Genomic DNA, 57,671 nt, shown 5'->3' on the forward strand with positions numbered 1-57,671 from the left:
TTAAATCCTCCAGAAGAATCAAAAACTACACCTAATTTATGTAGGTTATTCCATAACCATAATTGGGCAGTGATTCCAGCGTTAGAATTGCTGGTTTCTCCTCCAGTCGGTGGCATAATAATTAAATCTCCTTTTGGGTTGCGTTCCAAGCGTAAATCTCGGTTATCCTGACAAAGTTGAAAGAACTGTTCATCGCTGAGTTGAAACGAGTTAAATTTAACTTCTACTGTCATTATTATCCCCAACCTACTCTCGTCTAAAATTTATGGTAACGCCCTAGGGCAAGAGATGTTCCTGGATGAAATTAGTATAAACATCTCCGGCTAAAAAGGCGGGAGTTTCCAATATTTTACGATGGAAATCAATAGTTGTCGGTACTCCCGTGATCGCACATTCCCGCAGAGCGCGTTTCATGCGTTTAATCGCAGTTTCGCGATTTTCTCCCCAGACAATTAATTTCCCAATTAGGGAATCGTAATAGGGGGGGATTTCGTAATCGGTGTAAACGTGGGAATCCATGCGGACACCCGGACCACCGGGGGGCAGATAACCGCTAATTTTGCCGGGGTGAGGGCGAAAATTGTGATCGGGATCCTCGGCATTAATGCGACACTCGATCGAATGCCCTCTAAATATCACCTGATCTTGCTTAATTTGCAGTTTTTCGCCCTGTGCCACCAGAATTTGTTCTCGGATCAGGTCCATCCCCGTGATCATCTCCGTGACGGGGTGTTCCACCTGAATACGGGTGTTCATTTCCATGAAGTAAAAATTGCCCTGTTTATCGACTAAAAATTCCACAGTTCCCACCCCGACGTAATTAATCGATTTAGCGGCTTTAACAGCGGCATTACCCATTTTTGAGCGTAAATGGGGCGTTAAGAAGGTGCTGGGTGCCTCTTCTAGCAGTTTTTGGTGTCGTCGCTGAATCGAACAGTCTCTTTCTCCTAAATGGATCACGTTACCGTGACTATCGGCCAAAATCTGAAACTCGATATGTCGGGGACATTCGATAAATTTTTCTAGATATACTCCTGAATTGCCAAAAGCCGCTTCTGCTTCCCCTTGGGCGGCTTTTAACATATTACCTAGTTCATCTGCACTCTTGACAAGACGCATCCCACGCCCTCCACCGCCGGCGGTGGCTTTAATCAGGACAGGATAACCGATGTCATCAGCGATACGTTTTGCTTCCGCTTCTGAGGTAATTAAACCACCACTGCCGGGGATAGTGGGAACTCCCGCTTTTTGCATGGTTTTTTTAGCGGTAGATTTATCCCCCATAGCCAGAATAGCACTGGGAGACGGACCGATAAAAGTTAACTGATGATCGGCACAAATTTCGGCAAAGCGGGCGTTTTCTGCCAAAAAACCGTAACCGGGATGGATGGCCGTGGCGTTGCGTGTTAGGGCAGCCGAGATGATATTAGGGATATTTAGGTAACTTTTGCTGCTCGGAGGCGGACCAATACAAACACTCTCATCGGCCAATTGAACATGAAGGGCATGGCGATCGATGGTAGAGTGGACGGCAACGGTTCTAATGCCCAATTCTTCGCAACTATGAAGGATTCTTAAGGCGATTTCCCCGCGATTGGCGATTAATATCTTGGCAAACTGCATTGGACGACCACGAGATCAGGCTGGTGTGATAGGCGACTATTTAGTAGAATATCTGGTTTTGTTACCTTGGGGAAATCGGGCTGGCTGTTGGGAAGTGGGGAAGTGGGGTGTGGGGTGTGGGGTGTGGGGTGTGGGGTGTGGGGAGAAAAAATAAAAATAATCTCCTGACTCCTGACGGCTAAATTAACCGACTTCGTCTCCCTCCCCGGTCAAGATTGAAAGCGATAAGCTAGAGTGTGAGAAGTGAAAACCTTTTAATCTCGTTTCGCCCCTAGAGGATAATAGCTCGATGTTGCGAATTATCACAGAGCCATGGTCAGCCAGAACGGAACTGAGACGAATTCGGGAACGATTCGACGATCCGGAAATTCGGGAAAAAGAATCGCTTGTCCGAGAGATTATCGATCAGGTGCGACTTACTGGCGATCGCTCGTTGGTGGATTACACGGAAAAATTCTACCAACAGTCCCTTAATCTACAACAACTTAAGGTGAGTGGCTCGGAACTCGATGCTGCTTATCAACAGGTGTCCCAGGATTTATTAAATGCGATCGCTATTGCCTGTGCAAAAATGGAGGCTTTTCACCGTCAGCGTCTTCCCAAAGCTTGGGTGCAGTTTCCTGAGGATGGTACGGTTCGAGGGAAACGTTATCAACCGATTAACAGTGTGGGAATTGTCGTTCCCGATGGTAAACGAGCCTATCTCAGTTTATTGCTCCAACAGGCGATTCCTGCCAAAATAGCGGGGGTTAAACGGATTGTCATGGTGTCCCCCGCCGATGAGGATTTACGCATCCATCCGGCGATTTTAGTGGCAGCCCAATCGGTGGGTATTAGTGAGATTTATCGGGTGGCTGGACCACAGGCGATCGCCGCTTTAGCCTACGGGACAAAAACGATCGCTCCTGTGGAGATGATTGCCGGAATAGGTGATTTTTACACTAATTTGGCTAAAAAACTGGTTTCTGATCATGTAAAAATCGATTACCTCTCTATTACTTCTGATTTAGTTATTATTGCTGATAATCAAGCTAATCCTAGACAGTTGGCCCTAGATCTATTAGCGCAAGCGGAACAGTATTCCCTAGCGGCTGCGATTTTATTGACGACGGATAAGGCTTTGGCTTTAATAGTACAGGAAGAAGTACAAAAACAGTTACAGGTACATCCCCAGAGATTGTTAACGGAAAAAGCGATCGCTCATTATGGTTTAATCGTGGTGGTGGAATCATTGGAGAAAGCGATCGAATTATCGAATCTTTTTGCTCCCACCCATTTATCCTTAATGATCGATGAACCCTGGGAAAAGCTATCTTCTGTGAGACAATCGGGAACTATTCTCCTTGGTTCTACTACTCCAAAAGCGGTGGCTGATTATTTAGGTTGTCCCGTGGGAGTGGAAACTTTTCTCGATTCCGCCACTTTGATCGAATATCCCGCCGATTCCTTCGCCTCCATAGCCCACAATCTACAAATATTAGCGCAAGCAGAGGGCTTTACGGCAACGGATGAGGGCATAGAGTACCGAGGACAGGACAAAACCTAGAAAAAGTATGGTCTTGTGACATATTTTTTGATTCCCATATCCTTAATTTTTTTACCTTGCTGTTCTTCGAGATTACCACTTCCTTTTTTATCTAATATCTCCCCATAGATTGGGATGACTCTCTTGTCATAAATTAGACTCACCATTAAGATATTTATTGCTCCCCAACTCATCCGGTCTATGGCAATATCTACCAGGGTAAGCGCATCTTAACAATCCTTGACAAAATCAACTTTATATGGGTTGCTTACCCAGCAAAGCAAAGGATTAAGTCTCCATCACTACCACCGAATCACCACCTCTTAGTGAATAGTAAATACCAACGAGTGGAAACTTTTCGACGGAGTGAAAAGGGTTTATGGATTCTGCAAACCTATCAGCAAGAAAGTTTTAGTTTGCAGAGTATTAATCTGACGGCATCTTTTCGGGATTTATACGAGGATGTCACCCTAGAAACGGTTAATTATTCCGTGGAAGAAATAGAATAAATTATTGTTTTTTACCGGGGGGAATAAAACGGATTTCAATTCTGCGTCTGCTTGCATCTGCGTCACGATTAACTGCGGCTAATTTACCCGATGGGAGGTATAACTGTCCTGCGGAAAAAGCTCGAAATTTGACGTTTTTGAGTTTACCTGTGCTTTCGATTTCTTGCACTACTGCTAAAGCTCGCATTAATCCTAAATCAGTGTTAGAACCGGGTACGAGCATTTTAACAGATTGTTTTCTGCTGGCAACCGATTCGATATTTTTATCGAGATTACTTGTCTTTTGTATTCCCTGTCCGTCCGTGTGTCCAATTACTTGAATAAAGTCGATTTCTCTGTCTTTGGTAATGGTTTCGATAGCGGGAATAATGCGCTGACGAATATAGGTTTTTAAAGCGGGGTTTAATTCAGCACTTCCCGACTGAAATTTGAATTTTCCTGATTTTTCATCGATAACTATCGGGGTTGCTGTTTGCAGTTTTCGGTTAGCTTCCTCCAGTTTGCTGATGAGATTATAGGACTGAAAAAGTGCCAAGAGGAGAAATAAACTCAGAATCATGAAAGCATTGGACATTAAATCGGTAAATGCGGGATAAACATCCACCGATTTATCTTCATCCCGGTAGTAGGTACGTCTAGACATAATTGCTTAGAATTTGTTAGTGAAGTTATCAAATATAGTCTTAATCCCCTTCTCAACATCTTTTTGAGGAGGATTAGGGATTGTCTTAAAAAGTTCTTCCATCTCATCCTTAAGTTTTTCTATCTTATCCTTTAAGTTAGAAAATTCAGAAAGTTCTTCCATCTTATTATTTAAGTTAGAAAAGTCAGAACGCATATCGTTAATTTTCTCCAGTTCTGCTAAACATTTGTGAATTTCTCCATAAATATGTTCAATCATTTTCTGATTCGATTTATTTTCCTTAGCGATAACTTTCTCTAACTTATCTCGCAAAGATTCTAAGTTAGCAGTTAATTGACTGGTGTTGGTGTTCACCGCGTTAATTACTTGAGAAAAATCTGATTTAAGGCTGCCAAATTGATTGGCTGTTTTCTCAATAGATTGGGAAACTGCTTTTAATTGTTCTGAGTTCTTAGTTAATTTATCATCAACTACCATCCCTAAGTTATTGCTTAAAAGGTTTAACTCAGACTGTAAGCTTTCCTTGACTTGAGTAAGTTGCTCTGTCACTGTATCAATTAACTGAGACAGGTTAGCATTAGTCACATCGAGATTATTACTAGAGCGCTCAATCCCATGGGAAGCTGTGAGGATTTTATCGGAGGTTTGGGAGAGTCTTTCATCGAGACTATTGATAAGTTGGTTTCCTAATTGTTTCGACCCGGAGTTAAAGCTGTCTTGATAGGTTTTCACGGTTTCGATTAATTTTACTAATTCTCCCTGAATGTTAGATAACTTTTCTTGTTCGGTGACTAAGCGTTGCTGATTTTGTTCTAGGATTGTCTCAGATTTTTGATTCAAGTCAGTAATTTTTATTCCTAACTCAACCATAGTTGTCATGGAACGCTGGAAGTCTTGAGTTAAAGAAGCTAGAGATTGAGTTGATTGGTTTAAATCTGTAGTAGAATCGGCAAACTGTTGATGAGCAGTCATTAAATCTGCGGTTGCTTGCACTAACTTATCAGCAAATTGACTACTTTCGATTTTTTCGGAAGCTTCCAGAAAACCTAGCGCACTATTTTGTAATTTTTGAGAAGATTCTTGGATATTTAAATACACTTGTTCTGCTAAATCGTTAGCTCTTTTATTACTGCTGATAATCTCCCCGATATTCTGCTCTAGTATTGCAGTGGATTGAGAAAATCTCCCTTGGGTTTCTGCTAAACTAGCGGTAAACCTTTCGATATTACCAGAGAAGTTACTTTTTTCAATTAACTCTGATGCTTGTTTAAAAAGCAGTACACTATTTTTTAGTTCCTGAGAGGATTGTGTAAACTCTCGGTTTGCTTGCGTGATAATTGGTACTTGCTCGTTAAGTTCAAAAGCTGAACGCTGAAAAGTCGTCGCACCAGTAGATAAAGTTCCCGCAGTTTCAGTTAATCTTTCACAAACCTGGGTGACTAACTTAGCGGTTTCCTGATTACCATCAGCAATTTCTTTAGCAACTTCTCTTAAAGAAGATTCTAATACTCTCGTCACCTCAGTATGAAAGTTATTTAGAAATGTTTCCTGTTTCTCCACCATGCTATCAACCGCTTTATTCAAGCGACTATTCCCTTCTACAGTCGGCTGCAAGATATTATCTAAATAGTCTTCTAGGGAACTAATTAGATTTACTTTAGCAAGGTTGGTGTTAAAGATTAAGTTAATCACAGTCAGTAAAGAACTACAAGCTAAACCAATTAAGCTAGTGATAAAAGCAATCCCCATACTTTCTAGGGGAGTTTTGAGCTTTTCTCCTAAACTTTGCACATCGACATTATTAATATCGATAAGTGTGCTGATTCCCGTCAGATTGAGAGTAATTCCGAAGAAAGTTCCCAACAAACCAAAAGCGAGGAGGAGATTGGGTAACACTCTCACAAAATAATCCCATTTCTCGCAACTAAGAGATTTAGACATGAAAGTAAATTTTTCTTCATGGTATAAACTATCCACCAAAGCTGCGGTATTAACATCATCTAGTTGACGACTGGCTTTCTCAAATTTAATCTCTAGATTAGAGATAATTTTAGGTGAACCCTTGGGACTGTTTCGCGGAATTAAACCCTTGACTTTTTCGGTTGAATCTTGGAGATATTTATAGAGAGTCATCCGGATTCTCACAGCTAAGACGGTGGGAAAAATAACCAAGACTAGAGTTAAAACAATCAGATAGGGGGGAAAAAGGTTAAGTAATGCCATGATAGTTATTGGATACCTCGAATTGTGGTTGATAGAGAGAGTTGGGGGGTGAATGTTTCCTCAGATAGCTGGGGAAACATCATTAAGATTGCTCAATTTTATCATTCATCAGTAGTGCTAACCTCTGGGGGTAAACTGGGTTGACTAATGTTATTGTTTGTTCCCAGTAAAGTTTGTTGCTTTTGCTGTTGTCTTTCGAGTTTTTTCTGTTCAGCAGCACGTTTTTCTAGTTCCATTTTCAGTTGATTAACAAAACGGGTGATAATTCCTTCTTTTGCCTCCTGTTGAGCATTTCCATCTTGTCCAGCTACCTTATCTTTGTAGCGATAATTGGGGTGATAGGAGGGTAAATTTTTGACATTGTTGACAAAATCAATACAGTTCTGGCAATAATCACCCTCGTTAGTAGATAATCGAGAAGGATTAGCCAAAATCTCATTTTTTGCCTGATTAAGCAGTACCTGCAAAGCATTAATCATGTCCTTACGAGAAGCAAATTGTTCTAAAGCAAGTCGCCAATTACCGCTAATGTCAATGATGGACTTATTGTTAAATAAATCGCCTTCGATGACTAATTGATAAGTATCATCTTCCTCATCGTATTCTAGTAAACCGAGAGCAATTGCGGGATAGAAAATAAACTCTAATTCCTCAATTAATTTGGCAGGTGGTGGGATAATATCAGCAAAATCTATCCTGTAATCATTGTGTAAAATGCTTATTCTCTTTTGGTCTTGATAGATTTTTTGTAACCCAGATAAATCAGTAATGATTCTTAGGGGAAACCCACCAAACTCGTAGGTAATTAGGATTTCTTCGTCGGTTTGAATTGATTCAAAAGAAGTCCCCAGATTAATATTTAAATCAGATTCGAGAGTCTTCATGAATCTTTGCATGGTGGGTGAATTATCATCCTTAGTCCCAATTAGTAATGCTTTATCTGTATGCAAACGATAGTAAGCATCATTAACATTTATGGGTAACATTAAATCAGCTTCTCGCAGAATTTGCGCCAAGCGTTCAGGAAAATCATGGGGTTTATATTGACCCATAAATCGCTTAATTACTGCATCAATTTTATTAGTGCTTACTGATTGAAACTGTTTCTCTATTGTTGCTGTTAGAGTCTCTTTGAGAGTTTCATTGTCAATAACAAAAGATTGGCTAAATAAACTGAATAGTGAAGCATTATAGCCTAAATTATTGGTGACTTTTTGGCTAACGGAAATGTATTGAGTTCGGGAGTTACTGTCAGGGATACAGTTATCAATATTCTCCTCTGGGAAAATACCTTCCCCAGTCATCTCGTCGAGATTTAACTGCATTAACTCCTGTTCGTATTTATCGTATTCTGTGATTAGCTGATATAGGGATTCTTTCAGTTGTTGTATCTGCAGCATTCGACTAGAAATATGCTTGAGAATCGCTTCAACAATCTTTCTGGATTCCCCATTGATGCTGAAATTAAAGTTATGCTGAATTAATTTTTGTCCGCTTTGAACGTAGTCTCTTAACTCGGACTTGATTCTCTCACTATTGGCATTTTTATTGAACATCTTGAAGACAGACTTTTTCCCGTTTATATCTTCGAGAGTTTGTTTAACATTTCGCCAAATGTTATCAATTTTTTCCGAGGAATGAAACCCTTTATTATCCTGAGATAATTCCTCTAGATTCCCCTTGTAGGTATTAATCTGTACTTGTAAAGCGACCAAAAAAGATAGGCTATTTTCCAAAGAAAATTCTAAGCTATCAGGATTAAGAAGAATCTCCAAAAATTGGTCAATATCTGACTTAAATTTTTCGATTAATTTAGGTTGAGTTTGTTGGGTCAGAGTTAACCAGATTCCGCGACTGCTATCTGTTTCTCCCCCTTGTACTTTGCGAAACTCTTTTTCTAGGGATTGCTTGACGGTTTGGGGTAAATTCTCCAAATCTTGACTATTGGATATTTCTTCCTCTAGGGAATTTTTCCAAGAGGTTAAAGTCTTAGAAAAAGTTTTATTATTCTCTAGGGTTGCTTCTTCCAATCTGGCAGTAAAATAATCCTTATTACTTTGGGTACTCCAATTAGCTAGGAACTTACTTAATAACTCTTGTCCACTGGGACTTTGACCGTATCCCTCTAACCAAAATTTAATTAATTTGAGACTAAAACGATTGAGACCAATCTGCACAATTCGGTCGCGAGTAAAATAAATCCTCGCTAGTCCAAAGGAGATATAACCTTGACACATCTGAAAAGGATGATTATCTTTACGAATCATCGGGTCTTTATAGTTATCCCGATTTCTTTTGATGGGGAGAGATAACTCATCGGCAAAATCCAAGAAAATCTTGTAAGCAATGACATTACATAATTTAGCTTTGTTATTAATCTGGTAATCTCCCGAAGTGCGATTAGAAACTAAGTAGGCAAAATCAAAAGGAGAACGTTTTTCATCAATGTTGACGAAATTTTGTTTATCATAACAGGCTTGAAAGGAATTACTTTCATTGGTATAATGGTCTAACTCTTTCAAAGCTGCATAGGTATTAGCTCTCATAATTGCCCCATCACCATAAAGTTTAGGACTAATTACCAAATAACCAAAGGATGTATATTCGGTGGTTTGTTGTAAAATATGACGCAAAGTGTAGGCCACATCGAGGAAAATACCGCTACCAGTTCCCCCACACAAAGAACCGACAACAAAGACATTTAAACCCTCTTGGACATTAAAACTTTGACCGTTAACTTTACCGCTAAACATAAAGGATTCATGACCAGAAGTTCGTCTTTCCGCTGCTTCAATTGCCTCTTGAATTTTTTGATAGTTATGGAAGAAAGCTAAACGACCGACGGGACGAATACCTCCCGCACCATTTTCAATGGCAGTTATTTGTTTTTTTAGTCTTGGGTCTAACCAGCTTGCAATATGGGAAAAGGGACTTTCAAAAAGAGTTTTGTGTTCAAGTTCATAGGTGAGATTGTTAACATCCTGAGCATTCATATTAATGAATACTCTTTCAGCAGCTGATAAAAGAATTTCTTCTCCGTGATAGCTATTTCCTGTGGGTAAACCCGAACCATTGAAAGCGTTTTTGTCTGTGTCAATATGAACAAAACTGACAACGGGTAGGTTAGATAACTTCCCATACTTATCAATAATAAAGCGACGAATTCTCATTAACACATCTCGACCAGTACCACCTAATCCGATGATAACTGTCCGTTTGATAGCGCGGGTTTGACTGGTGTTAGCCATAGTTTAAATCTCCTGAGTTATTTTTTACTAATCTGAATTTGTAGGTCGAAATCTTGATGGTTATGGTGATAGGTTAAAGTCAGGTAATTTTTATCTATCTTCACCTCCTGAGTTAGTTGATTACCTCGATAAAAAATCTCTGCTTGTTTACTGGGTTTCAGATATAACTGATTGCCGCGTCTTTCTAAATAGCAGCGAATTTCTTCCCCTGCATGAGAAAAGGTATTCTTCTTATGTTCTTCACCACCGATGTTAATTCTTTCGGATGTTTTTAAAATATATTTTTGGGTTTCATCTTCATCATCATTAGAGGAGACTTCAATAGTCCAAGCAGTATTTAACAGCAACCAATGACGAATTCCCAAAATACTCGCTACTATTCCCCCAATTCCCATTAATGTAATTACCAATGCTGACAACCATAACTGACTCAAGAGATAAGGATTAATCAAACAGGTTTCTTGTCCTCCCGGTGCGGGAGTGCAAAACTCTTGTGCTGTGGGAGCAATATCGACAACTGATAGTTTATATTTATTGCCGTTAGTGGCGGTAATTTCTTGGGTTCTTAGATTAATTGGTAGGGAATTAAGCCAGTTTTGTCTCTCCAAACTTTCGGGAGCATCAGCAAGACGAAAAGGGCTATTTTTTGGGGTTTCTATCCACTGTTGGGAAGTAATTCCCGCAGCGGTAGAAAGGGGTGCATCGGTAATCCAAACTACCGACTGGGGTTTGATAGCTTGATTGGCAGTTAAACGACACTGATTTAAGCGTGCCAGTCGAGTATAAACGTGCCATTCTGCTCGCTGAATATCGGTATTTTTAGCACTTTGGCTAGATTGCCAGGGAATCGCTTTTAAAACCGCGTCTATATCTTCCTGACTCCGAATTAAAATCGGTTCTGCAATCGGTTGAACATTATCAGCAAAGGGGACTAAATAAACGGAATCGTTATTTTTTAAACTATCGCGAATAATTTGACCGAGGCGCGTGCGTCCTTCATCATTAAAGTTAACACTACCGGTAAGATCGATCGCTAGGATAACATCTCGTCCCTGCCAACGAGCCACCAAATCTAATCCCAGTTTTTGCCAATCGGTAAGCGGTTCCCCGGGGGATACCGTTAAACAGTCAGCACTTTTCATTTAGCCTCGTTCGAGAGTGAAAAATTGAGCTTATCCCTATCCTTGCCCCATTGTACTAAAAAATTAATACTTCTTAAAAGTTTTTTTCGCTTTTATTCTCGACTTGCCCTAGGTTATTGTCAATAGTAACCATAGAGTAAAATAAATTTTAAAGTTAAGCTGCCCGCGCATTTAAATTGCTTGTTGAGATAAGGCACTCTTGCAAGAGGCAACAGTAAAGGGATTGGGGGAGATTCAGAGGTTAAAATGGTTCCTAGTTTATCATCTAACCACCTAATCCTAATTCTCGTCTGAGCAATTGAATTGATTTATCCCCAATATAATTATCACTACAGATAATTTCTGGCAGACGAATTAAATCCGATCGCACTTCATTAATTAGATTTTTAATTAAAGTATAACTCGCTTGATCACTGATAATTGTCTGGGAAGTTCTGGCTAAAACTCTTAACTCATCCGTTTCATGAATTTGAGCGGACATAACTAATACATCACCCCGTAAACTATGAATTAAAATTTCGGCCACCTTAATAATACCGGTGCTAATACTGACAATCCCTAAACGGCTATCGGTGGGTAATTTTTTGATTAATGCCAATTCTTTGCTGTAATCGTAGATATCGATGGGAATAACTCGCAGGTGAAAAGGAGCGGCAATTTCCTCCGCTACACTGATAAAATAGCGACTGGTGACAACAGTGGCAGATTTAGTATTGGCTAAAACTTGGGCTAAATCCTCCATTGCCACTAATTGGACGGGAATTTTGAGGGATTGCTCTAATTCTCTCAACATTAGTTCTCCTGCACCCAAATCGTGACGGGGAATGGTGACAAGAACTTGAGAACGACACTGCGATCGCCAATCGATTTCCGCCAGTAATAACTCGCGAATTTGCTCTAGAGTTAAACCTTGAGCGAGAAAACTAGCCAAACTCTGGCTAATTAGTCGGCCTATTTCTGGATTTTGTTCCAATAGGGGCGAACCCAATAAATTATCGTTTTCATGTCCGCGAGCCTTGACATAAATCCCCGAACCTGCTATGGATTCCACTAACCCATCGTTTTCCAGTTGTTGATAAATTTTACTTATCGTATTACGGTGTAATCCCGTGATCATAGCTAGTTGACGGGTACTAGGTAAACGATGGCCCGGTGGATACTGACGAGAGGCGATAGCGAAGCGAATTTGGTCAAATAATTGCTTAGAGGCGGGGATTTCACTGTCTGGCTGGATTTGGAACTGCATCGGATCACTTCACTCACAAACTACTTTCGCTGATACCCATTCTATCATTAGACCCCCTGCAACAATCGGACATCTTCACCGATCTGAGGGGTTTCCGAGGCAGTATTCAGGAGCTAGAAGCAGAAAAAAACAAGATATTATTTATTTAAACTATAAAAGCTACTTTTTTGCTTAAAAATAGTTAAAACAATCATTTTAATCCGTCCCTGAAACCCCACTCATGGGGTAGATAGTCAACAGCTGATTAAGGTGATTGATCCTCGTGGAGAAGTTTTAAGCGATCGCTCAAGGTTTTGGTTAAGCGGACAGTTTCCCGTTTTAGCGAATTTTGTTGATAATCAAGCACATTAATCCCTTGACCGATGTTTACTGTCGCTTCGCTTCCCCATCCGGGGTAAGGCTGATTATAACTAATGCTTACAGGCAAAATCTTGATATCTGCATCGGGTTTGATGGTCTTAACTTCCAACGCGATCCGCGCTACCCCCGGTTTAAGAGGATGAACCACTCGATCGCGACAGATACCCCCTTCCGGAAAAATCGCCACCATTTCCCCTGCGGCCAAAAGTTCGACACTGTGGATCAGACTACCCATACCGGGGTGATCAGTGTTGACGGGAAAACCCCCCAAACGTTGGATAAACCAACCTTGTACCCCTTTCATCTCGTTAGCGGAAACCATAAAGCGCAAATCCCGTCCACTAACTAAACGTCCCACCGCGTAGGGTAAAATCAGTGCATCCCAACGGGACCGATGGGTAGGTGCCAAGATGACACCCCCCGTTAGGGGGATATTTTCCTGGCCCGTAACCGTTATTTTGCTGAAAAAAGCTGGTAAAACTAGATAATTTCCCAGAAAATAACAAAAGCGAATTAAACAGGGATTAATTCGGGAATTGACAGCAGGACTTTTTCTAATGGTGAGGGACTCGTCAACGATAGTGCTTTGAGACATCCGAAGTGTTAGGGAAGATCGAGACTTTCTGACCACTTCTACTTTAGTCTAGTTGTCTGGGGGGTCGCTATCTTGTCCTGACCAGTTCGGCAATTGTCTTGGGGGATTAATGGTTAGGATTGCGGTTCTACTCCCGATCCTACCGGTGCGATCGAGTTTAATTGCAAAGAGGGATGATCTTCTTTAACTTGCTGTAAATTCCACTCATTTTTGAATAATAAGACGGGACGACCCCAATAATCTTTGACAGTTAAAGTATTAAAGAGTTTACCTGCTTTTTCTAAAGCGGCCCAACCCCCGGCTACCCAACGGGCTAAACTATAGGCTAGGGGTTCGAGGGTAGTTTCGACTCCGTACTCGCTTAAAAGACGGAATTGCACCACTTCAAACTGTAATTGACCGACGGCGGCTAAAATCGGGTCGCGTTTAAATTCATCGATCGAGGATAATATCTGTACGGCCCCTTCTTCCTGTAATTCCGAGACTCCTTTTTGAAACTGTTTGAACTTGGAAGGGTTAGGATTTCTGAGATAGGCGAATAATTCCGGAGAAAAACAGGGAATACCTTCGTATTCGAGCTTTTTACCCATATAAATCGTATCACCGATCGCAAAGACCCCGGGGTTATTCAATCCGATCACATCTCCGGGATAAGCTTCTTCAATAACTGCGCGATCTTGGGCAAAAAGTTTCTGAGGACGGGATAAACGGATAGTTTTACCGGTTCTAGCGTGGTTTACTACCATATCCTTCTCGAATTTCCCCGTACATACCCGCACAAAGGCCACCCGGTCGCGATGTTTGGGATCCATGTTTGCTTGCAGTTTAAAGACAAAACCGGTGAAATCGGGATAGGTGGGATCAAGGACACCGAGGGAGGAATTGCGTCCTCTGGGTGGTAATCCATAGTCGAGGAAGGATTCTAGGAATAATTTCACCCCAAAATTGGTCATGGCGCTACCAAAAAAGATCGGGGTCATTTCTCCTGCGTGGACTGCTGGCAAATCCAATTCTGCACCCAATTCCGAGAGTAGTTCTATATCCTCTTTTAACTGGTAATACAGGTCTTTTTCGAGATAATCCTCAATTTTGGGGTCGCCAAGCTCGATCACGGTTTCCTGCGCCTCCTGAGAGCCGTGGGAGCGACGTTCAAACAGGTGTATGGTCTGGGTGGCTCGATCAAAAACTCCCCGAAAGCGATCGCCAATCCCGATCGGCCAATTGACGGGATAGGTCTGTAATCCTAATTCTCGCTCGATTTCGTCCAATAAATCCAGAGGTTCGCGGCCGGGGCGATCCATTTTGTTAACAAAGGTAAAGATGGGTAACTGCCGCAGTTTGCACACTTCAAAGAGTTTTCTCGTTTGGGGTTCCAAACCTTTGGCCGCGTCGATTAACATCACTGCATTATCGGCAGCGGCTAGGGTACGATAGGTATCTTCGCTAAAATCTTGGTGGCCGGGAGTATCGAGGAGATTAATCTGAAAATCACGATAATCGAACTGTAAAACCGTGGAAGTAATCGAAATTCCCCTTTGTTTTTCCATTTCCATCCAGTCGGAGGTGGCCTTGCGTTGGTCGCGTCTTGCTTTGACTGCACCCGCTTGATGGATTGCACCCCCGTATAGTAACAGTTTTTCGGTCAGGGTGGTCTTTCCCGCGTCAGGGTGGGAGATAATGGCAAAATTTCGCCGTTTTTCCAAGACAGCTTCGCTGGTTTCTAGTTCTTTTTCAATTTCGGTCGTCATTCTAATTTCGATCGCTTTCCTATCTTTCTATTCTAGTTTAGCTGGGGAGTTAGATATCTTTATGGCTCTGATTCTAGGTTAAACTCAATCCGGCTCTGTAAAACCATTTCTGCAATTACCGCTCCTCCTTTACCTTGAGCTAAAACCCGCTCAAAACGGTTGATTAATTCGGGAATATTGATCACTTCCTCTACAGATTCTAGATATCTTTCGACAATTGCCCTGATCTTGTATCTTATCTTAGCTTGCTCCGCAACTTTTTCTAAAATTTCCTCGCAAGTCTGCTCGGTTTTAACCACAAAAGTAATGGGATATTTTTGCACTTTATCAATATCTAAAAAATATTTATCAGCAGCTATCGTTTCCGTAACTTGAAAAAATCGACCTAGGGGTTTCATGACAAAATCTATCCCCCCGTCATTGGCATTTGTTCGACCAGTTTTATATAAAAGTAAGTATTCAGAGTTTAAGCGATCAGGCGACCACCTCCAATATATTTTCTGTTCCCCATAATACTCTTTAAGAATTGCATAACTGACAATCTCAAAAACTCTAGCATCAATGTTTGGTCTGAGTAAACTCCGAATAAATTCAATGGCTTTCTGGGGATCTTGCTGTTGAATATCAATCATCTGTTGACAATAGCTGATAAATTGATTAAATGCTTTTTGTCTTGTTTGCACATAGGCATCAATTATATCTATAATCACTGGCGCAATATTAACTTGATTACCCTCTAGATAAAACTTAATTAGATTCTCATTAATCCAGTATCTATTGGTTTTAACATCTCTAATTATAGGCAGATAAGATAAAGTGGGAAAATACTTTTTAAATTCCTGATTTAATCGATGATTGAGAGCATGATTTTGTAATTTATCGCCAAAAGGAAGCTCCCTTTGCCTGCGAAAAAGTGTCATATACTGAGCGCCTTGATACTCGTCGTATCCATCCTTAAGATGAAACTCATTATTAATATAGTCTTCCACTAAAACATAAATGGCATAATGATTAGCCAATCCTGCTCGGGATTTAGAACCTCGATTAGCGGCTCTAGTTTTAATGTTCAAATATTGCAATAACTCACTAGCATTTAAAATGCTATTTCCCTGATTGGGAAAGTAATTATCGATAATTTTAATAATTATCTTGGTGAATTCATGCTTTACTATCGACATCGAAAAGACTCTCCTGTACAAAGTTAGATTCTTGTTTATTTTCGCTTTTTCTACTATAGCTTTTTTGAGGAGGGAGTAACTTTTCTCCCTTGTATTCTTGCCATCCGAGAATCCGTCGAAGACCAATTTTTAAATACTCCTCTTGTAATTCTATACTAATAGAAATTCTTCCCAAACGTTTAGCTACAGCTGCAGCTGTAAAAGTTCCTGCAAATGGATCAAGCACAATTCCACTCTTGTCAGTGCTGGCCAAAATAATTCTTTCTAGCAATGATTCAGGTTTTTGTGAGGGATGATTTTCGTATTCATCCATGCGATATCTTACCCTAGGGAAATACCAGACATTGCCCGGTACTTTCTCTGTATTGTATTGACTCGGAATCGCTTTTCTATAATCAATTAGTTTTCGTTTTGCTCCGGTTTTTGCTTCTATCTTAATATCCTTTGAATTAAAAGTGTAATTATTTTTATCTTTCACACAGTGAAGTATTGGTTCATACATCGAACCAAAGTATTTTGTTGCTTGTACTCCTGAACTATCATAATGCCAGATAATGCGACTAAGAATCGTCATTTTTTGTCTTAAGTAAAGATCAAAGTAAGGCATTGCTTGAGTGCTGGCCATAACATATAATGTTCCCTGGGGTTTCAAGATACGAAGACACTGATCAAGAATTTGATTTGCCCAATTTATATAATCATTTTCCGATTCCCATTTGTCGTAAAAATCGGCGAAATGCTTACCTATATTATAGGGAGGATCGAGAAAAATTAGATCTACAGAATTAGAGGCAATCTCACTGGATAAAATCGGCAAAGAATCACCATGAAATATAACTTGCTCATCAGCTTCGTATCGTTTAAACATGATCATTTTTTCAATTTAAAGTAGTTGGATTTTTACTAGCTATTAGCGTTCAGCACCTAGAGAATTTTTCAGATATCAGAACATCCACTTTTAGTTCTTTATTTTTCAATTAAGCTGAGGGCTTCAAGATCAATCCTATAAGATTTGTTGGGAAAATTTATATTTGTCAACAAAATTACAAAGTATTGTAAATATTGTTAAACAATGTATCGAATGTCAACTATTGGTCAAATAATTTTGACATAATTGGGGTGGAGGGGTTGACAGGTAAAATTTTTGTGTTTTATCCAGCATTTCTTAAGTGTAACTAGGATAGTTTAAAATCCACAACTGATAGTGTTATGAGTGATAATACCAAACAAATTTATAACTACACCGTTATTCTAGAAAAAGAGTCAGACGGTGGTTATCACGCTTTTTGTCCTGCGCTTAAAGGTTGTCATTCTCAAGGAGACACTTTTGAAGAAACGATTGTCAATATTACAGAAGCTATGGAATTGTACCTCGAAAGTTTGATAGCTGATCATCAACCCATTCCCAAAGAAGATTTGATTTTTAAGCCTTTAAATATTTTAATATGAGTCAGTATCCCGCAGTTAAAGTCAAGGAGTTTATTAAAGTTATTGAAAAATTGGGCTTTTATTTGGATCGTCAAAAAGGTAGCCATGCTATTTACAAAAATAGTGGTGGATGTAGGGTTGTGATCCCTATTCATTCAGGAAAAGATATTAAGCAAGGTACTCTCATGGGTATGATTCAAGATATTGGTCTTGATAAAGAAACATTTTTCGAGTTGTTACGAAAATAAGAGTTAAAAGATAGTCGAAGCGATAGCAGCAATTGTACTTTAAGAGGAACGAAGCAATGTTTTAGACAAAATGTAAATTATAATCTGCAAAATGTGAATTATAATCTGTAGAAATGTCTCATACACTTTCTTGATAATTGATCTGTGGCACAAAAAGAATCCTTAGATATCAAACATCGTTTTGGTAAAGCTATCAGAAGACGCAGAAGGGAACTTGACTTATCTCAAGAAATCTTAGCTGAAAAAGCGGAACTGCACCGAACTTATATTTCCAGTATCGAACTTGGTAAGTGTAATGTATCTTTAGAAAATATCGAAAAGTTAGCCAAAGCACTTGATATATCTATTGCTGCTCTTTTTGCTGATCTATAAATTTGATTAATTGCAATTCAGTATGGATAATAACCAGTTAGTGATAGAAATTCAAAAGCTAATTAAAAACTCAATAGAAAACTATTTTAAAAAACCCAAACCTAGGAATCATCATATTTTAGATTATTTATTTCCAGAAGAGAGACAGATTAGTTCTGTGATGACTGGACTAACGACAAGCATGGGAACTACTTTCTGGGAAAAATTAGCAACCTTTTTAGCCAAAGATAATGGATTTCGTATTTTATATAAGCAGGATAAAAAACTTTTACAACCTAGTCCATTTCCTCAAGACTTAAGAAGTGAACTCGATAATTTAAAAAGTCTCAGAAAATCGAAAGAACAAAAAATATCCATGACAGAGTGCATTGAAAGACTTAGAGTAGTAGCTAAGAAAATAAATAGGAATAACCTCAATTATATCGATCCTCCTTCTGGTCATGGAGTAGATATTTATTTAATCAAAGACAATATTGAGTATGTGTTTGATTTAAAAGCTACACATCTTAATAGGGGAGATGGTTCTAGATTTAGCGACCAGTTGTTAGATTGGTATTGTTATCGGCTGTCCCGTGAACCTTTAGCAAGTATTCACACAAGAATTGTTATTCCTTTTAATCCTTTCTTACCTCAAACATGGTGGCAATCACAGGGAAATAAAATGTATCCTCTAGAGGAACATCATGATATATGGGTTGAAAATGAATTTTGGGATTTTTGTTCTGGTAAAATCAATACTTGGTCATTAATTAAAGAAGCTTTTATCGATCTTCAAAAAGATCAAGCATTTATCAACAAGTATAGACAAAAGTTTCGTAATTATCTAGATAATTAATTTGGTAAAATTATTTCCAGTAAATTTCTTGCTACTGCCTCCACCACTGGTACAGGAACAGCGTTTCCGAATTGTTTTTTAGCGATAGCTGACTGTGGATGATAGATAAAATTATCGGGGAATCCTTGTAATTTACGCGCATCTTGGGGAGTAATTTCTCGAAACTTTTTGGGTTTATAGATTTTCTTTAAAAACAATTGTTTGTATTCTTGGGGATGAGTAGCGGTAATTGAAATAGTAGCAATATAATCTTTAGCACCCGTAGCGGTTAGGGTAGGAATAATATCGGCCGTCGGTAAAATAATCCGATAAATGCCGTTAATTCCCGTCATATTTTTCGAGTTAATAAATTCATACTTACCTGCGGTCGTTTGCCAACAAATACCGAGAGAAACTAACTGATTTAGTTCCTCGATTTTTAGGTCGGGTATAATTTCCAAAAAAGTAGAAAAAGCCACGGGATGACCATCTTTTTCGCCATACTTTTTACTGCGTCTTAATTTCAGCAAAGCTAAACAGATACTTTTTTGTCGTTCCGTAGTTTTGATAATATCCCAAGAATGAATAGTTGTGTGACCATTTCTTAAATCAGAAAAAATAAAGAAGTCATTTAATTCATCTTCTTTTTGAAAACGAGTTCTCGATGGAGGAACAAAACCATTAAATAAAGTATCCGCAGATAACTTAACTTTCTCGACGGGTTGAATATTCTTGATGTCTTCTAAAATATCCAAAACCTTCGGATGGATACCCAAAGGTAAAGGAAATTTAAACCGCTCATAGTTATCTATATTTTTTCTAATTCCTACGATAAAAACTCTCTCGCGATTCTGGGGTAAACCAAAATCGTAGGCATTTAATAACTGCCAGTAAACTTGATAACCACAGCTAGTTAATTCATCGATAATTAACTCTAAATTCTCCCGATTGCGAGGACTAGCTAAACCACTGACATTCTCGAAAATAAAGCTTTTCGGTTGACTTTTCTGGACTAATTTAATCACATCAAACCAGAGTTTTCCCCGGGGATCTTCAAATCCCCGTAAACATCCCGCCACCGACCAAGGTTGACAGGGAACGCCGCCGACAATAAGATCAAGATTATCGGGTAAATTGCTGATTTTACTCACATCTCCGAAAGCAATTTCATCGCTGTTGAGATAGCTAATAAAATTTTGTTGATAAACTTGGATGGCCTGTTTATCGATTTCTGAATAGCCTAAACAACGTCCTCCCAATTTCTCCAAAGCGATTCTAAACCCACCGATTCCCGCGAATAAATCGACAAAACGATACTGGGGATGGGTAATAACTAGATGTAGGGGTAATTGGGTTTGTCTGCTGACTTTAACTGTGGTTTTCAAGGGTCAATAATTCCTTTTCACCGTCTGGGAAGATGCCTATCTGTACTAATTATTTTAGTATAACTTAAGTTTTTTTTCTAGAGACCTCCTGCAAATTTCCTGTCTCCTGACTTGAAAGAGGGTGTAGGGTGTGGGGTGTAGGGTGTGGGGAAGTGGGGAAATTGAACTAAAACCCCAAAACCCCAAAACCCCAACCCCCAAAACCTGTCTCCTGTCTCCTGTCTCCTGTCTCCTGTCTCCTGACTCCTCACCTAACGGAAGATTTTTGATTTTTGCAGGAGATCTATCGAGTCGAGGAATACTCGTAGTCTTCGATAATGCGGAGAAGTCGCATAGCTGAACTACAGGATTCTTCTAAAATTTCCTGTTTCTCCTGAGAATCATCGATTAAATCTTCAGATACCAGACGCAAAGAACCTAAAAGACTATTAAGACTGCTTCTCGCTTCGTAGGATAAATAAGCTTTTCTTTTTTGCTCATCTTCCCTATTCTTAGAGTCAGCCTCTTTGCTATCACTAAATTGCAGAGCGTGTAAACGGGCATAATGACCACCTTGAGCTAATAATTCCTCATGATTGCCGATTTCTGCCACTTTTCCCTTGTCCAGCACCACAATTTGATAGGCTTTTTGAACAGTGGAAAGACGGTGAGCGATCACAAGAGTAGTCCGCTCGCGACAGAGTTCATCGATCGCTTCCTGTACTAAACGCTCAGAAATTGTATCCAAAGCACTGGTGGCTTCATCGAGAATGAGAATATCTGGCTCTCGCAGTAAGGCACGAGCGATCGCTAATCTTTGTTTTTGTCCTCCCGAAAGTCTCACTCCCCGATCGCCAATTTCCGTATCCAGTCCTTCCGGCAGTTTGGAGATAAACTCGTAGGCATTCGCCCTTTTTGCCACTTCTAAAATTTCTGTATCACTAACATCGCTTAATCCGTAGGCAATATTAAAACGGAGAGAATGATTAAAGAGAAAAGTGTCTTGACTGACTATTCCCATCGCTTTTCTCAAGGATTTGAGATCATAATGGCGTAAATCGTGACCGTCAAAAAGAATTCTCCCGGCTGTAGGATCATAAAAGCGTGGTAATAAATCAGCAATTGTCGATTTTCCCGCCCCCGAAGCACCAACAAGAGCGATCATTTTTCCTTTTGGAATCCACAGATCGATGCCCTTGAGAACTAATTCTTGATGACTGGGATAGGAAAATTGGACGTTATCAAAATGAATACCTGTCTCTAATCTTTGATAGGGAATAGAGCCATTAGTCATAAATGGTTTATTCTCTCGAATGAGAAAATCCGCTACCACCTCCACTGCGGAAACATCAACCAATAGACTACTCCTAACACCGTTAATTTGACTAACCATCGGCAAGGCCCGGAAAAGCACATAGAGATAGGTCAATAAAATTGTCGCTAAAGCTTGCAGTTGTTCATTAAAAAGATAACGACCAGCAATGATAATTAAAGCAATAATAATTACCCCACCGATCTCATTGAGCGGTCCGATTACAGCATTATTAGTCTGGGCATCTAAACCCGCTTTCTCCCTAGCTTCGATATCTTCCACAATAGATTTTAATTCGTATCTTTCATTTCCTACTGCTTTAATTAGGCGAATTCCCGTTAACAGTTCCAACAGTTTATTACTTTGCTGTTTAGCCGTTACGGTGATAATCTCTCCAAACTTTTTTGATCTCTTGACAAAGTATTGATTAAGCAGAGCTAAAAAGCCACCCAAAACACTAGAAATAATAGTTAATTGCCAAGAAATTGATAATAAAATAGCCAAGTACATGAAAGCTGTGGCGACAATCTTAACCAAGCCAATGTAATTTCTAATTGATCCCACGGCTCGATTAATCTCCGACATGAAACGATTAAAAATATCTCCTATTTTACTTTTTACATAATAATCTATATCCACTTCTAGCAGCAGAATAACTGAATCAATTCGCATATCTCTTGCCATAATCAAAGACAAGTAAGTACCTAGCAAATTACTGACAAAATTGGTAATGTGCTTGAGAATTAAAATCAATAATATCGACGCAAACATCCAGAAAAAACGAGTATCGACCGAGAAAACCTCGAAAACGGAGAGCAGCTTTTTGATAATGTGGGGGGCATTTTTTAAGATATCATTTTCGGGATTAATAAAATAAATTAGTAAGGGGATAACTAAAATAGCTCCTACCCCATTAAATATGGTACTGACAAACCCGATAATAATGCTGGAAACCACTAATATCCAGTGTTTCAGCGTATATTTAAGCAGAATTTGATTAGGATTCATCGCAAGTAATAAAGTAAACAGTGAACGGTCAATTATCCTACTCGCTAGACTCTAATATTTTGCTTCCAGAGAAGTAATTAGGCGAGAGAGAGTTGTCGCCATGGCGGTGGTACTATAGGAGGCGATACAGCGCTCTCTCGCTTTTATTCCTCGTGCATTAGCCGAGTCGAGATGATTAAAAACTTCGCTAATCATAGCAGCTAGTTGTTCTGGCGATCGAGGTTCGACTAAATAGCCAATATCAGCTAAAATTTCGGGAATATCTGCCACTTTAGTGGAAATAATCTGTTTAGCCATCGCCATACCATCGGTGAGTTTAATCGGAAATTGGGCGTTAGCCGTAGCTTCATCCCTCTGGGGAACGATAATAGCATGGGCAGCGGCAATAACTTCCGGCATTTGATCGATCGGTTGAGCAGGTAAATGAATTAACCAAGGTTGACCTTTTTCTAGCAAACTATCCAGATAACCATCCCCGATTTGGCGACCTCCCACCACCACCAATTTAAAATCAGGATCACCAATTTGATCTAAAGCGATTAAGACATCTTCTAAACCTTTGTGGGGTCTAGCTGTACCCTGGAACATTAAGACTTTATAGGCAGATAAACCGTATTTTTGACGACAAGCGACGGGATCGTAAAGATTGGGATCGAAAAGTTACGTATCCTTGCCATTCGGTAAATAAATCCCCCCATAACGCTTTTGCAAAAATTGATTATTAACCGTCACCGCATCGGCACGGTTAATTAAATTTTCCAGCCAGCACAGATAAAGAGGGTGATTCGGAATTCCCTAAGCGCAGCATTTTTTTGAGTATATCCCTAGCTAATTGTCGGGGATAAGGACGATAGGACCATCGATCACCACCAAACCAACTCATTTCCCAATCGTCAATATCGAGAATTAGGGGACGTGGGAAAAAAAACGTTTCAGTAAACCGATGCCGAAACTGGTGGGACGGGGTTTAACCGCGTAGATAATCTCTCTGGAGAGGCGATCAAGTAAAGTTTTGATCTGGCCAAAAAACTGGGGATAATTATTGCCTTTGACCGATACCACCGCTATATTCCCCGGTGGGGTTGGATAGATTTCCCAGCCAAAAATCGGACCATAAACCGTCACCTGACAGTTTAGCTGTTGCAAGACTTGAGCAATCAAATAGACTCTTGTGCCACCACCACCGGATAAATCTGGTGCTAAAACAGAGATTTTTTTGTTCATGATCGCCGCTCAATCCAGATTATCTAGCACGATAGAAGAATGTTAATCAATGTTAACGATTTTGTCAATCTTAAACGGACTTAACATTAATATCCCCAGAGATAGACTAGACAAAGAAAACTAACATATACATAGCCGAGACGACTAACTGAGTAAACATCACCGGTAAACCGTAGCGCAGGAAGGTATGAAAAGTAATTTTGCCCCCGTGTTGTTCGGCGATGCCGGCGGCGACAATATTAGAAGAAGCTCCCACTAAAGTACCATTACCCCCTAGGGTGGCTCCATACATCATCGCATAGAAAAGCGGTAAAACTTCTGGGGGAAAAGAACCGGCATAATCGGGGGAAAGAACCTCCGCTCCGACTAAATTAACATTAACAAGGTACTGTTTCAGTAGTGGAACCATGGCCACCACTAGGGGAATATTCGGAACGACACTGGAAACAAGTCCGACAAAAAACAGCAAGACTAGAGAACCTAAAAAGATATTTTTGCCTAAAATTATCGCCAGAAGTCCCGATACACTATTAACTACGCCAGTTTTTTCTAAACCGCCAATTAGCACAAAAATCGACATAAAAAATAATAGGGTACTCCAGTCCACATCCCGGAGAATATTATGCACCGTATCTATCTTCGATTGCTGGGCTAAAAGTAGGGCTAAAGCTGCCCCCATCAGAGCAACGGCAGCAGGAGCAAGGGGTACAGGAAAAGATTCGCCGACGACGAATAAAAATAAGACCAAAAAGACGATAATTCCCCCCAAAGCTAAGACGCGAGGATGATTAATTTTCGGATGGGGTAAGTCTTCTAAATGCTCGAATTTTGTCCGCCAGATCGTGGGGAATAACCAAGGTAACATAACCAGAATGGTAATCACTGCCAAGGCACCACCTAAACTTAAACGCTGTAGGTATTCCATGAAGGTGATATTAATAGAATCACCAACAATATAAGTAGCGGGATCACCAACAATAGTTAATAATCCAGAACTGTTGGCTACGAAAACCATCAGGATTAAGAGAGGCACAAAATCTACCCCTATATCTTGAGCTAAGGGCGGAATTAAAGGTGCTAATAACATCACCGTGGTGGCGTTGGGTAATACCGCACAGATCGGGGTAGTAATGGCAACAATTCCTATTAATAATAATTTGCCCTGTCCCTTGGCTAAAAGCACCATTTGTGCTGCTAAATAATCAAAAATTTTCGTTGGTTCAAAGGCTCTTACTAACACCATCACCCCAAAAAATAGGGTAAGAGTGGCATAACTACGACTGATATAACCCACCGCTTCCTGGAGAGTCATGATATGGGTAAAAACTAAAATTAAAGCTCCCAGTAAAGCCGCTACGGTAATATGAAGCCACTCGAACATAATAACCACAATGACTGCAATAAAAGTCATCGCAGCAATCCACATTGGTAAAGATTCCAGCATTTTTGATCCTGTTTTTACTCTTGGTTTCTCGATACAACTAAAAGTTTGCTCGAAAAATGTACAGCAAACTCATAGAAAATATGGTTATCTACGGAAAATCTTAAAATTGTTGTGATCGGTAAGCTGACATGAGAATCCCCATAAACAATGTCTCCTTTGAGTTATGACTATCAAGTAGTACCAGCGACATAACTGAACCGATCAAGACATTACTAGGAATGTAGTGATGCTTCAGTCTTCCCCCCCACGCCGACGAAGTTAGCTGACGGGCTAGGATAGAGAGATATCCTTTTCTAGGCTAAAAAATCTAGAAATACGCCCCCAAATGTGGTTCCTCCGCTCCGAATTTGTCTAGCTAATATCTAGCATAGAAACTTGGATTAGGCTGACTTACTCTGTTTAGTGATCCACCATAGCATACTAACCCAAAAAAAACGATATAGCCCTATACCAGACCTATCCTGTCGGTTATCCCCCGGGTTGCTAGGATAGAACAATGATAAGCTAATAGCTAACGACTGACCGCCATAGCAGCCACATCAGAAATTTCTATGAATAGAAGACCTCGTTATACTCCTCCTCGATCGCGTGATCGTGATTATGACCGCTCCTATGGCGATGACTCCCGCGCTTCGTCCCCCGGAGGCCTATTGGCAAAATTGAACTATGCCATGATCGCCCTGATTGGTGGTATTTTTGTACTAGGAGTGGGTCTCGGTCTGGTATTCAGTTCTACCGCTAATTTTAGCCCCGAAAACGTCGCTTCCCGAGAAGTAATCGATCGCAGCGCCCCCAATGCGGAATTATGCGTGCAATTTGGGGCCAGCGCCATTGTCACCGATTTGCGGGTTTATGTCACCCTTAACCCCTTTAATGTTTTTGTTACCCAACCAGTCATGCAACCCGGTTGCGTTTTGCGACGCAATAACTGGTCAATTTTAGAACAACAAAAATTAGTCGATGGACAGCAGGTACAAAGTTGTAAAAACCGGATGAATACCTTTGGTTATACCGGTCCCTTGGAAGGCAAACCGAAAATCGATTGTATCTTCCAAAATGAAGCCGGTGGGAATCTTTTTGTTAATCCTGCTGGCGCTGTTGGTCCCAGACCAGATACAGATAAATTCTAAACTGGAAAAGATCGTTCTCCTGACTGATGACTTGAAAGAGGGTGTGGGGTGTGGGGTGTAGGGAAGGAAACCTCTTTCATCTGTGGGGGTGAAAATTTTTTCATCGGGACTGACTCCTAATTAACTAAGACAATTTTTGATTTTTACAAGAGGTCTAATGAGTTAGCCATTGGGCCGTAGTCACTACAAAAATTCCGCCAGCTTTTTTTAAAAAAGGCTGAATTTTATCGATCAGACGATTAAGTTGTTCGTCACTATTACAAACCGTCATAATGTAGTTACCACTGTAATCACAATCCAAGTCATCACGGGATAAACCTCGATCGCCTTTTCCCGAAGCATTGCCAAGGACGGTATAACCGGAAACTCCGACAAGATCAAGAATGCTTAAGGTTTCTTCCAGAAGAGCATGACTAACAATTATGTCCACTTTTTTGACAGTTTGTAGGGAAGGATGAGGGGATTCAAGCATGGTAGTTAAGTAAAAAAGGTATAAGTGCAAGAGAAAAATTTTGACAGGAATTATTTAAAAACCGCCTGGCTTTTTAGACTCCACGGCCAATGATTTTGATCATCTCTAGGTACAGAGGAATACCGATGACGATATTGAAGGGAAAAGTTAAAGCCAAGGCCATAGAAACGTATAAACTAGGATTAGCTTCAGGAACAGTCATTCTCATGGCCGCAGGAACAGCAATATAAGAGGCACTGGCACACAAAACAGCGAATAATAAAGCATTGCCCTGTTCAAATCCGAGAACCTTAGCGATGAGAATCCCCACCATAGCATTGATGACGGGAATGAATACCGCAAAACCGATGAGAAAAGAACCAGTTTTGCCTAATTCCCGGATTCTTTTCGCCGCCACTAATCCCATATCAAGGAGAAAGAAAGTTAACGCACCATAAAAAATCCCTTGAGTGAAAGGTTGTAGTTTTTCCCAGCCTTTTTCCCCCGTCAGCATACCAACCACAACACTACCGACTAAGAGAAATACCGAACCATTTAAAAAGGCTTCATGTAGAACCTTTGACCAAGAAAACGCTTCTTCTTCGCCATTTTTCTCTTTAAAGACTCGCACCAGGATTAAACCCACTACAATCGCCGGCGATTCCATTAAAGCTAAGGCCGCTACCATGTGACCGCCATAGGAAATATGAAGTTTTTCTAAAAAAGAACTGGCAGTGATGAAAGTAACGGCACTAATGGAACCATAGGCTGCTGCGATCGCTGCTGCATTGGCACTATCGAGTTTAATTTTCAGGATAAAGAAAGTGTAAATGGGAACGATACAAGCCATAACCACGGAGGCAATCAAGGTTAAAGCGATTTGGTTATTGATGCCACTTTTCGCTAGTTCATAACCTCCCTTGAAACCAATCGCCATCAACAGATAGAGAGAAAAGAGTTTAGGCAGTGGTTGGGGAATCTCTAGGTCGGATTTAAAAAATACTGCCAGCATTCCTAAGAAAAAGAACAAAACCGGCGGATTGAGAATATTGAACAGGATTAAGCTGCCATCCATAGGTTTGCGTACATTGAGTTATTTCAATCTATACTATTCGATTTTGAGAATACTGGGACAATGATAATTACTCGCAGCCAGAAATACGTTAGTCTCTATCATACTTTGTGCTTTTTGTCAAAAAAACTTTTTTTTTGCAATAAAACTACACAAAAAAAAGATCATCGTTGTGGGTGAAATTGACTGATTTACCCGTCTTAATTAGGATCACCTTCTAGGTGTGGCAAGGGTTTCAGCCATTGCTGCCCAAAAAAGCACAAAATAACCCATTATGAAATTCAGTAAAATCGCTGTAACCATGATAACATCGTTGTTAAATAAAAATCTTTCTCAATTAATTCTTAAGAATTTATAAATATTGCGAAATGTTAATTTAAATATTATCAAGTTTTTGCAGTCAATAAATAACTTTTGCTTATATTTGTCAGAAAATAGAACTCCTGCAAAAATCCCACATCTACTATTGGGTTAGGAGTCAGTATTTAGGAGACTCCGAGACTATTTTTATTTATTCTCCCTTCTCCCCACACCCCACCACCCCACACCCCACTCCCCACTCCCCACTCCCCCACACCCCACACTCTACACCCCACACCCCACACTCTACACCCCACTCCCGTTCCCCGATCAATGCCAAAAATCCAGCTTAAAACCCCAAAATCAGAGCATCTTGCCGCCATGGTAGCACTTGATCGCAGCAGTCTCGGCGGTATTTGGACCCTATCTGGTTATGAACGGGAATTAAACAGCCCCAACAGTGAATTATTAATTCTTACCCTAGACGGGGAGGACGAAACCCTAATCGGATTGGCTTGTTCTTGGGCAATTCTCGAAGAAGCGCATATTACCCTCCTGGCAATTTATCCCGACTATCAAAGACAAGGATTAGGAAAACTGCTTCTCTACAAACTGCTTGAAAAGGCTGTACAAAGACAACTGGAAAGGGCTACGCTAGAGGTGAGGGTATCGAACCAGTCAGCGATCGCACTCTACGAGCATTTTGGCTTCCGCGTCGCTGGAGAGCGGAAAAATTATTATTCGCAAACTGGCGAATCGGCCCTAATTTTCTGGCGCAACGATCTACAAACGGCCGCTTTTCAGGAACAATTAAACAAGTGGCGACAAGAAATCCTCTCCAGACTGGGGCAGGGAGAGTGGCAATTAGAGGAAGAAACCAGAGCCAAAATAGATACCATGGGGATGCAATGATTACCTACAAGCTTAAATCAGGTCGAGGTTAGGGAAAAATGAGGATTTTAGTCTTGGCGTGGGAATTTCCACCGCGATTAGTGGGCGGTATCGCCCGTCATGTTGCCGAACTCTATCCCGAAATCGTCAAACTCGGTCATGAAGTCCATTTAATCACGATCGAATTCGGTCAGGCCCCCAGTTATGAACTGGTGGAAGGTATTCACATCCACCGCGTCCCCGTACCCCCCGGCAATGACTTTTTCCATTGGGTGGTCAACATGAATAACAGCATGGGGCAACAAGGCGGCAAACTAATCGCCGAATACGGAAAATTTGACCTTGTTCATGCCCACGATTGGTTAGTAGGGGATGCAGCCATCGCCTTGAAACATCTCTTTAAAATACCCCTGATTGCCACGATTCACGCCACGGAATACGGACGTTATAACGGACTGCACACCGACACCCAACGCTATATCGCCGGCAAAGAGGGAACCCTCGTCTATAATGCTTGGCGCGTCATCGTCTGTACCGGCTATATGCGTCATGAAGTCCATCGGGCCTTGGGCGCACCCTGGGATAAAATCGATGTGGTTTATAACGGTATTCGGGCCGAGAAAAAGCAAAGAGACCCTAACTTTGATTACCGAGCTTTTCGTCATCAATATGCCGAAGATTACGAAAAAATCGTCTATTACGTCGGGCGCATGACCTTTGAAAAGGGGGTTTCGGTGTTACTCAACGCTGCCCCAAAAGTCCTCGCTCAGACTGGGGCTAAAACTAAATTTGTTATTATCGGTGGCGGCAATACCGACAAACTTAAACAACAGGCCTGGCATCTCGGTATCTGGCATCATTGTTATTTTACGGGCTTTATGTCCGATGAAAACCTCGATCGCTTCCAAACCGTGGCCGATTGTGCCGTTTTTCCCAGTCTTTACGAACCTTTTGGCATTGTCGCCCTGGAAAGTTTCGCCGCTAGGGTTCCCGTGGTAGTTTCCGATACCTGCGGTTTTCCCGAAGTTGTCCGTCATGGTCAAACGGGAATTGTCACCCGGGTCAATAATCCCGATTCCCTCGCTTGGGGCATTTTGGAGGTTTTAAATCATCCTGAATACGCCCACGAATTAGCTAATAACGCCTACGAAGACCTAGAAAAACGCTTTCATTGGGCGAATTTAGCCCGTCAAACCGAGACAGTATATGGTTTGGTTGTCCAAGAACGACAACTGGTGGAATGGCGTTAATCAGGGAGCGGTTTTTTAGCCGTCAGCCGTCAGTATTAGGGGTCAGTTTATGTCTTAAAATAACAAAGGCACAACTTAACTTCTCCAAATATGACTATGAAAGCAGCTGAAATTATGACCACGGAGGTGGCCAAGATTAAAGGTTCTGAAACCGTTGCCAAAGCGGTGCAATTGATGAGAGAAAAGAACATTAGAACTCTCATTGTTGATCGCCGTCACGATGAAGATGCTTACGGAATTATCACCGAAACCGATATTGTCTATAAAGTCGTCGCTTTCGGTCAAGATCCGCAAAAAGTGCGCGTCTATGAAGTGATGAGCAAACCCTGCATCGTGATTAATCCCGACCTCGGGGTTGAATATGTGGCCCGCTTATTTGCTAATACCGGTATTCGTTTCGCACCGGTAATTAAAGGCGGTTTGCTCGGTGTTATATCCGTTAGCGACATTCTCCATAAAGGTAACGCCGTCGAAAAGCCCCGCAGTCTTGATTTAGAAGCGGAGATTATCAAAGCGAGAGATATTGCCCGGGCAGTCTGTGCTGAAAAAGGGGCAAATTCTCCCGATTGTGCCGCAGCTTGGGATATTGTTGAGGAATTACAGGCAGAATTGGCACACCAACGCGCTAAAAAACCGGAAAAAACCTATTTTGAGGAATACTGTCAAGAAAATCCCGATGCTTTTGAAGCTCGTATTTATGACACCTAATCTCCATGGGTTTGAGGTATCGGAGAATACCTCAAACTTTTTAATCCGGCAAAAGTAGTGTATAAAAGTTTTATTTGCTAACATATCGAGGAAAAACTATGGCTGATCTATTTGTCATCGCCTATGAGGACGAATTTAAAGCAGAAGAAGTTCGTTTAACTTTGGCTAAACTGCAACAGGAACATCTGATCGAGTTAGAAGATGCTGCCGTAGTGGTTAAAAACAAAGATGGCCAGATTAAACTCAAGCAAGCGGTCAATTTAACGGCAGCAGGAGCCGCTAGTGGCAGTTTCTGGGGGTTATTAATCGGAATGCTCTTTTTATCCCCCTTATTAGGGGCCGTCCTCGGTGCTGCCGGTGGTGCTTTGGGAGGTGCTTTAAGTGATATCGGTGTGGATGACAATTTTATGCGCGAATTGGGAGAAACCCTGCAGCCCAGTACCTCTGCTCTCTTTGTTCTCGTCCAAAAAGTTACCCCCGATAAAGTCCTCGATGAAGTGGCCCCCTACGGAGGTAAAGTGTTACGCACTTCTTTGACCAAAACCGACGAAGCGGAATTACAGAAAGTTCTCGACCAAAGAGGTGTTAAACCCGAAACCGTTTAGGATATGGGTCCATAAAAGCTAGAAAAAGGGAATATATTTCCCTTTTTGCTTTTTGAACAAGAATGGGTTTAGCATGACAACCACAGCAGCTATAAAATAAGAAACAATCAATAATTATTAATGAACTTTAAGCTTCGATCGAGAATAAAAGTGCTTCAGTGTCGTAGTATTTATTCGTTAATCCCATTGATTGCATTCCTAATCTTTCCGTGACACGAATTGAGCGATAATTATCGGGATTAACCACTGCGTAGATAATCGGCAATTGTAAGGTGATTAAGCCGTATTCTAGAATAACTTTAGCCGCTTCGGTTATATATCCTTGTCCCCAATAATCGCGCCGTAAATGCCAACCAATTTCGCTATCTGGGGTAGGATAACCGTAGTTATCGGGTAAATTCTGTAAAATTATCGAACCGATAATCTGATTATTTTTTTGATCGATCATTGCCCACTAATCGCTGCCATTACCCTGATTACGAATAGTTGCTAATCTTTCGGAAAAATGGGCATTTAAACTCTCAATATCCGTGGCTAACTGACGAATTCTCGGTAAAAAATCAGTGACTTCGGAATTTTGATAGATTCTGAAAAAAAGACTCTTTGTCTGCGGGTAGTTGCCAAGGACGGAGAATTAGGCGATCGCTTTTCATTGTTTTAGTGAGCAAATTATAGCAATTCTCTTGCTGAGATTAGGGATTATTGTTGATAAAAAAACTTCTAAATCCCACGGCTAGTAGGGAACCACTTAAGACAGTTATCAATGTCCAAATTTGATTCTTTTGGGTTCCTTCGACTTTCTCTAAGCGTTTATTCATGTCATCAAATTTACTATCAAGAGTTTTAATATCACCTTTAACTTCCGTCAGTTCAATCTTTAAATCAGTAGTATCTTTTTGAAGATTTTTGACATCAGCTTTTATTTCCGCTTGTCCATTCTCGATCACCTTCAATCGATTGTCCACCTCAATCAGTCGAGTTTCCGTGGTAGTGAGTCGAGTTTCCACGGTAGTGAGTCGATTGTCCACGGTAGTGAGTCGATTGTCCACCTCAATGAGTCGAGTTTCTATGGTAGTGAGTCGAGTTTCCATGGTAGTGAGTCGATTGTCCACGGTAGTGAGTCGATTGTCCACGGTAGTGAGTCGATTGTCCACGGTAGTGAGTCGATTGTCCATGGTAGTGAGTCGATTATCGATTTCGTTGAATCGATGTTCGATTATCTTCTGTCCATTGAGGATTAAATCTTCTAGTCTTTTTAAATCATTATCGGTAGTAGTGGTGGTGGTCATTGATTAAACTCCTATAATTTCAATTTGCTCTTATCTTTATCATTATACCAAATCCGTTTTTAATCCTGTGATTAACTCCCAAGTTATGGATTGTTTCTCCCCACTTCCCCACTTCCCCTATACCTTTTAAACAGGATTTAGTATTATTTATAGCTTTGGTGCTTGAGCAAATATGTTCAGCGAGGATCACTCCCGTTAGAGTGAGATAAGATTAACTCTTATTCCTCACCCTAACTACTAGGAAAAACCGGCAATTAAATTACGCACCTTGCCGTAATTTATCCAAAACCGATCGATCTTCTAGAGTAGAAGTATCACCAGAAATCTCTTGACCTGATGCTAAAGTTCGCAAGAGACGACGCATAATTTTACCCGATCGCGTTTTTGGCAGTACATCGGTAAAACGGATTTCTCCCGGTCGGGCAATAATGCCAATTTCCTTGACAACGTGATCCTTTAATGCTTGCGCTAACTCCGGACTCGCTTCATAATGCCCCTCCAGAGTGACAAAAGCATAGACTTCTTCCCCTTTAATTTCATCCGGTCGTCCCACCACAGCCGCCTCTGCTACTGCGGGATGAGATACTAAAGCTGATTCGATCTCCATTGTCCCTAAACGGTGGCCAGAAACGCTCATCACGTCATCAACGCGCCCCATTACCCAGAAATAACCGTCCTCGTCCTGACGACTACCATCTCCAGCAAAATAGAGATATTGGCCATCTTTGGGGGCGATCTGTTCCCAGTAGGTATTGCGGAAGCGATCGGGATTTTTATAGACTGTTCGTAGCATACCGGGCCAGGGATATTTGACCACCAGATAACCCCCCTCATTCGCGTGGGTGGGATTGCCCTCTAAGTCCACCACTGCGGCGATAATACCGGGAAAAGGTAGGGTTGCTGACCCCGGTTTGGTGGCAATTGCCCCGGGTAAGGGAGTAATCATAATCCCCCCGGTTTCCGTTTGCCACCAAGTATCGACAATCGGACATTTTTCTTTACCGATAACCCGGTGATACCACATCCACGCTTCTGGGTTAATCGGTTCTCCCACAGTTCCCAGTAAGCGCAAAGAGGATAAATCCCGGCTATTGGGGATATCTTCACCCATTTTGATAAAAGCGCGGATAGCAGTGGGGGCAGTATAAAAGATATTAACGCGATATTTCTCGATTACATCCCAAAAACAGCCTAAATTAGAGGGACGGGGAACCCCTTCATACATTACCGTGGTGGCACCATTGGAAAGCGGTCCGTAAACGATATAACTATGGCCGGTAATCCAACCCACATCGGCAGTACACCAGTAAACATCGGTGTCTTTCAGGTCAAAAATCCATTTGCTGGTGACATGGGTGTAGAGATTATAACCGCCGGTGGTGTGGACGACTCCTTTCGGTTTGCCGGTGGAACCACTGGTGTAGAGGATAAATAACATATCTTCGCTATCCATCGGTTCGGCCGGACAATTAGCAGATACCTGTTTTTGTAGATCATGCCACCAGTAATCGCGATCGGCAACCATATTGATGGGTTCCTTGCTGCGCTGGACAACGAGAACTTTTTCCACACTGGGGGCGCTATTATCGGCTAGGGCCAGATCCACCTGTTCCTTGAGAGCAACGACTTTATCCTTGCGGAAACCACCATCGGCAGTGATTACCACCTTAGCGGCCGCATCATTAAGACGATCGCGCAAAGCATCGGCACTAAATCCCCCAAAAACGACACTGTGGGGCGCACCAATTCTGGCACAGGCTAACATGGCGATGGCCGCTTCGGGAATCATCGGCAGATAAATTCCGACCACATCGCCTTTTTTTACGCCTAATTCCTTTAAAGCGTTGGCAAATTGACATACTTCTCGGTGTAGCTGTTCGTAGGTAATGGTGCGGCTGTCTCCCGGTTCTCCTTCCCAGATGATGGCGGCTTTATTACGTCTCCAGGTGGTGAGATGTCTGTCAATACAGTTGTAACAAATATTAATCTTGCCGTTGACGAACCATTTAGCAAAGGGGGGCTGCCAGTCAAGAACCTCTGACCATTTTTCAAACCAATGTAGTTCTTTTTCGGCTAATTGGGCCCAAAAAGCTGGGGGATCGGCCTTGGCTTTGGCGTAGAGTTGCTGGTATTCTTCAAGGCTTTTAATGGTGGCATTCTGAGCAAATTCGGCACTGGGAGGAAACAGCCGATTTTCCTGTAGGATCGATTCGATCGCTATTTCTGTCATACTGGCAAACGAAATAAATTATCTTGCGATCCAGATTACCTTTTTCGGTTCCCCCCGTAACCTTGGCAAGCAATTCTTTAAGGCTATTTTAGGATTAGCCGAGATGCGACTAGCGATCGCAATTTAGCCCCAAGTGTTACAGAGTTTAAAGTTATGTCACCGATCGAGCGATGAACAGATCGCTGTAAGGTAAACTAACCGATAAACCCGAAATTTAACATGGAGAACACTCGGTAAGGAGTCATAATTCAATGTCTCATAGCGTTAAAATTTACGATACCTGTATCGGTTGCACCCAATGCGTTCGGGCTTGTCCCCTCGACGTGCTGGAAATGGTCCCCTGGGATGGCTGTAAAGCTGCCCAGATTGCCTCCTCTCCCCGCACGGAAGACTGTATTGGTTGTAAGCGTTGCGAAACCGCTTGTCCGACGGATTTCTTAAGCATTCGGGTTTATCTCGGAGCAGAAACCACCCGCAGCATGGGTCTAGCCTACTAGGCCCGGCAATCATTCTGTGTTTAACATTTAGCGAAAACTAATCTTGTTAAGAGGACTAACCAGTCCTCTTTTTTCGTTATACTCCCGTCGCTAGTGAAGATTTTAGTTAGGGCTGGCTGAATTACTGAACTTCCCCCATACATATATACTACAATAGCCGAAAACCCTTATCCATCAATGGATACGCCCCTTAACTTTTCTTGATGTACCCATGTAATTTGTAACATTTCTTAATGGACAAGAATTCTCTCTATTTGCTAGAATGATAGCCATGTATATAGAAAAAGTTCCTAATACCATTTCTCTAAATGAAAACTACACATCGAATTTAAGTCACCCTTTTTAAGGGGGATTTAGGGGGATTAAACTTCTGTAGTCAGACTTTGGAGAATTGGTATAACCGTAATTCCCCCCCCGCCGTTCTTCTTCGGGAGTCCTACCGAGAAGGAGATCAAGTCAAAAAAAGAACCCTGGCCAATCTCTCAAAATTACCCGATGATATTATCGACAATCTGAAACTGGCTCTTAAAGGGGCAACACTGTCCATGAATGAAGGCATTCCCAATCATTTTGAAGTGATTAGAAGTCTTCCTCATGGTCATGTAATGGCTATTTTAGAGACGATTAAAAAATTAGGTTTAGATAAAATAATCAGTAAAAAATCCTCACGAATCAGAAACTTAGTAGTGGCGATGATTGTGGCAAGAATCATCAATCCTAAATCAAAACTAGCCACAGCGAGAGGGTTTAATAGCGAGACTGGCAGTCAGAGTTTAGGACAATTGTTAGACTTAGAGAAAGCCGGCTCTTTGGTTTGTGTTATGCAATGGACGGGGGATATAAGGGATGTAACCCTTATGTAGAAAAGCATTTGGCGATTTTTGTCAATTGTTTTTGATCTAGAGCGAACTAATCAATTAAATCTCTTACCAGATAATGATTTAGTCGATTTATGCCCCCATATCGAATCATACCAAGTAACGAAGAACCTAAATTATTAACTAAAAATTTTGTATCTCCTTCAGTCACCCCTATTTAAACCATAAAATTAGAGTTATCTTTATGTTTGCCACTGATAAATACTTAGAATTATTAAAGCAATACCCTCCTTGTCCTATTCACAATGAGGAAGACTTAGAAATGATGCAGGAGGTTATTAATCGCCTTTTAGACAAACCCCAATTAACGACAGAAGAAAGGGAATATCTAAATGTTTTAGGGTCTTTAATTTATGAGTATGAGGAAAATCAAGAGCCAATACCTGATATTTATGGACTTGAATTGTTGAAATTTATATTAGAGGAAAGAAACCTACAAAAGCAAGATTTGCTATCTATTTTTGAAAGTAAGTCAACCCTGGATGACATTCTTGATGGCCAACAAGATCTAACTCCTATCTATATTCAAAAATTAGCCAATTTTTTAAATATATCTCCTGATTTATTTTTTCCTAGTTAGTCACAAAAAATGCGTTAGACAGTTAAGCTTATTTCCTGTCTTAACGCATAGGTTAACAGACTAAATTAAAGCCTGATAACGCCCCAAAGCCAGTAGAGGAAAATACTGCTGATAGAAATGATATTTCAGGTAAAAATGACAGGGAAAACCTGTACCGGTGAAGTAATCTTCATCCCATGTACCATTTTCTTTTTGGGTAACAAGAAGATAATTAACGCCCTTTTCAATCACTTCTCGCTGATAATTGCCGGTGACTTTCCCGACGGCTAATAAACCGATTAATGCCCAAGCAGTTTGGGAAGCGGTACTATTTCCCTGTCCTTTAAATTTAGGGTTATTGTAACTAAAACAGGTTTCACCCCAACCACCATCAACATTTTGACAACTGCTTAACCAATTGGCTCCTTTTTGCAATTGCTGGCGATATTTATTCGGTTCCAGAAAAGCCAAAGCAGATAACGCCCCACTGGTTCCATAAATATAATTTACACCCCAACGACCAAACCAACTACCATCAGCTTCCTGTTCTTTTTCCAGATAATCCAAAGCTTTTTTAACTCGATTTTCCTCCATTTTAACATCACAAGTGCCTAACATTTCTAGAACTCTGGCAGTAACATCAGCCGTATTAGGATCGATCATTGCTTTTAGATCGGCATAGGGCAAAGAATTAAGCCAGTTTTGATCGTTATCGATGTCAAAAGCTCCCCAACCACCAGCTTTACACTGCATAGTAGCCATCCAATTAACTGCCCGTTTCATCACGCTTTTTTTAATATTTTCATCGGGCATTTTAATTAACTCTAAAGCCATCACCACCACTGCCGAATCGTCTAAATCGGGATACCAGCGATTATCAAATTCAAAAGCCCAACCCCCGGGGGTTCCGATTTTATTTTTAATCGCCCAATCGCCATAATCAAGAATTTGTTGATCGATTAACCATTGTCCCGCTTTAATTATAGATGGATGAGCGGGATTTAGACCGGATTCAATTAGCGATCGAATTACCCAAGCCGTATCCCAAACTGGCGACACACAGGGCTGTACACAATAGGTATTATCTGTCTGAATGGCAAAATTATCCACGGCTTTTAAACCGCGGGCAACAATCGGATCGTAAACATCATAACCTAGGGCTTTTAAAGCTAATAGGGAATTTAACATCGCCGGGATAATTCCCCCCCAATCGCCTGTGTCTTCCTGTCGTTCAATTACCCATTTTTCCGCCGCTTTCAGACTTTCTTGACGGAAGGGAACTAAATCAGTTTTTTCTGCCCATTTAAACAGTCCATCTAACCAGAGGAAAACATCCGCCCAATCGTTATTTTTTGGTAACTCATACTTGACATTATTCACCCCTTCTGTATAGAGTTCATCGAGATTAAAACCCATTTTATACACGGGTTTTTTGTCGAAAACAATTAATAAAGGAACCGTACTTCCCCGCGCCCAACTGGACATTTCATAGATAGTAAAAGGGAAATTTTCCGGCAGTAGCATGATCCAAGCGGGGATAGAGGGAACCCCCTGCCAATCGTAACAACCAATTAAAGCGAGGTGCATTTTGGTGAAAATGCGGGTTTTGCTGATGCCACCTTTAGCTAAGATAAATTCTCTAGCTTTTTCTAAAGCAGGATCATTAACAGGAATTCCCAATAGTCGCAGCCCCATGTAGGCTTCCACAGTGGTGCTAAGATCGCCACCATCACCATAAAATAACTCCCAAGCGCCGTTAGGACACTGTTGCTGACGCAGATAGGTGGCTGCTTTGTCTAGGGGGCGTTTTTTGTCAGTTTTCCAGATTTTGTGCAGTAAAATTGCTTCTGAGGTGATGGTGACATTAGATTCTAATTCTGCCCACCAGTAACCGTCAGGGTATTGGGTAGAAAGTAAATAATTTTGAGAAAGTTCGATCGCTTTCGCTGTTTTAGCGGCTATTTCGGTGATTTTGTCCTGAATCTGCATTTTTTTCCGTTCGACAACCTCTAGGGACCACGAGTGCAAATAATTCATAATTCCCTGAAGACAAAAAGGGTACGAAACTCGCACCCCACCAGATTTATCTTCATTGAACTTACTTTTTCTTTTTGCCTTTAGCGGGCGGATTATCCTTCGCTGCCGGTTCCGGGGCTTTTTCCTCCACTTGCGGGGCGGCTGCTACCGGTTCCGGGGCTTTTTGTCCCATTTGGGCGGCTACTTCGGCGGCGAAATCCGTTTCTTCTTTCTCGATCCCTTCACCTAGTACAAAGCGTTGGAAACGACGCACCTGAATATTTTCTCCCAAAGCGGCGATCGCTTGTTTGAGCAATTCGTCAATACTGATGTTCTGATCGCGGATAAAGGGTTGATCGAGCAGAGAAAGTTCTTTCAAACGTTTTTCAATACGGCCGGCCACGATTTTTTCTTTGATATTATCGGGTTTATTGGCTAAATCGTCCCGTCCCATCTCAATTTCTTTTTCTTTGGCGGCGATTTCGGCGGGAATATCGGCCACTTTTACATATTCGACGTTAGGACAAGCGGCAATCTGCATCGCCACGTCATTAACCAATTTTTTGAACTCCTCGCGACGGGCAACAAAATCGGTTTCACAGTTCACTTCCACTAAAACACCGATGCGGCTGCCGGTGTGGATGTAACTGCCGATCATCCCTTCTGCCGCTACCCGACTAGCTTTTTTCTCGGCGGAAGTAATCCCTTTTTGTCGCAACCATTCGATCGCTTTGGTTATATCCCCCGCGTTTTCCGTCAGCGCCCTCTTGCAATCCATCATGCCGGCGCCGGTCTTTTCCCTAAGTTCTTTAACCTGTTGTGCTGTAATTTCCGCCATAAAATTCCTAACCTACTGCTTATAATTGATCATGCCACGAGAGGGGCAGGTTTGACCGCTCGATAGGCTCGGAAAGTTTCCCCCCGAACCTAGCTGCGATCAATAGCTAATTTTCCCTAGTTATCGTCGTCTCCACTGGCAAATTCGGCGGCGTATTGGGAATAATCACCTTCTTCCTCGTACTCGGTTTCATTATCGTAGTCTTCCTCGTATTCTTCCACCGCTGCTTGACCACCGCGACGACCTTCGATGATCGCATCGCTAATTTTGCCTAAAATCAGTTTGACTGAGCGAATTGCGTCATCGTTGGCGGGAATCGGCACATCTACCAAGTCAGGATCGCAGTTAGTATCCAAGAGGGAGATGATGGGAATGCCCAATTTTTGGCATTCTTGGATAGCGTTGTATTCCCGACGCTGATCGACTACGACGACTAAATCCGGCAGCCGGCGCATGGTTTTAATGCCACCGAGGTATTTTTCCAGTTTGCCCAATTCCCGACGCAGTACCGATGCTTCTTTTTTCGGTCGTTTATCGAGGGCGCCGCTATTTTCTAATTCTTCTAATTCTTTGAGTCTTTCTACCCGGCCGCGAATGGTTTCCCAGTTGGTTAACATTCCCCCTAACCAGCGTTGGTTAACGAAGTGGCTACCGCTGCGTAAAGCTTCCTGTTTAATGATTGCTGCCGCTTGCCGTTTCGTACCGATGAATAAAAAGCGTTTACCGCTATCGGCTTCTCCTCGGACAAATTCGTAAGCTTCTTCGATTAATTGGGCGGTTTGCACCAAATCAATGATATGAACCCCATTCCGGGCAGTGTAGATGTACTGAGACATTTTCGGGTTCCAACGGCGCGTTTGATGGCCGAAGTGAACCCCAGACTCTAGCAATTCTGCGAGAGAGACAACGGGCATATTTTTCTCCTTTTCGGGTTTATCCTCCATCTAGGGCTGGATTTCTAGATTCCTAGAAACACCCGATCGCCTAGATGTGCGATTTTTGACAACTTTTCTAGTCTAACACGAAAGGGCGCAATTGCATACCCGTAAATATTGGGTACTGAGGGCTTGCTACTGCAATTCCTCAAGTTTTTTCAAAACCGCTTCTGCATGGGCTTTTACCTTGACATTTGACCAAATATAGGCAATATTTCCCTGGGGGTCGATCAGGAAAGTGGATCGTTTAATCCCCATATATTCCTTACCCATAAATTTTTTTAATCCCCAGACTTGATAAATTTCCGCCAGTTGATGTTCGGTATCGCTCAATAATTGAATAGTTAAATTGTGTTTTTCAATAAAACGACAGTGGGACTTGGCTGAATCGGGACTAACTCCCAGAATTACCGCGTTTAATTGCTGAAATTGCGGCGACAAAGCGGTAAAATCGATCGCTTCTGTGCTGCAGCCCGGAGTGTTATCTTTGGGATAAAAATATAAGACCAACCACTGACCGGCAAAATCTGCTAATTTACTAATTTCGCCTCTTTGGTTGGGGGTGGCAAATTCGGGGGCTTTTTGTCCAACTTCTAGGGTCATTTTTAGGAGTGTAAAGGCAAGAGTAAGAAAGGAGCGAGGGAGAGGGAAAGCAATAGCCAGACTTGATAGTTAAATCTGGGAAGTTCGGGGTTTTCTGACTCGACTAAAGCATCGATTCTCTCTAATAAACGATTATTTAAGGAATGATCATTGAGAGCGACACAGCAACTATCGGAGAAACTTATTTCCGCTACTTGATTAACTTTTTCTGCCACTAAAAGCAGCGATTCAGCTAATAGTAAATAATCCACTTGTCCGGAAGCGTACTTATCGGCGCGTAATTCCCGCAAGAAGACCAATTCTGACCATAAATTCTCGCTATTGGGCAGCCAAGAAGACATCGATCGCAACCAACCTAACCAGAAAAACCAGAAAGTGTCATGATATTCTTGGTGAGCTTGTTCGTGGGCTAAAACTGCTTGTAAATGTTCTTGATCCAAGAGATTTAATAATCCTTGGGTTACAATTAATTCCGACTTCCAAAAGCCAACTCTGGCACTGTAGGGAAAATCCACCGCTAAAACTCTCGCCTTCTGAGCGGTGATTTTTTTGAGGGGATAACTGCTAAAATCCCGATGGGTTTGCCAAGTTTGATAGGAGAGTTTTATCAAACAAAATATAGCAAAAACTATCCAAATTATGGCACTAAAGTAACTAATTAGACTGGAGTTATAGCCCAACATTTGCCCACGATAGCCCATACAAACCACCGATATAACTGTCATTAACAGCAGCAAAGGAGGAAAGAGAAAGAAAAATAGCGTTATCTGCCAACGACGCTGATAGCTAGGCAGAAACCAACGTAAACCAATGGCGATAGTTAATGCTAGTAATAACATTGAACCGTGCATTAGCTTTCTCTCCGTTGTTGACGCAGGGTATCTAAACGAGATGCGATCGCTTTTAATTGTTCGACACTAGCAGTATCGAGACTATCGGCAAAAGAAGCCACCACATCCGCATTACCAATAGCCAAAAAACGATGTAATTGTTCGTAGGCTTTAATTGCCTGTGCTTGTTCCTTAGAAACCATCGGTTTCCAGTAGAAAATCCGACCCTGTTTATAACAACTTAACCAGCCTTTATTAGTTAAACGACGCAGTACCGTAGTCACAGAAGTATAGGCCAGATCCCGTTCTGGATCCGCTAAAATGCGATCGTGGACATCCTTAACGCTAACGGGTTCCAATTCCCAGACAATATTGAGAATTTCCGCTTCTAGGGGGCCAAGGGATAACTGTTTTGGTTGATAGGTCGGCAATTGAGCCATAGTCACACAGAAATGAAGATTACTTTCCTGATCATAGCGGCGGATATCGATCGCCTGATAAAATAGCAACGATCCTTTATATTGTCTTTATGTCCACCGAAACTAATTTAACCACAACTACGGGCGCTGATGCCATTGATGTGGCGATCGCTAATGGCATTGATTTTGATGGTTCCCCAATTCCACCGGCAAAATTGGAACTTTATCACCGGGTAATGGGTTTGGAAGCAGGACGACAAAGAAGCGGGGTTTCTAACACGATGAGATCGCGAATTGTCCGCATCGGGGCCAAACATATCCCCCAAGAGGAATTAAATCAGCTGTTGTTAGCCGCCGATTTTGCCCCTCTCAAGGAGAAAGAAATCGCTTTTTACCTATAATGTCGGCTTTTCATCTCTCGGTTTCACCTCGGAGATGAAAAGTTCCGCCAGCATAGAACAGCGAAGCACGACTAAGAATAACTCTAATCTATAGTTGCCAATTTAACTTTAGTATGCTAGAGTAGTTTGCGTGGTAGGTCGATAACGCAAAATGTTTGTTTTAGAGTACAAGCTTAGAGGAAAACCATCTCAATATCAAGCCATTGATGAGGCTATTCGGACAGTACAGTTTGTTCGGAATAAATGTCTTAGATATTGGGAAGACAATAAAGGTGTAGGACAAAAGGATGTATATAAATATGTCACTCAATTAAGAGATGAATACCCTTTTGTTCAAGACCTTAACTCTACAGCTTGTCAACAGGCTTGCGAACGGACTTGGACTGCTATTCTTAGGTTCTATAATAACTGTAAGAACAAAATTGCTGGTAAGAAAGGATATCCTAAATACTCTAAACGTACTCATTCTGTTGAGTTTAAAAAGTCAGGTTGGAAACTTAATCGAAATTCCAAGAGAATAACTTTCACTGATGGAAAAAACATTGGGGAGTTAAAACTAATTGGTAGTCGAGACTTGTTTTATTTTCAAGAATGGCAAATTCAACGGATAAGAATAGTTAAAAGGGCCGAATTTGACTTCTTTTCTGAACAAAACCCCCTACTATCTGTTGTCAAGGTTCAGTTTTTAGCTTGGTTATCGCTTTTTCCGTTGTAGCTTAAAGCCGTCCTAAAAGGACGGGGTTTTAACCCAAATTTTCGATAAAAGATTTTGTTAACAAAGTGTTGGTCGAGGAAATCTCCTTGATCTACATTGATGAAGAGGGAATTATTTTCAAGAACTAACAAGGCGCTCCGTCCCTCAAAATTCGATTTTTCGAGGTAGCCTAGACATAACGCCTTGGTTATTGGCTAAAATTAAACTTTTTTTGCCCATCAATTTAAAAACTTGCGTTTTTTTGATCATCTTAGCCTAGAGGACTGAGTAGTATGAGTTACAGCAAAGTTGATTTGTTAATTTTGTCCATCAGTGTAATCTGGGTTAAATCTCTCACTTTTTCCCGTTATCAATTACTCAAGGGGTAGCTCGATCAATTGGACTTATTGAGAAAATCTTCGCACTAATTGAGAGTAAACCAAGGTTTGATCAGGGTTTCAGGCGGTGCAATGCTGAAGTAAATCTATTTTTCGAGGTACCCCCAAGAGGATCGATAACCACTGATTCCGAGCCAGTAATGATACACTAGGCATGATTTAATTACAAACCTCGATCGCAAAAGGAAATAAATATCGATGAAAGCCATGATTTTGGCGGCAGGCAAAGGAACTCGTGTCCGTCCGATTACCCATACGATTCCCAAACCCCTGATCCCGATTTTACAAAAGCCGGTGATGGAGTTTTTATTGGAACTGTTGCGACAGCATGGCTTTGATCAGATCATGGTGAATGTCAGTCATTTAGCCGAAGAAATTGAGAGTTATTTCCGCGATGGTCAGCGTTTTGGGGTGCATATCGGCTATTCTTTTGAGGGTAGAATCGAAGAGGGCGAGTTAATCGGTGATGCCCTAGGATCGGCGGGCGGTTTACGACGAATTCAAGATTTTAATCCCTTTTTTGACGATACTTTTGTGGTTCTCTGTGGTGATGCGCTGATTGATCTCGATCTAACCGCAGCCGTTAAATGGCATCGAGAAAAAGGAGCGATCGCCACTATCGTCACCAAAACTGTCCCCAGAGAGGAAGTATCCAGTTATGGGGTGGTAGTTAGCGACGAGGAGGGACGGATTCTCAGTTTCCAAGAAAAACCGGCCATCGATGAAGCTTTGAGTACCTGCATTAACACGGGGATCTATATTTTTGAACCAGAAATCATTGATTTTATTCCCCCTAATAGTAAATACGACATTGGTGGCGATTTGTTCCCCCAATTAGTCGCTAAAGCTGCGCCTTTCTACGCTTTAAACATGGATTTTGAATGGGTGGATATTGGTAAAGTCCCCGACTACTGGCAGGCAATTCGCGGGGTGTTATCCAGGAAAATTAAAAATGTTGCTATCCCCGGCATCGAAGTCAAACCGGGCATCTACACGGGCTTAAATGTGGGGGTAAACTGGGATCGAGTCGATATTACCGGACCTGTGTATATCGGGGCAATGACGCGCATTGAAGACGGGGCGAAAATTGTCGGTCCGAGTATGATTGGCCCAAATTGTTGGATTTGTGGCGGCGCAACAGTGGATAATAGCGTTATTTTTGAATATTCTCGCCTCGGTTCAGGGGCGCGTTTGGTGGATAAGTTGGTCTTTGGGCGCTACTGTGTTGATAAAACCGGCGCGGCGATCGATGTGGAAGCGGCAGCCTTGGATTGGTTGATTACCGATACCCGCAAGGTTCCCCCAGAATTTGATCACCCTAAACATCAGGCAATTCGTTCTTTATTCAATGGCAAGTAGGCAACACCGCAACAGGGAAACCACTTCGCGCGCGTTGTGAGGGAGAAGGGAGAGGGGAAAACAAATAAAAATAGTCTCCTGAATACTGTCTCCTGACTCCTGAATACTGTCTCCCCAAAACGAAAACTTCCTACCTCACCACATATCATGTTTGATTCTCCAGTTGATCTTCTCATTCTCTCCAATGGTCCTGGAGAAATATCTACATGGGTGCGTCCAGTTGTCAAGAGATTGCGACAAAACTTAACAGAAGCTCGATCGCGGTTGCGGATTTCGGTGATTCTTTCCCCTTGTACTCATTCTATGGGGGCGGAAACGGAAGTAGTTAGGAAATATCCGGAGGTCGATCGAGTCCAGTCGCCAGAAAACTTCTTTAATTTTCTTTTCTGGGGAAAAACCGCCGATAATTGGGATTGGCACCCCAAGGGCATCGTTTTATTTTTAGGGGGCGATCAATTTTTTGCCCTCACCATCGGTAAACGTTTGGGTTATCGCACGATTATCTATGCGGAATGGGAAGCGCGTTGGTATCGGGGGATCGATCGCTTTGCCGTGATGAATACAAGTGTATTAAATAATATTCCCCAACAATATCAGCATAAATTTACTGTTATCGGCGATTTAATGGTGGATTTGCCCACTGCTATCACCCCTGATGATGCTACCTTAATTGCACTCCTCCCGGGTTCCAAACCCTCGAAATTAGCCCAGGGTGTACCCCTAACCCTAGCCATTGCTGAAAAGATACACGCGCAGGCTCCCCAGACTAAATTCTTAATTCCCGTCGCTCCTACCCTAAATTTAGCTTATTTGGCGAAATTTGCCGATCCTAGCTATAATCCGATGATCACTAAAACCGGTTGGAGTGCTGCCCAATTAAAAAACGGCGAAAAACCCTATCTAGAAACAGATAAGGGGGTAAAAGTTGACCTAATTACCGATTTTCCCGCCCATAACCAGCTTTCTCGCTGTCATTTAGCTTTAACGACGGTGGGTGCTAATACTGCTGAATTAGGGGCGCTGGCAATCCCGATGATTATTTTACTACCGACTCAGCAACTAGACGCGATGAGAACTTGGGACGGTTTACCCGGTTTATTAGCTCAACTGCCGGGGGTGGGTTCTTTATTTGCTAAGATAATTAATCTCTATATGTTGCGGAAAAAGCGTTTATATGCTTGGCCAAATATTTGGGCTGGTGCCGAAATTGTTCCGGAATTATTAGGGGAATTACAACCAGAGGAAGTGGCAAATATCGCTAGATCTTGGTTAGAAAATCCCGAACAATTAGAGGCTATCCGGCAAAAATTGCGGGCAGTGCGCGGGCAAGCAGGAGCAGTGGATAAGTTAGTATCTATTATTGCCGAACAATTGTCTAGCTTCTAAGCAATTAGATAATTAAGCTTGTTGGTAGTGAGGATCAATTGCGATTAATTTATTAACAGTTTGATAGAATTCCTGCTGATAAAATTCCCGTTGATTGCCGTCGAGAGCATTAATTAATTGTTCTTGACAGTAGCGACGATATTCCATTAAACTAATTTTTTCCATAGCTATAATAGCATCTTTAATTTGTTCCTCTGGTTGCAAAATTTCCTGACTGGTATGTTCATTTAAGTGAAATAAAGAATTAAAATCACGATTTTTGTCTGTAGTTATCATCAATAAATGATTCTGTAAAGCTGACATCAAATCTCTTGGTTTAGTAATTTGGTTTTCTAAATCTAGAATTACTTGCCATAACCAACGATAATCAGGGACATTAAAAATTAAATCTTTTTCATCCAAAAGTTCACAAATGAGCCTCCGATATTCGGGAGAATGGAGATAGATTAATAATAATAACCATTCGGCTTTTTCTGTGCCATTTTTTTCGGATTTATCTAAGATGTTTTTACTCTTAATTGCTGGGGATTTTCCTTGAGGTTTATTAACCTGCTTTGAGAGATTTTTTAAAATATAAGGCAAACGAGTCGCATCTTTTTGAGCCAAAATTTCAGCACAATAATCGAGGTAAAAAGTGCGTTGATTGCTATCGATTAACTTTTGCAGTAAACTCACCATACTATTAGCTATTTGTTGAAAATGTAGTCCCTGTTTTAAATCTTTGTTAACCAACATTTGCGAGATTTGCCAATCAATCCAAAAAGGAGATTTTTCGATTAATTCTCGATAACTATTCACCCCGTCAGCACGAGATTTAAGAAATTCATCGGCATCTTTACCATCGGGAAGATTGAGGATTTTTAGGTTAACTTGTCCCGAATAAACTAGGGAGTTAATTTCCTTGATCGCTCTTTGTGTCGCCTTAATTCCCGCTTGATCGGCATCAAAATTAAAGATTATTTGTTTACTTTCACTGTAGCGCAAAAGTAGCTTAATTTGCTCTTGACTTAAAGCTGTTCCTAAACAGGCAACCACATTAGTGATACCAGCAGCATGGAGAGCGATTGCGTCAAAATAACCCTCCACAACTATCGCTAAATCTTGCTGAATAATTGCCTGTTTAGCTCGATCAAGAGCAAAGAGAGTTTTTCCCTTTTCAAATAGAGGAGTATCGGGAGAATTTAGATACTTTGGTTGTTCATTACCTAAACTACGACTACCAAAAGCGATCGCTCGTCCTTGACTATCAAAAATAGGAATCATTAAACGATCTCGAAATTGATCGTAATAACCGCTACCATTTTGACGCGCTTTAATTAATCCCGCTTGTTCTACTAAAGCCACAGGATAGCGCTTTTGTTCCACTAAATAACGATAGAGAGTTTCCCAACCTTCCGGAGAATATCCCAGTTGAAAAGTTGCGATAGTTTCTGGGGTTAGTTGTCGTTGTACCTTGAGATAATCTAACGCTTTTTCCCCTTGGGGTTGACTAAGAGCGTGTTGATAAAAACTCACCGCCACGGCCATTATCTCGTATAATTGTTCCTTGAGGGATAATTGCTGTTCTAATTCCTGACGCTGTTCTACTGCTAGAGTTTTAATCGGGATTTGATACCTTCTAGCAAGATCGAAAACCACTTCACTAAAAGATTGTTTCCCCACTTCCATGAAAAATTTAATCCCGTTTCCCCCCGCACCACAGCCAAAACAGTAATACATTTGTTTGGCAGGACTAACGGTAAAACTAGGGGATTTTTCCTCGTGAAAAGGACATAAACCGACGTATTCCCTTCCCCTTTTTTTGAGGACGACTCTCTCGGAAATTAAATCCACAATATCAATTCTTTGTTTAACTTCTTCGATCGTATCTGGATGTAGTCGCGGTGTATCCATAATCAGTTATCAGTTATCAGTTATCAGTTATCAGTTATCAGTTATCAGTTATCAGTTATCAGTTATCAGTTATCAGTTATCAGTTATCAGTTATCAGTTATCAGTTATCAGTTATCAGGAGATTTGCTTTTATTTATTCTCCCCGTCTCCCCAATTCATCATTCATCATTCCCACTCCCCTCTCCTTCTCCCCCATCTCCCCACTGCGATGGCGGCATTTTGTCCTCCGAAACCGAAACTAAGACAGAGACAATTGTGCAGGGAAAAATTAACAGCCGATCTAATTAAATTTAATTGAAAAGGCGACTCGCGCACACCGACACAGGGGGGAATTAGCTGATTTTTCAGAGTCATTAAACAAAAAGCCACACCTAATGCCCCCGAAGCCCCTAAAGTGTGTCCTGTTGCGCCTTTTGTCGAGCTTACAGCCACTTGCGAACCAAAAATGCTGGCGATCAGGTTTGCCTCCCGTTCATCGTTTAAACGGGTGCTAGTGCCGTGGGCGTGAATGTAATTAATTTCATCTTTTCTTAATTGACTTCTGTGCAAACATAGTTCTATGGCTTTGGTAGCGCTACGATTATCCACCGCCGGGGCGCTAACATGATCGGCATCGCAGGTAAAACCATAGCCCAAAATTTGCCCGTAGATGGCGGCATTTCTGCTTAAAGCCAGTTCTTCCGATTCAAGGACTAAAATCGCGCCACCTTCCCCCAAAACTAAGCCTTCCCTAGCTCTATCAAAAGGATAACAGCCCGTTTTCGCCAAAGCTCCCATCTGTTCAAATCCCACCAGAGTTAAGGGAGTGATCGGAGTTTCGATCGCCCCGACTAAAACTCGATCGCATTCTCCCATAGTAATTAATTCTACAGCCTGTGCGAGCGACCAGATGCCCGTGGCACAGGCCGCCATGGGTGCTAACACTGGGGCGCCGGTTTCTATCAATCTAGCGGTCAATACCGAGGCGCGATCGGGTAAACTATCTAACCAGTTTTCTACTATTCCCGTCGCTGCCATCCGTTCCCATAAACCCTGACAACCACGACTAGAACCGATAGTGACACCACAATCCTTTAAGGGAGGGGTTAACTTCGCGTCTTCAAGGGCAGCAATCAGGGCAATTTTGGTTAAATCCTCTAAAAATGCCGGTTTGTGACCGATTAAACCCAAGGGTAAAGCGGGTAAATCAGAAAATGGTTGTTGTCTAGTTATACCAGTTTTGCCCTCTAGTAATCTTTGCCAACTCTGACTTAAATTTCCCAGAGAACTGATCAACCCAATTCCCGTCACCACAACATTCATTTATCAGTTATCAGCTATCGGAATATTAAATGATTGGGTGGGTTAGGGGGAAAATTAAATTATCGTCCCGCGAACCCACCCTAACCGATCGCTATTTTTTCAGATTTTCTGCACCAGAAATAACTTTGGCCGAGTCAATTTTATCCCCTTGTTTAATCGTATCGATCACTTCCATTCCCTCAGTTACATAACCAAAAACGGCATAATCACCATCGAGGAAATTGATATCCGACAGGGCAAAATAAAACTGAGAAGAAGCGGAATTAGGTTGTTGAGAACGGGCCATCGCGATCGCACCGCGTTTATGGGGTAAAGCGACGATGGGAGTGCGCGACGTGGCCTGTTGACCGATTGATTTCCCATAAATCGGCTCTTTTTCGTCTTTAAGGAGAATTTCTAGGGGAACATAACGGGATTGCTTGGTTTCTGGATCAACAAAACCACCGGTTCCGCGACCTTGGGGATCACCACCTTGGGCGACAAAAGGCTGCGGTTCTGTAACCACGCGATGGAAAGTTAAACCATTATAAAAACCTCTCTCCACCAGATCCACAAAATTACCGGCAGTAACTGGGGCCGCATTGCCATCAATTTCGATCGTTACCGGTTTACCTTTGATGATCATCTCGACGACAGCAGTTCCATCTAAGCGGGGTTTGTAATTATCCATGTTGACACTGCCCGAACTGGCAGGTTGAGAGGTTTGGGTGATACTAGAATTATCGGGGGTGGAGTTAGCTTCTGGGGAAGAACAGCCGAAAAGTGTGGTCGTTGTGATTAAAAAAACACAAACCACAGACAGCCAGCCAGATTTTCTTATCTTCATCATTTTATAGCCAAAAAGAGCGAAAAAAGGCCTACAATCCCTCTAGAGGAATTTCCAGAAAACGAGCGAGTTCCGCTCCTTGATTTTCCAATTCCGAGAGGGACATCGGATCACCGACGCGAGTTAGAGGGATATCGCGACGCTGTTTAATCCGCAGGAATAGTTCCCGTTTCGGGTTGAGTCCTTCTCGCACTTCGGCCCGCACAGCTTGCACATCTTCCAGGGGCCAATCGAGATCAACGCGACGATTTTTGCCGGGGTAGCCCCAACGAAAGATTTTAAGTTTGCCAGTTTCCTTATTAAACTCGTTGTAACCACCTCCGACATTCCAGAGGAGAGATAACCAGAGATAGATGGCTAAGAGGGTCCCCGCAGTGCCATAAAAGAGGAGGGCGACCCCTTGGGGAATAAATTGTAAGGCACTGGTATCGCTAACGAGAAGTAGATTGACCTTCAAATAACTGGAAAGACCGGCAAGGAGAAACCCTAGACCGCCAATAGAGACGATTACAGCCCAAAAATAGTTACTAGGGCGACGCGCTCCCACTACTTCTTGCCGTAGGATCAGGCTATCTTTACTTGTTGTTTGCGCTTTCATGAATTCTTTTTAAGGTTGCCTAGAGTTATTTTACCAGCTTTTTTCTCGCCACTTCCCCAACCCCGCCCCAGGGATGCAGCCGTTGATTTTTCTGGATGTACCCATGTTTATCATAATATTTACTTATAGGTGAGTGGGGGAAGTTTAGGGGAAAATTCCCTAATCGTAATTCTCCTCGGCAACAATCATGCGTTAGATTTATTCGGGGTTTCCTTAATTTGTACCCAGTAAAGGCACATTCAGATACAGCACGGGTTATGGTCTTTTGTCAAGGGGGAAGTCCAATAATTAAATCTCCACCTTTTAAAATACAAATCGACTATTAGAAGTAAATCCGTAGTCAATTACTCATAACTTCGGTGGCCGCTCGTAACCTTTAAGGTGTTTGTCCAAAGACCATATATAGACGCGGCGGCTTGGATTTTGATCACAAATTCTTTGCCAATCATGAATGATAGAAAGGTCTCCCAGTACCCTACCTCCCATCGCTTGATCAGGAAACTCTTTTAACCATCCTTGCAGGTCTTCTTTCTTTAGAAAATTAATAGGAGTGAAGGGAGATTTTCCTTCAAGAGCTTGTGTTACCCGATTGACAAATTTTTCTGCACAAGTGCGTCGCTGATTGCCATCTACCTTTTTGGCCTTGGCAATATGATTGCCATTTTCCAGAATGGTTGCCATTGGCAAAAAAAGAGATTCCCTAGCTTTAATTTTCTCTTCTAATTTTTGAAGTATTAACTCAGATTGACTCGCTTTGTGGGGGACATTAAGTATCTCTAAAAAGATCGAAGTATCGATCAGACAAATAGCTCCCATCAGGCTACTTCTCCCTGTTTTAATTGCTCTAACCAACTTAGCGCGTTTTGTTGACGTTGTTCTGCTGTGGACTTATCCTTTAAGAACTTATCTAATACTTGTTTAGTCATCAACTGACCAAGAGTTCCCTGCACAATTAATTCGGGGAAACGCTCTAAATCAGCTAATCGGACAATACGACTATCTCCTGCTTGCGGATCTCGGTAACAACAAAGTACATTTCCAATATCACTATCGGGTACTGCATCTAATAACGCCGGGTTATGGGAGGTGATCAGTACCCTCAGTTTTCTTTCTAAGGCGATCTCCCGAATTTGCTTAACTAAATTATCTGCACGACTGGGATGAACACCATTATCGATCTCTTCAATAATTACGAAAGTTCCAGGATTTACACTTAGTAGAGTTGCAGCAATCGCTAAAACTCTCAGAGTACCATCAGACAACAAAGGAGCATCTATCTGATGTTCTTTGTTCCCAAAAGACTCTATTAGTTTCACCATAACATCCTTGCGGTCTGTAATGATAAAGCGAATATCGGTAATATCCTGTTCTGGTAATGAACGAATGAAGTCAAGCAACTTGTTTTTTTGAGTCTCTCCCTGCTGACAAACTGCGTAAAGAACACTAGAAAGGTTAGAGCCATCTTCTTTAATATCATCATCTTTAGCGTAAGCATAATCCCGCATTACTGCTGGACGAGGATCAAGAAAGACGATATTCCTCAAGGTTTCTCGAATTACTTTAGTAACTGCTGGAATAATTTTTTGTGATTTAGTATGACTTTGCTGGAACCGACTGGGAGTTTCCAATTGATAAAAAATGGCTTGTCGGTTAGAACAAGGTATGTGGGGCTTTTTACCACCTTTATTAAAATTGTTATACATCACCCTAATTTCATCGGTGTGTGAGTTGGGATCGCCATCAATTTTGTAAAGTGTTAATTCCTGATCTTTACTAGCTTTACTGACACTTTCTCCGATTATAATAAGTTGGTCTGATAATAGCCCAATTTCAATCTCGAAATCAGTCCAACCGTCAGGAGCGTTATCAATGTGTGTTCCCAAGGTAAAATACTGTTTTTCTGCACCGAAAAGATCGATCACTTGTCCACGAGCAATTGCATTCCCGCTTTGAATGTTGTGTTCAATGTCATCTAACCTGCTGCCTTTCGCTAACCACGAAAGTAAGCGAATTGCTTCTAGTGCATTACTTTTTCCTGACGCATTAGCACCGATTAAAAAGGTGATGGGTGCTAGAGACAAGGTTGCCTCCTGATAGCTTTTGAAATTCCGAAGAGTCAGGGATGTTAACATACTTTTCACCCATTAAATCTTGACTGGTGCAGTTTGAGCATTTGTACTAAAAGTTCCAATACCAGCGCAGCTTATAGACTCTAACAAGTACCGAAAACTAGCACCCATAACCTTGAAAACTCAAACTGTAGGGCAGGGCATATCCGAACAGTATAATCTAGGCTTGGGGAGATAAGATCGCTGTTTATTGGCATTAGGGCGGAACCCTTACCCTTACTGCAGGTCGCTTCTCAGAAAAAATTGAAAAGACGCTACTGGGTACATTTTCCCCTTGAAAATGGCTGTACCGTTGACTGTATCTAGAGTAGAGCGATTCTGTGGAGTTGGCTGTATAGTGATCGCTAACCTTATGATCACAGATGATGTCATTAATCTCTAGAGTAAGCGATTCCCTCTGTAGCCATGTTTTTGCTGGTTTTCTGCCCCGAAACAAGCTATAATGGTCGAAAGGTCAAATTGGAAGATTTTTGCCGCAAACCCTATCTGCGTAAAGACTTCAGGATTTTGTGTTCAGTAGCTCATTGGTATTATATGGCTTTAACTCAGGCTCTGTAAGACTTTTAGCCATAGCTAGTATTTTTGTACGGGTAAAGTCCAGAGCTAAATGGTTGCCTTTTTTAACTTTTTTATTGATCTCATTAAGCATTTCTACTTATTGCAAGGGTGAGATGCTCCCTTATGAAATATGAAACTAGAGGCAAAGTCAAAATTAATAATCGTCTTAATTCCAATGAAATTAAAAGATATTGTCAACAAAGTCAAAATAGATTCTAGAAAATTAACCCAATATGCTCTCAATTTAGACAATCCAAAAGGATTAAATAAAGCCATCATGTTTCAACGCCACTTAGGATATACTCAAGATAATTATGAGCCACTTCTACAACAAATCGCTAACAAATCCCTTGAAGCAAAAGCTGTTTATCAAAGTACAGATCGACATGGCAAACGCTATCAAGTTGACCTAGAAATTACAGGAATTGAACCAGGTCAACAAGAAATAGTGAGGACTGGATGGATTGTTGAGCCTGATAGTGATACAGCTAAATTAGTAACTTTATATGTGAGAAAAAAACCATGATTAAACCAGAATTATTTGACCTTGTGGAATTATTAGTTGACTTGCCTGAACATAACTTAATAATGGGAGAAAAAGGGACAATTGTTGAAGACTACAATGATGGTTGTTACGAAATTGAATTTAGTAATGATCTAGGGGAAACTATAGCCCTTTGTTCTCTCCCAATGCAGCAATTTATTGTCATCTGGAAAGCTCAGAACAAAACTTGGTTATCTTTAACAGAAAAGCTAACAGCTTTAATCGATAAATTACCCAAAGAAAAGCAACAAAAAGTTTTAGATTTCACCCGCTCTTTGTATCAATAAAATCGGAAAAAATAGGCTATTCCATAATTGTTATGCAAATAATTAACTTAAAATAAAAGCTAAAATTCATATAGGGAAGGACTTAAGGCACAAACAAGTTAAGGCCACAAAGATAGACAATAGAGTTAAGATTTGATATAATCGCCAAAAACGAGAGTATTTTACCTATGATAGTTGACAAATTTTTGAACCTAAAAGGAACCTCTATTCAAGGCTATCGACACCTAGAAAATATCGGTATATTTTGACGAATTGAATCAAAAAATAAAAAAGCAACGGCTCGAAGGCGTTAGATTTATTTGGGGTTTCCTTGGGTTGAATCGGCAGCAGTATCGACTAATTCAAAGGATTAGACAAGAATTTACCAAGGTCAAGGTCGATGATCGCACTAAAATAAGCTCTCTCAGTGTTAGTTATTATTACCCGTTCGGATCAGCTTAGGAAAAAACTTGACAAAAGTTTCATATTAGATTATAATTTTCGTTTGAGACTGTTATATGAGATTAAAGGTATGTCTCGATTTATTAAGCGTTTAGAAGCGATTGGAATACATGGAAGATTTGATATTAATCTTGATTTTCAAGATGGAGTTAATATTATTCATGGAAGTAATGGCACAGGCAAAACCACTGTATTGCATATTCTTGCTAATGCCGTCAACGAAGATTTTAGACGTTTTGGCTATTTAAAATTTCAAAAATTAACCATTACATTAGATGATGATACGAAAATATTGATAGAACAGCATAATTCTCCTCAAGAAGATATAAAAGAAACAGTAACAACAGTCTTTGTTAATCATGAAAAAGTCGATTCTTACCCTTTTACAAAATTATTAGAAGAAGAAAAGCAAAAAGAAAATAGCGAAATTTTCTTATCTGCACTTTATTATCGATCATCTTCTAGGAAAAAGCAAGATATTGACTTAAAAGCAACTTATTTCCCTGCTTTTAGAACAATGATTGAGGCATGGGCTACCTTAGATGAAAATGAAATTAGACATTTTGCCCGAAGATCACCTAATTTTAGCAAAGTTCTCAGAAGTTCCGCCAGATCAACCGAATTAGCTCGGATTCTATTTGGGAAATTTGTCCCTAGACTTGAGTATCCTTCACCGATAGAAATAGAAGAACATATTAATTCAGAATTAACAGAAGCTCAATTAAAAATTGCTAGTCTTGATAGAAATTTGCTTTCACAAGCTTTTATTCAATTTTCTCAAGCTATTTCTCAATCATCTGAGACAGACGATAATACAAAAGAGCCGGAAGAAGTTATTACAGAAATAATAGAACTTTCGGAAAAATTGCAAAATTCATCTTTTCAAGTTAATCGTAATCAATCAGATGATGTCTATAAACAATTAATAGAACAGTTGAAATCGTTTGAATCAGATCCAAAATACAAAACTATTGCTAGTAGAGTTTTATCAGTGTATAAAAGTTCTCTTCAACAAAGACTAGATGAACAAATAACAGCTTATTCTAGTATTGAAAGATATCTTGAATCAGTCAATGGATTTTTAGAGAGAAAGCAATTAAAAATAGGTTCTACAAGCTTACCTCAAGGCAGAGGGAAATTAGGTGTTAAAATTGGTGATGAAGAAGCTATTCATAGTCTGCAAATTTTGTCTTCTGGAGAAAGACAAGTCGTAGGTTTAATTTATGCCGCCAGTCACATGACAAGTGGTAGGGTTGTCTTAATTGATGAACCTGAAATTTCACTTCACATCGATTGGCAACGTAAATTATTACCAGAAATGGTTAAACAACTTGATGAGAAACAACTCATTATTTGTACTCATTCTGCTGTAATTGCATCCAAATATCGAGAGAGAATGATAAAACTTGAACTACAACCAACGGCAAAGGCTAATATAAATACTGACACTCTTGAAAGTGATACACTAGATAATGATTTGTTGGACGACATTCCCTTTTAAAAATTTAGATAATTATCGACTTTATGAACGGATTACAGTTAACTCCTGAAGAATACGTTACTGAAATAATTATGTCACAGGATCGGTTTTTATTGCTAGAAGGAGCCGATGATGAGGATTTTTTTACTATTATTTGTAATCTTTTAAAAAAAAATGAAGCTCAGATTTCAGCAGAAAAATTATATTTATTGAAAAAAATTATTATTGATACTGCGGAGCGAATACAAGGAGAATTAGGAAATAGAGCTAAGATAGAAAAAATCTGTGATTTAGTTGCCCAAGAGCCGCCAGATGTTAACAATAGAGTTTTGGGCTTTGTTGATCGAGAATTTAGAGAATTTGAATGTAGCAATGATTTAAAAGATCATATTAAAACTCATAAAATTAACAAGAGATTAATTTGGAGTAGAGGTCATTCAATTGAAAACTATTTTTTTGAAATATCAACGTTGAGAAAGGCATTCAACGATTATTTAGTCAGTAGTTTTTATCAAGAAGCATTTGAAATTTTTGAATCTAAATTTGAGCATACTCTCAGAATAGCTTGTGCTTTGAGTTTAGCAGGTTCATCAGAAGAGTTAGTTAAGCCTATTGCTAAA

50 protein-coding genes, 4 pseudogenes and 1 riboswitch (2 of these 55 cut by a window edge) are annotated in these 57,671 nt (G+C 41.0%); of the genes and pseudogenes, 22 read left to right on the forward strand and 32 right to left on the reverse strand.

The genetic code is table 11. The annotated features are described in order from the left end of the window. Together ACQY1Y_RS07125 and accC are read right to left on the reverse strand one after the other, a co-directional pair. On the reverse strand, nt 1-233 hold the beginning of the coding sequence (locus tag ACQY1Y_RS07125; protein WP_430014262.1) for a Uma2 family endonuclease. 337 nt of this gene lie to the left of the window's left edge; 233 of the gene's 570 nt are visible here — the first part of the coding sequence; its start codon is at nt 231-233; the stop codon falls past the left edge of the window. A gap of 43 nt (nt 234-276) precedes the next feature. Then, entirely contained in the window at nt 277-1,623 is a 1,347-nt protein-coding gene (accC, locus tag ACQY1Y_RS07130; RefSeq protein ID WP_430014263.1) for an acetyl-CoA carboxylase biotin carboxylase subunit, read from the reverse strand. A 289-nt stretch (nt 1,624-1,912) separates the two neighbouring features. Between accC and hisD the strand changes: the two genes are divergently transcribed. Both hisD and ACQY1Y_RS07140 read left to right on the forward strand, forming a co-directional pair. Beyond that, nucleotides 1,913-3,169, forward strand: a complete 1,257-nt coding sequence (gene hisD / locus ACQY1Y_RS07135; protein ID WP_002734219.1) for a histidinol dehydrogenase — start codon at nt 1,913-1,915, stop codon at nt 3,167-3,169. Nucleotides 3,170-3,465: 296 nt separating this feature from the next. Then, nucleotides 3,466-3,657 (forward strand): annotated as a pseudogene (locus ACQY1Y_RS07140) (Uma2 family endonuclease); the annotation flags it as partial. A 1-nt stretch (nt 3,658) separates the two neighbouring features. On the opposite strand, the gene ACQY1Y_RS07145 reads toward ACQY1Y_RS07140, so the two are convergent. The 9 genes from ACQY1Y_RS07145 to yhdJ form a co-directional block, all read right to left on the reverse strand. Next, on the reverse strand, nt 3,659-4,300 hold the full coding sequence (locus ACQY1Y_RS07145; protein WP_002777405.1) for an OmpA family protein: 642 nt from the start codon (nt 4,298-4,300) through the stop codon (nt 3,659-3,661). A gap of 6 nt (nt 4,301-4,306) precedes the next feature. Continuing rightward, nucleotides 4,307-6,523 (reverse strand): methyl-accepting chemotaxis protein, encoded by a 2,217-nt coding sequence (locus tag ACQY1Y_RS07150; protein ID WP_430014264.1) that lies wholly within the window; start codon nt 6,521-6,523, stop codon nt 4,307-4,309. A 101-nt stretch (nt 6,524-6,624) separates the two neighbouring features. Beyond that, entirely contained in the window at nt 6,625-9,771 is a 3,147-nt protein-coding gene (locus tag ACQY1Y_RS07155) for a tubulin-like doman-containing protein (RefSeq protein WP_430014265.1), read from the reverse strand. A gap of 17 nt (nt 9,772-9,788) precedes the next feature. Continuing rightward, nucleotides 9,789-10,913, reverse strand: coding sequence for a vWA domain-containing protein (locus ACQY1Y_RS07160; RefSeq protein ID WP_430014266.1), 1,125 nt, complete (start codon nt 10,911-10,913; stop codon nt 9,789-9,791). A 265-nt stretch (nt 10,914-11,178) separates the two neighbouring features. Further along, nucleotides 11,179-12,159, reverse strand: a complete 981-nt coding sequence (locus ACQY1Y_RS07165; protein WP_002733506.1) for a GntR family transcriptional regulator — start codon at nt 12,157-12,159, stop codon at nt 11,179-11,181. A 244-nt stretch (nt 12,160-12,403) separates the two neighbouring features. Next, nucleotides 12,404-13,114, reverse strand: coding sequence for a lysophospholipid acyltransferase family protein (locus tag ACQY1Y_RS07170; RefSeq protein WP_024971105.1), 711 nt, complete (start codon nt 13,112-13,114; stop codon nt 12,404-12,406). Nucleotides 13,115-13,227: 113 nt separating this feature from the next. After that, entirely contained in the window at nt 13,228-14,862 is a 1,635-nt protein-coding gene (gene prfC, locus ACQY1Y_RS07175; protein WP_002732604.1) for a peptide chain release factor 3, read from the reverse strand. Nucleotides 14,863-14,921: 59 nt separating this feature from the next. Continuing rightward, the gene (locus ACQY1Y_RS07180) at nt 14,922-16,040 is read right to left on the reverse strand and encodes a restriction endonuclease (protein ID WP_430014267.1); all 1,119 of its coding nucleotides are present in this window, start codon (nt 16,038-16,040) and stop codon (nt 14,922-14,924) included. Next, nucleotides 16,021-16,908 carry an adenine-specific DNA-methyltransferase gene (yhdJ, locus tag ACQY1Y_RS07185; RefSeq protein ID WP_002751178.1) on the reverse strand — a complete coding sequence of 296 codons (888 nt, stop codon included), beginning with the start codon at nt 16,906-16,908 and terminating at the stop codon, nt 16,021-16,023. Before yhdJ ends, ACQY1Y_RS07180 begins: the two co-directional genes overlap by 20 nt. Before the next feature lie 341 nt (nt 16,909-17,249). Here yhdJ and ACQY1Y_RS07190 point away from each other — a divergent pair, with 341 nt between their 5' ends. From ACQY1Y_RS07190 to ACQY1Y_RS07205, 4 genes are all read left to right on the forward strand, one after another. Then, complete coding sequence (locus tag ACQY1Y_RS07190; protein WP_002732327.1) at nt 17,250-17,489, forward strand: type II toxin-antitoxin system HicB family antitoxin; 240 nt, start codon at nt 17,250-17,252, stop codon at nt 17,487-17,489. Continuing rightward, complete coding sequence (locus ACQY1Y_RS07195) at nt 17,486-17,716, forward strand: type II toxin-antitoxin system HicA family toxin (protein ID WP_002744591.1); 231 nt, start codon at nt 17,486-17,488, stop codon at nt 17,714-17,716. The genes ACQY1Y_RS07190 and ACQY1Y_RS07195 overlap by 4 nt, the downstream gene beginning before the upstream one ends. A 144-nt stretch (nt 17,717-17,860) precedes the next feature. Further along, nucleotides 17,861-18,088 (forward strand): helix-turn-helix domain-containing protein, encoded by a 228-nt coding sequence (locus ACQY1Y_RS07200; protein WP_430014268.1) that lies wholly within the window; start codon nt 17,861-17,863, stop codon nt 18,086-18,088. Between the two features lie 22 nt (nt 18,089-18,110). After that, a complete protein-coding gene (locus ACQY1Y_RS07205) occupies nt 18,111-18,923 on the forward strand; it encodes a TdeIII family type II restriction endonuclease (protein ID WP_430014269.1) in 813 nt (270 codons plus the stop codon). Here ACQY1Y_RS07205 and ACQY1Y_RS07210 read toward each other — a convergent pair. The 4 genes and pseudogenes from ACQY1Y_RS07210 to ACQY1Y_RS07225 all read right to left on the reverse strand — a co-directional run bounded on the left by ACQY1Y_RS07210 (nt 18,920) and on the right by ACQY1Y_RS07225 (nt 25,254). Beyond that, on the reverse strand, nt 18,920-20,287 hold the full coding sequence (locus ACQY1Y_RS07210) for a DNA cytosine methyltransferase (protein WP_430014270.1): 1,368 nt from the start codon (nt 20,285-20,287) through the stop codon (nt 18,920-18,922). The two genes, ACQY1Y_RS07205 and ACQY1Y_RS07210, sit on opposite strands and share 4 nt — an antisense overlap. A 283-nt stretch (nt 20,288-20,570) precedes the next feature. Further along, complete coding sequence (locus tag ACQY1Y_RS07215) at nt 20,571-22,586, reverse strand: ABC transporter ATP-binding protein (RefSeq protein ID WP_430014271.1); 2,016 nt, start codon at nt 22,584-22,586, stop codon at nt 20,571-20,573. Between the two features lie 51 nt (nt 22,587-22,637). Beyond that, nucleotides 22,638-23,810, reverse strand: a pseudogene (locus tag ACQY1Y_RS07220) (glycosyltransferase family 4 protein). Nucleotides 23,811-23,916: 106 nt separating this feature from the next. Continuing rightward, nucleotides 23,917-25,254, reverse strand: coding sequence for an ArsB/NhaD family transporter (locus ACQY1Y_RS07225; protein WP_430014272.1), 1,338 nt, complete (start codon nt 25,252-25,254; stop codon nt 23,917-23,919). A gap of 232 nt (nt 25,255-25,486) precedes the next feature. Further along, nucleotides 25,487-25,617: riboswitch (cyclic di-AMP (ydaO/yuaA leader) on the reverse strand. 188 nt (nt 25,618-25,805) lie between these two features. On the opposite strand from ACQY1Y_RS07225, the gene ACQY1Y_RS07230 reads away from it, so the two are divergent. Beyond that, nucleotides 25,806-26,384 (forward strand): DUF3172 domain-containing protein, encoded by a 579-nt coding sequence (locus ACQY1Y_RS07230; protein ID WP_002733879.1) that lies wholly within the window; start codon nt 25,806-25,808, stop codon nt 26,382-26,384. A gap of 154 nt (nt 26,385-26,538) precedes the next feature. Here ACQY1Y_RS07230 and ACQY1Y_RS07235 read toward each other — a convergent pair whose 3' ends face one another. Then, nucleotides 26,539-26,856 carry a P-II family nitrogen regulator gene (locus tag ACQY1Y_RS07235; protein WP_002734429.1) on the reverse strand — a complete coding sequence of 106 codons (318 nt, stop codon included), beginning with the start codon at nt 26,854-26,856 and terminating at the stop codon, nt 26,539-26,541. A 73-nt stretch (nt 26,857-26,929) separates the two neighbouring features. Further along, complete coding sequence (locus tag ACQY1Y_RS07240; protein WP_430014273.1) at nt 26,930-27,910, reverse strand: sodium-dependent bicarbonate transport family permease; 981 nt, start codon at nt 27,908-27,910, stop codon at nt 26,930-26,932. 630 nt (nt 27,911-28,540) lie between these two features. Here ACQY1Y_RS07240 and rimI point away from each other — a divergent pair. The 4 genes from rimI to ACQY1Y_RS07260 all read left to right on the forward strand — a co-directional run bounded on the left by rimI (nt 28,541) and on the right by ACQY1Y_RS07260 (nt 31,661). Further along, nucleotides 28,541-29,119, forward strand: a complete 579-nt coding sequence (gene rimI, locus ACQY1Y_RS07245) for a ribosomal protein S18-alanine N-acetyltransferase (protein WP_430014274.1) — start codon at nt 28,541-28,543, stop codon at nt 29,117-29,119. A gap of 38 nt (nt 29,120-29,157) precedes the next feature. Beyond that, the gene (locus ACQY1Y_RS07250) at nt 29,158-30,348 is read left to right on the forward strand and encodes a glycosyltransferase family 4 protein (protein ID WP_045357137.1); all 1,191 of its coding nucleotides are present in this window, start codon (nt 29,158-29,160) and stop codon (nt 30,346-30,348) included. Nucleotides 30,349-30,438: 90 nt separating this feature from the next. Next, nucleotides 30,439-31,056, forward strand: coding sequence for a CP12 domain-containing protein (locus ACQY1Y_RS07255; RefSeq protein WP_042790431.1), 618 nt, complete (start codon nt 30,439-30,441; stop codon nt 31,054-31,056). 98 nt (nt 31,057-31,154) lie between these two features. Next, nucleotides 31,155-31,661: a DUF1269 domain-containing protein gene (locus tag ACQY1Y_RS07260; protein ID WP_002731545.1), complete on the forward strand. Its 507-nt coding sequence runs from the start codon at nt 31,155-31,157 to the stop codon at nt 31,659-31,661. A gap of 127 nt (nt 31,662-31,788) precedes the next feature. Here ACQY1Y_RS07260 and ACQY1Y_RS07265 read toward each other — a convergent pair whose 3' ends face one another. From ACQY1Y_RS07265 to acs, 3 genes are all read right to left on the reverse strand, one after another. Continuing rightward, complete coding sequence (locus ACQY1Y_RS07265) at nt 31,789-32,109, reverse strand: GNAT family N-acetyltransferase (protein WP_002733385.1); 321 nt, start codon at nt 32,107-32,109, stop codon at nt 31,789-31,791. Between the two features lie 244 nt (nt 32,110-32,353). Beyond that, entirely contained in the window at nt 32,354-32,950 is a 597-nt protein-coding gene (locus ACQY1Y_RS07270; protein ID WP_430014275.1) for a hypothetical protein, read from the reverse strand. A gap of 259 nt (nt 32,951-33,209) precedes the next feature. Next, nucleotides 33,210-35,180 carry an acetate--CoA ligase gene (acs, locus tag ACQY1Y_RS07275; protein ID WP_016514843.1) on the reverse strand — a complete coding sequence of 657 codons (1,971 nt, stop codon included), beginning with the start codon at nt 35,178-35,180 and terminating at the stop codon, nt 33,210-33,212. A 251-nt stretch (nt 35,181-35,431) separates the two neighbouring features. On the opposite strand from acs, the gene psaC reads away from it, so the two are divergent. The 3 genes and pseudogenes from psaC to ACQY1Y_RS07290 all read left to right on the forward strand — a co-directional run bounded on the left by psaC (nt 35,432) and on the right by ACQY1Y_RS07290 (nt 37,135). Continuing rightward, complete coding sequence (gene psaC, locus ACQY1Y_RS07280; RefSeq protein ID WP_002734319.1) at nt 35,432-35,677, forward strand: photosystem I iron-sulfur center protein PsaC; 246 nt, start codon at nt 35,432-35,434, stop codon at nt 35,675-35,677. 383 nt (nt 35,678-36,060) lie between these two features. Continuing rightward, nucleotides 36,061-36,480, forward strand: a pseudogene (locus ACQY1Y_RS07285) (IS1634 family transposase); the annotation flags it as partial. A gap of 259 nt (nt 36,481-36,739) precedes the next feature. Further along, complete coding sequence (locus tag ACQY1Y_RS07290; RefSeq protein ID WP_002733792.1) at nt 36,740-37,135, forward strand: helix-turn-helix domain-containing protein; 396 nt, start codon at nt 36,740-36,742, stop codon at nt 37,133-37,135. A 60-nt stretch (nt 37,136-37,195) separates the two neighbouring features. Here ACQY1Y_RS07290 and shc read toward each other — a convergent pair whose 3' ends face one another. From shc to ACQY1Y_RS07320, 6 genes are all read right to left on the reverse strand, one after another. After that, nucleotides 37,196-39,103, reverse strand: a complete 1,908-nt coding sequence (gene shc, locus ACQY1Y_RS07295) for a squalene--hopene cyclase (protein ID WP_430014652.1) — start codon at nt 39,101-39,103, stop codon at nt 37,196-37,198. Nucleotides 39,104-39,212: 109 nt separating this feature from the next. Beyond that, nucleotides 39,213-39,968, reverse strand: a complete 756-nt coding sequence (tsf, locus tag ACQY1Y_RS07300; RefSeq protein WP_002753383.1) for a translation elongation factor Ts — start codon at nt 39,966-39,968, stop codon at nt 39,213-39,215. A 116-nt stretch (nt 39,969-40,084) separates the two neighbouring features. Beyond that, nucleotides 40,085-40,882 (reverse strand): 30S ribosomal protein S2, encoded by a 798-nt coding sequence (gene rpsB / locus ACQY1Y_RS07305; protein ID WP_043997933.1) that lies wholly within the window; start codon nt 40,880-40,882, stop codon nt 40,085-40,087. Between the two features lie 156 nt (nt 40,883-41,038). Beyond that, nucleotides 41,039-41,506 (reverse strand): thioredoxin-dependent thiol peroxidase, encoded by a 468-nt coding sequence (gene bcp, locus ACQY1Y_RS07310; RefSeq protein ID WP_272076858.1) that lies wholly within the window; start codon nt 41,504-41,506, stop codon nt 41,039-41,041. A gap of 2 nt (nt 41,507-41,508) precedes the next feature. After that, the gene (locus tag ACQY1Y_RS07315; RefSeq protein ID WP_430014276.1) at nt 41,509-42,357 is read right to left on the reverse strand and encodes a M56 family metallopeptidase; all 849 of its coding nucleotides are present in this window, start codon (nt 42,355-42,357) and stop codon (nt 41,509-41,511) included. Then, the gene (locus tag ACQY1Y_RS07320) at nt 42,357-42,845 is read right to left on the reverse strand and encodes a BlaI/MecI/CopY family transcriptional regulator (RefSeq protein WP_002753379.1); all 489 of its coding nucleotides are present in this window, start codon (nt 42,843-42,845) and stop codon (nt 42,357-42,359) included. The genes ACQY1Y_RS07315 and ACQY1Y_RS07320 overlap by 1 nt, the downstream gene beginning before the upstream one ends. Before the next feature lie 20 nt (nt 42,846-42,865). Here ACQY1Y_RS07320 and ACQY1Y_RS07325 point away from each other — a divergent pair, with 20 nt between their 5' ends. The 4 genes and pseudogenes from ACQY1Y_RS07325 (at nt 42,866) to ACQY1Y_RS07340 (ending at nt 46,993) form a co-directional block, all read left to right on the forward strand. After that, nucleotides 42,866-43,156: a small RNA NsiR4-regulated ssr1528 family protein gene (locus ACQY1Y_RS07325; protein WP_002732452.1), complete on the forward strand. Its 291-nt coding sequence runs from the start codon at nt 42,866-42,868 to the stop codon at nt 43,154-43,156. A 151-nt stretch (nt 43,157-43,307) separates the two neighbouring features. Continuing rightward, nucleotides 43,308-43,787 (forward strand): annotated as a pseudogene (locus ACQY1Y_RS07330) (RNA-guided endonuclease InsQ/TnpB family protein); the annotation flags it as partial. 659 nt (nt 43,788-44,446) lie between these two features. Continuing rightward, nucleotides 44,447-45,607, forward strand: coding sequence for a sugar phosphate nucleotidyltransferase (locus ACQY1Y_RS07335; protein WP_002734722.1), 1,161 nt, complete (start codon nt 44,447-44,449; stop codon nt 45,605-45,607). 147 nt (nt 45,608-45,754) lie between these two features. Next, a complete protein-coding gene (locus tag ACQY1Y_RS07340) occupies nt 45,755-46,993 on the forward strand; it encodes a lipid-A-disaccharide synthase (protein ID WP_430014277.1) in 1,239 nt (412 codons plus the stop codon). A 12-nt stretch (nt 46,994-47,005) separates the two neighbouring features. On the opposite strand, the gene dnaG is transcribed toward ACQY1Y_RS07340, so the two are convergent. From dnaG to ACQY1Y_RS07370, 6 genes are all read right to left on the reverse strand, one after another. Further along, a complete protein-coding gene (gene dnaG / locus ACQY1Y_RS07345; RefSeq protein ID WP_430014278.1) occupies nt 47,006-48,886 on the reverse strand; it encodes a DNA primase in 1,881 nt (626 codons plus the stop codon). A gap of 165 nt (nt 48,887-49,051) precedes the next feature. Then, the gene (locus ACQY1Y_RS07350; protein ID WP_430014279.1) at nt 49,052-50,188 is read right to left on the reverse strand and encodes a beta-ketoacyl-ACP synthase; all 1,137 of its coding nucleotides are present in this window, start codon (nt 50,186-50,188) and stop codon (nt 49,052-49,054) included. Nucleotides 50,189-50,279: 91 nt separating this feature from the next. Continuing rightward, on the reverse strand, nt 50,280-51,017 hold the full coding sequence (locus tag ACQY1Y_RS07355) for a peptidylprolyl isomerase (protein ID WP_002777275.1): 738 nt from the start codon (nt 51,015-51,017) through the stop codon (nt 50,280-50,282). A 28-nt stretch (nt 51,018-51,045) separates the two neighbouring features. Further along, complete coding sequence (locus tag ACQY1Y_RS07360; RefSeq protein ID WP_002733435.1) at nt 51,046-51,612, reverse strand: photosystem I assembly protein Ycf4; 567 nt, start codon at nt 51,610-51,612, stop codon at nt 51,046-51,048. A 348-nt stretch (nt 51,613-51,960) separates the two neighbouring features. Beyond that, on the reverse strand, nt 51,961-52,428 hold the full coding sequence (locus ACQY1Y_RS07365) for a hypothetical protein (protein ID WP_430014280.1): 468 nt from the start codon (nt 52,426-52,428) through the stop codon (nt 51,961-51,963). Beyond that, nucleotides 52,428-53,744: an AAA family ATPase gene (locus ACQY1Y_RS07370; RefSeq protein ID WP_430014281.1), complete on the reverse strand. Its 1,317-nt coding sequence runs from the start codon at nt 53,742-53,744 to the stop codon at nt 52,428-52,430. The genes ACQY1Y_RS07365 and ACQY1Y_RS07370 overlap by 1 nt, the downstream gene beginning before the upstream one ends. A 730-nt stretch (nt 53,745-54,474) precedes the next feature. On the opposite strand from ACQY1Y_RS07370, the gene ACQY1Y_RS07375 reads away from it, so the two are divergent. From ACQY1Y_RS07375 to ACQY1Y_RS07390, 4 genes are all read left to right on the forward strand, one after another. After that, complete coding sequence (locus tag ACQY1Y_RS07375; protein ID WP_104395420.1) at nt 54,475-54,825, forward strand: DUF6883 domain-containing protein; 351 nt, start codon at nt 54,475-54,477, stop codon at nt 54,823-54,825. Further along, nucleotides 54,822-55,130: a DUF4926 domain-containing protein gene (locus ACQY1Y_RS07380; RefSeq protein ID WP_002759315.1), complete on the forward strand. Its 309-nt coding sequence runs from the start codon at nt 54,822-54,824 to the stop codon at nt 55,128-55,130. Before ACQY1Y_RS07375 ends, ACQY1Y_RS07380 begins: the two co-directional genes overlap by 4 nt. A 511-nt stretch (nt 55,131-55,641) precedes the next feature. Beyond that, nucleotides 55,642-57,072, forward strand: a complete 1,431-nt coding sequence (locus ACQY1Y_RS07385) for an AAA family ATPase (RefSeq protein ID WP_002731617.1) — start codon at nt 55,642-55,644, stop codon at nt 57,070-57,072. 23 nt (nt 57,073-57,095) lie between these two features. Next, a protein-coding gene (locus tag ACQY1Y_RS07390) for a DUF4435 domain-containing protein (RefSeq protein WP_430014282.1) crosses the window boundary here: on the forward strand, nt 57,096-57,671 show its 5' portion. The gene runs 435 nt beyond the window's last position; the window shows 576 of its 1,011 coding nt (coding positions 1-576); its start codon is at nt 57,096-57,098; its stop codon lies off the right edge, out of view.

Source organism: Microcystis ichthyoblabe FBCC-A1114, assembly GCF_050500245.1.
GTDB classification, from domain to species: domain Bacteria; phylum Cyanobacteriota; class Cyanobacteriia; order Cyanobacteriales; family Microcystaceae; genus Microcystis; species Microcystis ichthyoblabe_A.

Coding starts and splice junctions, on each gene's coding strand:
- ACQY1Y_RS07195 (WP_002744591.1), top strand. CDS start 17,486: ATGAGTCAGTATCCCGCAGTTAAAGTCAAGGAGTTTATTAAAGTTATT.
- ACQY1Y_RS07315 (WP_430014276.1), bottom strand. CDS start 42,357: ATGCACGGTTCAATGTTATTACTAGCATTAACTATCGCCATTGGTTTA.
- ACQY1Y_RS07190 (WP_002732327.1), top strand. CDS start 17,250: ATGAGTGATAATACCAAACAAATTTATAACTACACCGTTATTCTAGAA.
- acs (WP_016514843.1), bottom strand. CDS start 35,180: ATGACAGAAATAGCGATCGAATCGATCCTACAGGAAAATCGGCTGTTT.
- ACQY1Y_RS07225 (WP_430014272.1), bottom strand. CDS start 25,254: ATGCTGGAATCTTTACCAATGTGGATTGCTGCGATGACTTTTATTGCA.
- ACQY1Y_RS07385 (WP_002731617.1), top strand. CDS start 55,642: ATGTCTCGATTTATTAAGCGTTTAGAAGCGATTGGAATACATGGAAGA.
- rimI (WP_430014274.1), top strand. CDS start 28,541: ATGCCAAAAATCCAGCTTAAAACCCCAAAATCAGAGCATCTTGCCGCC.
- bcp (WP_272076858.1), bottom strand. CDS start 41,506: ATGACCCTAGAAGTTGGACAAAAAGCCCCCGAATTTGCCACCCCCAAC.
- hisD (WP_002734219.1), top strand. CDS start 1,913: ATGTTGCGAATTATCACAGAGCCATGGTCAGCCAGAACGGAACTGAGA.
- ACQY1Y_RS07325 (WP_002732452.1), top strand. CDS start 42,866: ATGTCCACCGAAACTAATTTAACCACAACTACGGGCGCTGATGCCATT.
- prfC (WP_002732604.1), bottom strand. CDS start 14,862: ATGACGACCGAAATTGAAAAAGAACTAGAAACCAGCGAAGCTGTCTTG.
- psaC (WP_002734319.1), top strand. CDS start 35,432: ATGTCTCATAGCGTTAAAATTTACGATACCTGTATCGGTTGCACCCAA.
- ACQY1Y_RS07170 (WP_024971105.1), bottom strand. CDS start 13,114: ATGTCTCAAAGCACTATCGTTGACGAGTCCCTCACCATTAGAAAAAGT.
- ACQY1Y_RS07155 (WP_430014265.1), bottom strand. CDS start 9,771: ATGGCTAACACCAGTCAAACCCGCGCTATCAAACGGACAGTTATCATC.
- ACQY1Y_RS07335 (WP_002734722.1), top strand. CDS start 44,447: ATGAAAGCCATGATTTTGGCGGCAGGCAAAGGAACTCGTGTCCGTCCG.
- rpsB (WP_043997933.1), bottom strand. CDS start 40,882: ATGCCCGTTGTCTCTCTCGCAGAATTGCTAGAGTCTGGGGTTCACTTC.
- ACQY1Y_RS07250 (WP_045357137.1), top strand. CDS start 29,158: ATGAGGATTTTAGTCTTGGCGTGGGAATTTCCACCGCGATTAGTGGGC.
- ACQY1Y_RS07360 (WP_002733435.1), bottom strand. CDS start 51,612: ATGAAAGCGCAAACAACAAGTAAAGATAGCCTGATCCTACGGCAAGAA.
- ACQY1Y_RS07240 (WP_430014273.1), bottom strand. CDS start 27,910: ATGGATGGCAGCTTAATCCTGTTCAATATTCTCAATCCGCCGGTTTTG.
- shc (WP_430014652.1), bottom strand. CDS start 39,103: ATGCAGATTCAGGACAAAATCACCGAAATAGCCGCTAAAACAGCGAAA.
- ACQY1Y_RS07350 (WP_430014279.1), bottom strand. CDS start 50,188: ATGAATGTTGTGGTGACGGGAATTGGGTTGATCAGTTCTCTGGGAAAT.
- ACQY1Y_RS07165 (WP_002733506.1), bottom strand. CDS start 12,159: ATGCAGTTCCAAATCCAGCCAGACAGTGAAATCCCCGCCTCTAAGCAA.
- dnaG (WP_430014278.1), bottom strand. CDS start 48,886: ATGGATACACCGCGACTACATCCAGATACGATCGAAGAAGTTAAACAA.
- ACQY1Y_RS07265 (WP_002733385.1), bottom strand. CDS start 32,109: ATGATCGATCAAAAAAATAATCAGATTATCGGTTCGATAATTTTACAG.
- ACQY1Y_RS07215 (WP_430014271.1), bottom strand. CDS start 22,586: ATGAATCCTAATCAAATTCTGCTTAAATATACGCTGAAACACTGGATA.
- ACQY1Y_RS07380 (WP_002759315.1), top strand. CDS start 54,822: ATGATTAAACCAGAATTATTTGACCTTGTGGAATTATTAGTTGACTTG.
- ACQY1Y_RS07150 (WP_430014264.1), bottom strand. CDS start 6,523: ATGGCATTACTTAACCTTTTTCCCCCCTATCTGATTGTTTTAACTCTA.
- ACQY1Y_RS07355 (WP_002777275.1), bottom strand. CDS start 51,017: ATGATGAAGATAAGAAAATCTGGCTGGCTGTCTGTGGTTTGTGTTTTT.
- ACQY1Y_RS07370 (WP_430014281.1), bottom strand. CDS start 53,744: ATGTTAACATCCCTGACTCTTCGGAATTTCAAAAGCTATCAGGAGGCA.
- yhdJ (WP_002751178.1), bottom strand. CDS start 16,908: ATGTTTAAACGATACGAAGCTGATGAGCAAGTTATATTTCATGGTGAT.
- ACQY1Y_RS07375 (WP_104395420.1), top strand. CDS start 54,475: ATGAAATTAAAAGATATTGTCAACAAAGTCAAAATAGATTCTAGAAAA.
- tsf (WP_002753383.1), bottom strand. CDS start 39,968: ATGGCGGAAATTACAGCACAACAGGTTAAAGAACTTAGGGAAAAGACC.
- ACQY1Y_RS07255 (WP_042790431.1), top strand. CDS start 30,439: ATGACTATGAAAGCAGCTGAAATTATGACCACGGAGGTGGCCAAGATT.
- accC (WP_430014263.1), bottom strand. CDS start 1,623: ATGCAGTTTGCCAAGATATTAATCGCCAATCGCGGGGAAATCGCCTTA.
- ACQY1Y_RS07340 (WP_430014277.1), top strand. CDS start 45,755: ATGTTTGATTCTCCAGTTGATCTTCTCATTCTCTCCAATGGTCCTGGA.
- ACQY1Y_RS07260 (WP_002731545.1), top strand. CDS start 31,155: ATGGCTGATCTATTTGTCATCGCCTATGAGGACGAATTTAAAGCAGAA.
- ACQY1Y_RS07235 (WP_002734429.1), bottom strand. CDS start 26,856: ATGCTTGAATCCCCTCATCCTTCCCTACAAACTGTCAAAAAAGTGGAC.
- ACQY1Y_RS07270 (WP_430014275.1), bottom strand. CDS start 32,950: ATGACCACCACCACTACTACCGATAATGATTTAAAAAGACTAGAAGAT.
- ACQY1Y_RS07365 (WP_430014280.1), bottom strand. CDS start 52,428: ATGGGAGCTATTTGTCTGATCGATACTTCGATCTTTTTAGAGATACTT.
- ACQY1Y_RS07230 (WP_002733879.1), top strand. CDS start 25,806: ATGAATAGAAGACCTCGTTATACTCCTCCTCGATCGCGTGATCGTGAT.
- ACQY1Y_RS07145 (WP_002777405.1), bottom strand. CDS start 4,300: ATGTCTAGACGTACCTACTACCGGGATGAAGATAAATCGGTGGATGTT.
- ACQY1Y_RS07205 (WP_430014269.1), top strand. CDS start 18,111: ATGGATAATAACCAGTTAGTGATAGAAATTCAAAAGCTAATTAAAAAC.
- ACQY1Y_RS07290 (WP_002733792.1), top strand. CDS start 36,740: ATGTTTGCCACTGATAAATACTTAGAATTATTAAAGCAATACCCTCCT.
- ACQY1Y_RS07160 (WP_430014266.1), bottom strand. CDS start 10,913: ATGAAAAGTGCTGACTGTTTAACGGTATCCCCCGGGGAACCGCTTACC.
- ACQY1Y_RS07180 (WP_430014267.1), bottom strand. CDS start 16,040: ATGTCGATAGTAAAGCATGAATTCACCAAGATAATTATTAAAATTATC.